Source organism: uncultured Enterovirga sp., assembly GCF_964242715.1.
In the GTDB taxonomy this organism is placed as follows: Bacteria; Pseudomonadota; Alphaproteobacteria; order Rhizobiales; family Beijerinckiaceae; genus Enterovirga.
Genome location: NZ_CAXTAZ010000039.1, coordinates 1 through 47,229, shown reverse-complemented (window position 1 = coordinate 47,229; position 47,229 = coordinate 1). Strand labels below are relative to the sequence as shown.

Sequence of the window (47,229 nt, the reverse complement as noted above, 5' to 3'; positions counted from 1 at the left end):
AGCAGGCGTGGCAGCAGCAATAGTCGAACTCGATGCCCTGCCCGATCCGGTTCGGGCCGCCGCCGAGGATCATGACCTTTTTGGCGTCGCTCGGCCGGGCCTCGTCGGCCATGCCGCCCGCGAAAGGCGGCGCGTAGGTCGAGTACATGTAGGGGGTCGGCGAGGCGAACTCGGCCGCGCAGGTGTCGATGCGCTTGAAGACCGGACGCACGTCGAGGCTGTGGCGGAGCGCCCTGACCTCGGCCTCCCGGGTCCGGGTCAGGACCGCGAGCCGGGCGTCGGAGAAGCCGGCCGCCTTCAGGGCCCGGAAGGCGCCGGGCGTGCGGGGCAGGCCGTGGGTCTTCACCCGCATCTCGAGATCGACGATGCCCTGCAGCTGCTCGATGAACCAATGGTCGATGCGGCAGCTGTCGTAGATCTCCTCGTGCGACCAGCCGAGCCGGAGCGCCTGGGCGACCTGGAGCAGGCGGTCCGGCGTCGCGGTGCCGAGCGCGGCCTTGACGGCGTTGTGGTCGTCGCCGCGGCCGAGCCCCTCGATCTCGATCTCGTCGAGGCCGGTGAGCCCCGTTTCCAACGAACGAAGGGCCTTCTGCAGCGATTCCTGGAAGGTCCGGCCGATCGCCATCGCCTCGCCGACGGACTTCATCGCGGTCGTCAGCGTCGGCTCGGCGCCCGGGAATTTCTCGAAGGCGAAGCGCGGGATCTTCGTCACGACATAGTCGATCGTCGGCTCGAACGAGGCCGGGGTCGCCCCGCCCGTGATGTCGTTGTCGATCTCGTCCAGCGTGTAGCCGACCGCGAGCCGGGCCGCGACCTTGGCGATCGGAAAGCCGGTCGCCTTCGAGGCGAGCGCCGACGACCGCGACACGCGCGGGTTCATCTCGATCACGATCATGCGGCCGTTCGCCGGATCGACCGCGAATTGCACGTTTGAGCCGCCCGTCTCGACCCCGATCTCGCGCAGAACCGCTATCGAGGCGTCCCGCATGATCTGGTATTCCTTGTCGGTCAGCGTCAGCGCCGGCGCGACGGTGATCGAGTCGCCCGTATGAACCCCCATCGGGTCGACGTTCTCGATCGAGCAGACGATGATGCAATTGTCCGCCCGGTCGCGGACCACCTCCATCTCGTATTCCTTCCAGCCGAGGACGCTCTCCTCGATCAGGACCTCGTTCGTCGGCGAGGCGTCGAGCCCGCGCTCGACGATGTCCAGGAACTCCTCGCGGTTATAGGCGATGCCGCCGCCGGTGCCGCCCATGGTGAAGGAGGGCCGGATGATGGCCGGGAGGCCGATCTCGAACAGCGCCTTCAGGCCTTCGCCGAGCGCATGCTCCTGGTACCGCTTGCGGCGGTCGTTCTCGCCCCGCGCCCAGGCGGCCTCGTAGGCGGCGAGCGCCTCGGGCCCCTTCGCGGCCGCCCCGTCGCGGTCGGCGAGGTAGCGGGCCCGGTCGGCCTTCTTCAGGTCGGATGCGTTGGCGAGGCGCGACTTCGGCGTCTCGAGCCCGATCTTGGTCATCGCCTCGCGGAAGAGCTGCCGGTCCTCGGCCTTGTCGATTGCGGCCGCGTCCGCCCCTATCATCTCGACGTCGAACCGGTCGAGCACGCCCATCTTCTTCAGCGACAAAGCCGTGTTCAGCGCCGTCTGGCCGCCCATCGTCGGCAGGAGCGCGAAACCCTTCGCGCGGTCGCCCCGCTCCTTCTCGATGATCTTCGCCACGATCTCGGGCGTGATCGGCTCGACATAGGTCGCGTGGGCGAGATCCGGATCGGTCATGATCGTCGCCGGGTTCGAATTCACCAGGACGATCCGGTAGCCCTCGGCCTTCAGCGCCTTGCAGGCCTGGGTGCCGGAATAGTCGAACTCGCAGGCCTGCCCGATGATGATCGGCCCCGCGCCGATGATCAGGATCGTCGAGATGTCGGTGCGCTTGGGCATGGTTCATCCACACGCGCGCTGGGCCGGGCGCGCGTCAGGTCAGGCAGGGAGATGGGCTAAGGCCGCCGTGTAGCAGGGTGGGCCGGGGAGGGGAAGGCGGGCCAAGCCGACTCTCCTCCACCCCTTCTCGGGTGAGGAACCAGGGCGCACGCTTCTCATGGGTCAGCTCTCGGTCGATGGGAGAGCGGATGGCACACGTAGCTGATGGGTTCCGCCCGGCGGATACTCGCTCGCTAGCCTCGGCCTAGTGGCCGAGCGACACTCGACGCTCCCAAGAAGGACCCTCGTCATGATCTATTCGACCGCTACCATCCCGGTGAATCCGGAACGTGAAACCAAGCTGACCCGTGCGCAGACATGGGCTGGCCTGGAACTCAAGGCCCGCGACGCCCGCCTATTTCTCCCGCCGGGTCTCTGCACGCGCTGCGACGTTGTCGAGGAGAGCGCGACCCATTTCGTCCGCGAAGCCACGATCGGCGGTGCTGACCTCCGCGAGCTCATCACTCTCGAGCACGGGAACAAGGTCACCTTCTTTCAAGCAACCGGTCCGCGCGAAGGCGCGATCATCAACGAACTGCTGGAGGATGAGGCGGGTGCGCTCCAGCTCCGCTTCTACTGCTATCTCGGTCTTCGCGACAAAGCGCCGAACGGCCCCGAGGAGCAGGCCGAACAGGCGCAGTTCGACAGCGACAAAGGCTACACAGCCGCCCTGCTGTCCACGTTAAAGCGCACCCGCGAGCTGGTCGCCGAGGGCCGCCTCTAGCGATCCAACGCCATCAGCCGGTGAATTGCCACCCCGAAGGCAGCTCGCTCTCCGACCAGGGAACCGGACGATGCGGGCATCGCCACGTCCTATCGACGCCTTCGATCCTGCCGGACGTGATCCAGGAGGGCCCGGAGCTTCGGCGCCATATTCTGGCGGCTAGGATAGTACAGGAAGAACCCCGGAAAGCACCGGCAGTATGACTCCAGGACAGAAACGAGATCGCCGCGGTCGAGATAGGGGCGAAACGTCTCCTCGAGGCCGAAGGTGATCCCGGCTCCCGAGAGCGCCATGCGGATCATGAGTGCCATGTCGTTGGTCGTGACCTCGGGCTCGACGTCGACCGCGAAGTCTCGGCCCGCTTCCGTGAACTCCCACCGGAACGGCGCGGCGCGTGGTGCCGGACGCCATCCAACGCAGCGATGCGCGGCGAGTTCGCGGGGATGGGACGGCGCTCCGCGACGGGCCTGGTAGTCAGGCGCACATACGGCAAGCTGCCGTTGGTCGTCCGAAACTGGCAGCGCGATCATGTCCTGCTCGATGACCTCGCCGAGCCGGACGCCGGCATCATAGCCTTGCGCGACGATGTCGATCTCGTCGTCGGTCACAAGCACGTCCAGCTGAACGTCCGGACAGGCTTCCGCGAAGCCGCACAGGAGCGGGCCTGACAGGAAGCTCTCCGCGATGGATGACACGACCAGGCGCAACTGGCCGCGGGGTCCTGCCCGGAGGTCGTGCGTGGCCTCCATCGCCGTCCGGATGTCGACCAGCGACGGGGTGATCTCGGCATGGAGACGCTCGCCGGCCTCGGTCAGCCCCACGCTCCGGGTCGTGCGGTGGACGAGCGTGATGCCCATCGCACTTTCCAGCCGCTTGATGGTCTGGCTGACCGCCGACCTGGTTACGCCCAGACGGTCCGCTGCCGCCCGAAAGCTTCGTTCCTCCGCAACCAGCACGAAGGTCGCAAGGGCATTCAGGTCAGGTGTCATTGGTGAGCGAAGCTAACCACCATGGCAATGGAATGCCAGATACACACGACAGATCCGAACGCCTACCTCATCCATCACAGAAGGCGTCGAGCGAAGGAATCTCGCTCGACGTCGGGAGCGGTCGAAGAGGCAGGCGATGGCAATGGACAAGGTCGTTCTGGTGACAGGCGCCTCGAGCGGGATCGGCGCCGGCATCGCCCGCGAACTCGCGGCGGCGGGAGCCCGGCTGATGCTCGGCGCGCGTCGCACGGACCGGCTCGAGGCCCTTGCCGCAGAACTCCGGCAGGCCGGCGGCACGGTCGCAAGCCGTCGCCTCGACGTGACGAGCCGGGAGGATGTCCTCTCCTTCGCCGAGGCCGCCCGGCGGGAGTTCGGCCGGGTCGACGTGATCGTCAACAATGCGGGCGTGATGCCGCTGTCGCCCATGGCGTCCCTGAAGGTCGACGAGTGGGACCGGATGGTGGACGTGAACATCAAGGGCGTCCTCTACGGGATCGCCGCAGTCCTGCCGGAGATGATCTCGCGCGGCTCGGGCCACATCGTGAACATCGCCTCGGTCGGCGCGCTCACGGTCTCGCCGACCGCGGCGGTGTATTGCGCCACGAAGCACGCCGTCCGCGCCATCTCGGACGGTCTGCGCCAGGAGCGGACCGATATCCGCGTCACCTGCATCCATCCGGGCGTTGTGGAGAGCGAACTCGCCGACACGATCACCGATCCGGTCGCGGCCCAAGCCATGGAGACCTACCGCGCAATCGCCCTGCAGCCCGACGCCATCGGACGAGCCGTGCGGTTCGCGCTGGAGCAGCCGGAGGATGTCGACGTGAACGAAATCGTCGTGCGTCCGACGCGGGCGCCGCACTGATGCGAGCGCCTCCTTTCGTCCTGGCGACGACCCTGGTCGCGGCTCTCGTCACCCCTGCCTTCGCGGAGAATTCCATGACGCGGGCCACGCATCTCTATGCCGGCATGTGGGTCACGGACGATGGCCGCATCCGCCACGAGCTCCTCGCCGGTGGCCGCTACGTCGAGGCGCGCGGCACGCGCGAGTCCGCGTATCAGGGCCGCTATGAGGTGCGGGGCACCCGCATCGAATATTGGGACGACACAGGCTTCACCGCTGATGGCAGTTTCGTCGACGCCGACACGCTCCATCACGGAGGCATGGTGCTGCGCCGACGTGCAAGGCCGTCGGCTCCGCCGCAGCCATGACCCCAGGTATCCCCGGCCCGGATAGCCGCGTCGCGGGATCGATCAGGTCCCTCTCCAGCAGCTTTCGACCAGGAGCATTCCATGACATCCCTTCGCTTGCCCCAGCCACGTTCGATCCCGGGTCGCCGGCTTGCTCTTGCCGCCTCCATCATGATGGCTACGGTTCCCGCGCTCGCATCTCCCGGCGCATCGGACGCCGCCGTGACGGCCCGCAACGAGGGCATCGTGCGTGACGCGTTCCAGCGATGGACCGCAGGGGAGAACGTGTTCCCGATCCTCGTCGCACCGGACGTGGTCTGGACGATTCCGGGCTCCGGCCCCGTGGCCGGTACCTACCTCGGACTGCAGGACTTCGTCGAAAAGGCGTCGCGACCGCTCGTCAGCCGGCTGGCGACCCCTCTCGTGCCTCGGGTCCATCACATCTGGGCGGTTGGGGAGAGGGTCATCATCCGCTTCGAAGCGTCGGCCACGACGACAGGGGGCCACCCCTACCGCAACCAGTTCGTCTGGATTTTCCGGATGAAGGACGGCCAGGTGGCCGAGGCCGAGGCTTTCCTGGATCTCGTCGCCTATAAGGAGGTCGTCGACAAGAACGAGCCTCGCCCGTGAGCGGCCAGCACGAGGTCCTCGCCGCGCAGGACCGGGAGAGCGTTGCGCTCGACCCGGCCTGCCGCCTTGTCGCCCGCATCCTGTGCTAGGCGCGGGACGCGTGTCCGCCTGCTGGCCGGCTTGCTCCCCCTGCCTGGATCGCTATGGCTGGCGCCCCCGCCACCGACGAGTCCGCCATGCCGCTCGATCCAGCTCTTCGCGACCGCATCACGACCTCCGTGGCGGAGGGTTTCGCCGACCAGGTCGCCTTCACGCAGGGGCTGATCCGGTTTCCGTCGGTGCGGGGCGAGGAGCAGGCGATCCAGGATCATCTGTTCCGGGCCTTTCGGGAGCGCGGGCTCGCGATGGACCGGTTCTCGATCGACCACGCGGCGATCGCCGGGCATCCGGGCGGCTCGAAGATCTCCGAGGCGCATTCCGAGGCGCCGATCGTGGTCGGCATCCATCGGCCGCGGGCGGAGACGGGGCGCTCGCTGATCCTGCAATCCCATGTCGACGTGGTGCCGGCCGGGCCGGCCGACATGTGGAGCGCGCCGCCCTTCGACCCCGTGATCCGCGGCGACTGGCTCTACGGACGCGGCGGGGCTGACATGAAGGCCGGCGGGGCCGCGAACCTCTTCTGCCTCGATGCCCTGCGCCGGATCGGGCTCCAGCCGGCCGCCACCGTGACGGTGCAATCCGTCGTCGAGGAGGAATCGACCGGCAACGGCGCGCTGATGACGCATCTGCGCGGCTACCGGGCCGACGCCGTCCTGATCCCGGAGCCGGAAGACGAAAAGCTCGTCCGGGCGAATACCGGCGTGCTCTGGTTCGAGATCGAGGTCCGGGGCATGCCGGTCCATGTGCGCGAGATGGGCGCCGGCCAGAACGCGATCGACGCGGCCTACCGGGTCGTCGGCGCGCTCCGGGCGATCGAGGCGCGCTGGAATGCCGACAAGGCCGGCCGCCCGCATTTCGAGGGCGAGGACCACCCGATCAACCTCAATATCGGCCGGATCGAGGGCGGCGACTGGGCCTCCTCCGTCCCGGCCTGGTGCCGGCTCTCCTGCCGGATCGCGATTTACCCGGGCGTCGCCGCGGCGGACGCCGCACGCGAGATCGAGGCCGCCGTGACCGCCTTCTCGCGGGCCGACCCCTTTCTCGCCAACAACCCGCCGCGGCTCGGCTTCAACGGCTTCTTCGCCGAGGGCTACGTGCTGGAGGAGGGGTCCGAGGCCGAGCGCGTGCTGGGCGAGGCGCACCGGTCCGCGACCGGCTCCGAGCTCGAGAGCTTCATGACGGCCGGCTATCTCGACGCCCGCGTCCACGCCCTCTACGACCGCGTCCCGACGCTCTGCTACGGCCCGGTGAGCCGCAACATCCACGGCTACGACGAATGCGTGAGCCTCTCCTCCCTGCAGCGGATCACGACCGCGATGGCGCTCTTCGTGGCGGAATGGTGCGGCGTTGAGCCGGTCGCCTGATCCCGACCTCGCAGCCCTTACGGCTGACGACAGGGTCCTCTGGAGCGAGGACGTGCTTCGCTTCTGCGACACGGACGCGAATGGCCACGTCAACAACGCCGCCTTCGCGATGTTCTGCGAGAGCGGCCGGGTCAACGCGCTGCGCTCCGTCCTCGGAGAGACCTGTGGGGCCGACACCTTCTTCTCGGTCGCGACGCTGACGATCCATTACCGGGCCGAGCTGCATTACCCGGGACGGGTCCGCTCCGGCACCTGGCTCGCCCGGCTCGGCACGAGTTCCGTGACCTTCGCCCAGGTCCTCCTCGACGACGGCGGCCGGCTCGCTGCGACCTCCGAGGCGGTCGCCGTGCTGATGGATACCGCCACCCGCCGCCCCCGCGCCTTCCCGCCCGCCTCGCGCGCGGTCGTGGAGGCGATGCTACGTTGACCCGACCTCCCTCTTCGCGTCCTGAACCACCCACCGGGATCCTGACACCATGTGGCAGCCGACGACACTCTATCCCGATCCCGCGATCGAGATCCTGGACGAGAGTTTCGCGAAATACCGGATCTTCTCGGCCGGGGTGGAGCGGCTCGCGACGGGCTTCCGCTGGTGCGAGGGCCCGGTCTGGTTCGGGGACCATCGCCAGCTCGTCTGGAGCGACATCCCGAACGACCGGATGATGCGCTGGGACGAGGAGACCGGCGCGGTCTCGGTGTACCGCCAGCCCTCGAACTGGGGCAACGGCAACACCCGCGACCGGCAGGGCCGGCTCGTCACCTGCGAGCATGGCCGCCGGGTCACCCGCACCGAATATGACGGCACGATCACAATCCTGGCCGACAGTTACCGGGGCAAGCGGCTCAATTCGCCGAACGACGTCGTCGTGACCCGCGACGGCTCGATCTGGTTCACCGATCCGGCCTTCGGCATCCTGGGCAATTACGAGGGCCGCGTGGCCGCGCCGGAACTGCCCCAGAATGTCTACCGGATCGACGGCGCGACCGGCGAGATCACCGCCGTCGCCGAAGATATCCGCGGACCGAACGGCCTCGCCTTCTCGCCGGACGAGAGCGTCTTCTACCTCGTCGAATCCCGCGCCGCGCCGAACCGGCTGATCCTCGCCTACGACGTCGGCGAGGGCGGCCGGGCGATCGCGAACCGGCGCACCTTCATCGATGCGGGGCCCGGTACGCCGGACGGGTTCCGGGTCGATGTCGACGGCAATCTCTGGTGCGGCTGGGGCATGGGCTCGCCCGAACTCGACGGCGTCGTCGTTTACAATCCCGACGGACGCCTGATCGGCCGTATTCGGCTGCCCGAACGCTGCGCCAATGTCTGTTTCGGCGGCGCCATGCGGAACCGCCTGTTCATGGCCGCGAGCCAGTCGCTCTACGGGCTCTACGTCAACACGCAGGGCGTCGCCGGGGGGTAGATCCCGTTTCGACCGGCCAGGGGCCGCCTCTCGAAGGGTCGGCGGCTGAGGACCGCGCTAGGACCCTGCAGCGGCTCGCGGCAGCGGCTCAGGGTGAACCCGCTCCATCGTCATGGCCACCGTGACCGTGCAGACGCGCTGCTTGTTCTCGTTCCGCACCTCCACCGTCACGTCCCGGGCATGCCTCTTCGGAAGGCGATCACGACCGATGCTGGCCGCCGATTCCGCGGCCTCATGTTCCGCGGCAGAGAGGTCGGGCATCTCGATCCCTTCCTCATCCTCGTAGAACGTGTCGCCCTCGCGGACGTCGAAATAGAAGATCGGCAATGCAAGGCCTCGCTGTCCGGCTAGGGCGGGCGGGGCTTAGCACAGGCGGAACTCGACCGCCCGGTAAATACGCTCCGGCCGCCAGGGTAAAACACAAAAGCTGCCTGGCCTGTGCAGTCTAAAGTGCCCGGCGGCCTTTCGCGGCCTCCATGTCGACATCGGTCAGGATCGCGCGGGCGACGCTTTGAAGGCGGTCGCGCTCCATCGCGGCCGAGACGACGTAGCCGTAGCCGTCATCCACCCAGCTGAAGGACGAGACCTCGCCGTCGCGCAGGAAGTTCAGCGCGCTTTCCCCGGCCTGGCCGGACCGGACATAGAGCGTCAGGCGCGACCCGGCCCGGTCGGCATACATGAGGAGGGCTGCGACCTCGCGCCCGGCCGGCAGCAGCCGGCCGCCGACCAGGGTCAGGCCGAACCGCTCCTCCAGGTCGGGTATGACGAGGCGTCGCTTCAGGCGTTTCGAGAGCCATTGCGCGAGATGCGCCTCCTCGCTCGCCCGGACCTCGACCGGATGCACCTCCTCGACCACATAGGTCCGGTAGGCCGACAGCGCCTCCTCGGCCATCGCCGCCCAGGCCCTGCCGGCCAGGGGCCGCGGGCCGCCGACAAGGTCGCGAGCGTACCAGCCGGTCGCGCCCCCGAGGGCGAGAAGCAGACAGGCCGCGGCCGCGACAGCGATTCCGCGCCGCAGCCGGCGCCGGCCTTCGGCCCGGATCGCGGCGACGCGGAGCCGGGACGGCACGGGCTCCTCGGCCTTCGGGGCAAGCCGTTCGCGCAGGGCCTGAACCAGTTCGCGGTCGTGGCGCAGCTCCGCCTCCGCCTCCGGCCGGCCCTCGAGATAGGCCGCGAGTGCAGCCTGTCGGTCCGGCCGCAGGCGTCCATCGACATAGGCGGAGAGGTCGTCCTCTCCGACCGGGCGACCGCCGTCGCTCATTTGACCCTCCGGAGGACCGGCGGGGCGGCCGGCTCCACCAGGCGGCGAAGCCGCTCGCGGCCTCGGCTCAGCCGCGACATCACCGTGCCGATCGGCACGCCGAGCACCCGGGCGGCCGCCCCGTAGGACAGCTCTTCCACCCCGACGAGCAGGATCACGGCGCGCTGGTCGTCCGGCAGCCGGTCGAGCGCCGCCAGGATGTCCCGCACGCCCGTGCTGCTCTCCTGGTCGGAGCCGGGCAAGGCGATGTCGGCCGCATGGTCGAGTTCGACCCTGAGCCCCTCCCGACGCCGGCGCCGGAAGCTGTCGACGAAGAGGTTGTGCAGGATGGCGAAGAGCCAGGCCCGAAGGTCGCCCTCCCGGCGTCGAAGCGCCCATCGGGCGACGGCGCGCTCCAGGCAATCCTGGACGAGATCGTCGGCCGCCTCACGGTCGCGCACGAGTGCCCAGGCGTAGCGCCTGAGCGCCGGGATGTGGCGCTCGAGAAGGGTCGATATCTCGTCCATTCAGGCCGGGATCAGGGCTGGGCGACGTGCCAGACGCTGTTGACCCCGTCTCCGGTGACGTCGCCGACCTTGCTGTCCTTGACCCAGGTGTAGAGCGGCTTCTCCCGGTAGGCCCATTGCTTGCCGCCGTCGTCGCGCGTGACGATGGTCCACGCGCCCATCGGCTTGTCGCTGCCAGAGGCCATGAGCGGCGGCCAGTTGGTTGCGCAGGCGCCGTTGCAATTCGACTTCCCGGCAGCGTCCCGGTCGAACACGTAGAGGGTCATGCCCTTCATATCCACGAGGGTCTTGCCCTTCGCGGTGTCGGCGGTCCGGGCCGGCTCCATCCCCTGGGCCTGCACGGCCGGGCCGGCCGCCAAGATGCCGCAGGCCGCGGCAGCCACGAGCAACAATCTCGACATGGTCCATCTCCTCCGATCGGATGATCACACGGGAGACGCCCGCGCGCGCCCTCTATTCCGTGGCCGCCCGAGAAACAGCGTTGCGCCCGGTGCAGGGCGATGCCTGGGGATGACGCATCGGTGATTCGCCCCGACTCTTGCGCCCGAGTCAGACGTTCAGGTAGTCCTAACCCAGCCGGGCGCGAGCATCTGGTCCGGCCATCCTGATCACGGAACGCGTTCATGTGAGCGCTGTCGGACATCGTCCGCCCGCGAGGATGAAGGATTCGCTCCCCGGCGGCGGCGGGGCACCGAGGAGGCGGCGACATGACGGATGCAGTGACGGGGTGGACGGATTCGCGCGTCGAGCTCCTGGGCAAGCTCTGGGGCGAGGGGCTGAGCGCGAGCCAGATCGCGGCTCTTCTCGGAGGCGGCGTCACCCGCAACGCGGTGATTGGCAAGGTCCACCGGCTCGGCCTCTCCGGTCGCGGCAAGACCGGCCAGCCGGCCGCTGCCCGTCCCGCGAGGCCACGCTCGCCGGCCAGCCCGATGCCGCTCGCCGACGTCGCCGCAGGGGTCGAGACGGGCGTGAATGACGGCCCCGCGCCGGCCGAACCCGTCCGGGAGATCGCGCCGGCCGTGGTGCGGCTGCCCGAGCCGATGATCCCGGTGTCGGAACGCGTCTCCATCCTCGACCTTCGGGATTCCATGTGCCGTTGGCCGCTCGGGGACCCGTCCAGTCCCGATTTCGGCTTCTGCGGCGCGCGGGCCACCACCGGCGTGCCCTATTGCGACGCGCATTGCCGCATCGCCTATCAGCCGGCGGCGGAGCGCAAGCGCCTCAGGGCGTGAAGGGTCGCCACGCCGTCATTCCGGGGCTCGCCTGTCCGGCGTAGCCGGCGGGCGAGAACCCGGAACCCGTGGCCCGCACGCCGTGGCTACCTTCCATTCGGTCGGCGCTTCCAGGGGTTCCGGATCCGCGGAGCGCCGCTTCGCGCTGCACCTGGTCCGGAATGACGGCCTAGAACGTCAGCGATAGGTCTCGTCGAAGGAGTAGCCCGTCCCCCGGATGGTCCGGATCGGGTCCGGCAGGCCGTCGTGATGCACGGCCTTGCGGAGGCGGCCGACATGGACGTCGACCGTGCGCTCGTCGATATAGGTGTCCCGGCCCCAGACCCCGTCCAGCAGCTGCTCGCGCGAGAAGACGCGGCCCGGGCTCCGCATCAGGAATTCGAGCAGGCGGAACTCGGTCGGGCCCAGATGAAGGTCGCGGCCGCCGCGCCTGACGCGGTGCTGCACGCGGTCGAGCTCCACATCGCCCTGACGGAGGAGGTCGGCGATCTCGGCCGGCTTCAGCCGCCGGAGCAGGGCCCGGACCCGGGCCAGCAGTTCCGGCACGGAGAAGGGTTTCACGATGTAATCGTCGGCGCCCGTCGCGAGGCCGCGCACGCGGTCGGTCTCCTCGCCCCGGGCGGTCAGCATGATGACCGGCAGCCGCTCCGTCTCGCGGCGCTGCCGGAGGCGGCGGCAGAGCTCGATGCCGGAGAGGCCCGGCAGCATCCAGTCGAGGAGGAGGAGGTCCGGGACCACCTCCCGCATCTTCAATTCGGCCTCGTCGCCCCGGGCGGCGCCGTCGACCACGTAGCCCTCCGCCTCGAGATTGTAGCGGAGCAGCAGCATGAGCGGCTCCTCGTCCTCGGCGACGAGGATGCGGGCAGCCATGTCAGGTCCCGGTCGGGTCGAGGTCGACCCGGGCTTGGCTCGCACGATCGTTCTTCGGCCGCTCGCCCGAGAGCGGCTGCCCGGTGACGAGGAAATGCACGGTCTCGGCGATGTTCGTCGTGTGGTCGCCGATCCGCTCGATATTCTTGCCGTAGAAGAGGAGGTGGGCGCAGAACGAGATGTTGCGCGGATCTTCCATCATGTAGGTCAGGAGTTCCCTGAACAGCGACGTGTAGAGCGCATCGATCGAGCCGTCGCGCTGCCAGACGTCGAGGGCGCGCTCGAGGTCGCGCTGGGCATAGGCGTCCAGCACGTCCGTCAGCTGCTGCATGACGAGGTCCGACATGTTCTGGACGCCGGTCATGATCTTCTTGGCCTGGAAGCCGTCGGAGATCGCGAGCGTGCGCTTCGCGCAGTTCTTGGCGAGGTCGCCGATCCGCTCGAGGTCGCCCGAGATCCGGATGGCCGAGACGACGTCCCGGAGATCGATCGCCATCGGCTGACGCCGGGCGATGGTCGTGATCGCCTTCTCCTCGACCTCGCGCTGGATGACGTCGAGCCGGGCGTCCGACGCGATCACCTGCTGGGCCAGCGGCTCGTCGCGACGCACCAGCGCCGTGATGGTGTCGGCCAGCATCTTCTCGCAGATGCCGCCCATCTCGGCGATGGACGACCGCAAGGTCTCGAGGTCGGCGTCGAAGGACGCGACGATGTGAGAGGACATTCTGTGTTCCCTACGTCCTGAGGCTGGGCCGGGCCGCTCGCCCGGTATCCCGCTCATGCCGGCGAAAGCCGGCACCCGGTCCGGCCGCGAGGTCTGGACCCCGGCTTTCGCCGGGGTGAGCGGAGGTGAGCCCGAGCGCCTTCACGACGCTCACCCGAACCGGCCGGTGACGTAATCGTGGGTCTGCTTCTTGGTCGGGTTCATGAAGATCTGGTTCGTCGGGCCGAACTCGATGACCTCGCCGAGATACATGAAGGCCGTATCCTGCGAGATGCGGGCCGCCTGCTGCATGTTGTGCGTGACGATCGCGATCGTGAACTCGGTCTTCAGCTGCTCGATCAGCTCCTCGACCTTGCCGGTCGAGATCGGATCGAGCGCCGAGGTCGGCTCGTCGAGGAGGATCACCTCGGGCCGCTGGGCGATGGTGCGGGCGATGCAGAGCCGCTGCTGCTGTCCGCCAGACAGGCCCATGCCCGAGCCCTTGAGCTTGTCCTTGACCTCACCCCAGAGCGCGGCTTTCCGCAGCGCCTGCTCGACGCGGTCGTCCATCTCGGCGCGGCCGAGCCGCTCCGTGAGCCGAATACCGAAGGCGACGTTGTCGTAGATCGACATCGGGAAGGGCGTGGGCTTCTGGAAGACCATGCCGACGCGCGAACGGAGCTCGTTCACGTCCGTGCCGGGCGCCAGGATGTTGCGGCCGTCGAGCAGGATCTCGCCCGTCGCACGCTGCTCGGGATAGAGGCTGTAGATGCGGTTGAAGCAGCGGAGCAGGGTCGACTTCCCGCAGCCCGAGGGCCCAATCAGCGCCGTCACCTGCCGATCGCGGAAGCCCATGTTGATGGATTTCAGCGCGATGGAATCGCCGTAGTAGAAATCGAGGTTGTTCACCCGGATGCGGTCGAACTCGGCCCGTGCGTGTCGCGGAGCGGCGGCCGGAGGCGGGGTTATCGCGGCGACTTCGACGCGGAGCGGTTCCGTGCTCATCGGGCGATCTCTTTCTTGATGACGAAGCGGGCGATGACAGACAGCGCCAGGATGGTCGCCGTGATGATGAGGGCGCCGACCCAGGCGAGTTCCTGCCAGTTGGTGTAGGGCGACAGCGCGAACTGGAAGATCGTCACCGGCAGGTTCGAGACCCCGCCGATCAGGGTCGGGCTGAACCAGAAATTGTTGTTCAGCGCCGTGAAGAGGAGCGGCGCCGTCTCGCCCGCGATCCGGGCCATGGCCAGGAGAATGCCGGTGACGATACCGGCCCGTGCCGCCTGCCAGCTGACGAGCGTAATGACGCGGGAGGTCGGGGCGCCGAGGGCGGCGGCGGCTTCGCGGAGGCCGTTCGGCACGAGCCGGAGCATGTCCTCGGTCGTCCGCACGATGACCGGGATCGCGATGATGGCGAGCGCGAGCCCGCCCGCCCAGCCGGAATAGGTGCCGAAGGGCGCGACCGCGAGCGTGTAGACGAAGAGGCCGATCAGGATCGAGGGCGCCGACAGCAGGATGTCGTTGATGAAGCGGACGACGGAGGCGACCTTCGAGGTCTTGGCGTATTCGGCCAGGTAGGTGCCGGCCATGACGCCGATCGGGGTCGCGACCGCGATCCCGAGGAAGGTCAGGATAAGAGAGCCCAGCATGGCGTTGGCGAGTCCGCCGCCGGTGGTGCCAGGGCCGGGCATGGACGCCGTGAACACGGCCGGGCTCAGCGCCGAGATCCCCTGGATCACGAGCATGCCGAGGATCCAGCCGAGCGCGGCGACGCCGATGATCGTGAAGATCAGGCAGGTGACCTTGAGCGCCTGGTCGGCGATGCGGCGGCCGGGCCTGACCCGGCCCCAATCGGGAGCGGCGTCGGAGGGAGGCGGCGTGGTTGCGACGGTGGCCATGGTCCGCCTCCTATCTCTGGCCGACGCGGGACACGAGGATCCGGGCGACGATGAGGACCGCGAAGGTCACGAGGAACAGGATGCAGCCGAGCGCGATGAGCGCGTTCAGCTGCAGGTCGGCCGCCTCGTTGAACTCGTTCGCGATCCGGGACGCGATGGTCGAGCCCGGATCGAAGATCGAGCCCGAGAGCCGGTTCGCGTTGCCGACCACGAAGGTGACGGCCATCGTCTCGCCGAGCGCCCGGCCGAGCCCCAGCATGACGGCGCCGATCAGCGCGACCCCGGTCTGCGGCAGCAGGACGTGCCGGACGACCTCCCAGGTCGTGCAGCCCATGCCATAGGCGCTCTCGCGCAGGATCGGAGGGATCTGGTCCAGCATGTCCCGCGTGATGGAGGCGATGAAGGGGATGATCATCAGGGCCAGGATGATGCCGGCCGTGAAGATCCCGGTCCCGGACGGGACCTGGGAATAGAAGATGGTGCCGACCACCGGGACGCCTTCCACGACGGAGTTCAGCGGCACCTGGAGATAGTTCGCGAGGAGCGGCGCGAAGACGAAGAGGCCCCACATGCCGTAGATGATGGACGGGACGGCGGCGAGAAGCTCGACCGAGGTCCCGATCGCGCCCTTCATCCATTTCGGCGAGAGCTGCGTCAGGAAGATCGCGATGCCGAGCGAGATCGGCACGCCGATGACGAGAGCGATGAGCGACGAGATCAGCGTCCCGGCGACCGCGGGCCAGGCGCCGAAGGTCTCGGTGCCGACATTCCAGGTCGAGCCGGAGAGGAAGCCGACGAAGCCGAACTGCCGGAAGGCGGGCCAGCCGCCATAGATGATCGAGCCGAGGATGCCGGCGAGGACCAGCAGCACCGTCGCGGCGCTGGCGAAGCTGAGCCACCGGAAGATGCGGTCGAAGCCGGCATGCGAGATCCGGGGACGATGGACAGTGTCTTGGTGAGCCATGACCCGGTCTGTAGCAATGGCTGACACCGAACGCTCCTGATCAGTTCCGAACGCTTTTGCGGGCTCGCGAGGCGCGGACCCTGAACCACCCCATCCGAACGGCCGGATGAGGTGGGTTGTAGGTTCCGCCGGCGCTGCGCGCCGCCCGGAACCTCGTGACGTCGAGTTACTGAGTCTTGACCGGCGCGAACGCCTTGGTCTCGATCTCGGTCACGAGCTTCTGCGGCAGGGCGACGTAATCGAGGTCGGCCGCCAGCTTGTCGCCCTTTTCGAGGGCCCACTTGAAGAACTTCACGACTTCGGCAGTCTTCGCCGGATCCTTCGCATCCTGCGGGAGAAGCACGAAGGTGGGGCCCGCGATCGGCCAGGATTCGTCACCCGGCTGGCTGGTCAGCGAGATCCCGAAGCCGGGCTGGGAGTTCCAGTCGGCGCCGGCCGCGGCAGCCTCGAAGGCCTTCGCGTCGGGCGACACGAACTTGCCCGCCTTGTTCTCGAGCAGGGTGTGGGTCATCTTGTTCTGCTTGGCGTAGGCATACTCGACATAGCCGATCGCGTTCACGACCTGCTTCACGGTCGCGGATACGCCTTCGTTGCCCTTGCCACCCTGGCCAACCGGCCAGTTAATGGCAGTGTTGGCACCGAGCTCAGACTTGAAGGAGCTGGACGCCTCGGAGAGGTAGGTGGAGAAGATGCTCGTCGTCCCCGACCCGTCCGAGCGGTAGACCGGAGTGATGTTGGCGTCGGGAAGCTTCACGCCCGGGTTGATGGCGACGATCTTCGGGTCGCTCCACTTCTTGATCTGGCCCCGGTAGATGTCGGCCAGGATCTCGCCCGTCAGCTTCAGCTGGCCAGGCGCGACACCGGCCATGTTGACGACCGGAACGACCCCGCCGAGCACGGTCGGGAATTGCGTCAGCTTGGCTTCGGTCAGCTCGGCGCCCTTCAGAGGAGCGTCGGTCGCGCCGAAATCGACCGTGCGGGCCTTGATCTGGCGGATGCCGCCGCCCGAGCCGATCGACTGATAGTTCACGGTGATGCCGGTCTCGGCCTTATAGGCCTCGGCCCATTTCGCGTAGACGGGATACGGGAAGGTCGCGCCGGCCCCGGTGATGGTCTGGGCGGCGGCAGGCGCCGCGACGACGAGAGCGGCGGCGAGGCCCGCCGCTGCGAAAAGGGTTCGATTCATGGTGCTTGTGGCTCCAAAGGGCCTGTTGCGCCCAAAAGGACGCGGTTCGTACCGACGGGCCCAGGCTGTCCCGCCCGGTCGTGCCGGTCGAGTACGGGGCCCTGGCTGCGGTCGTATGACATCCCTATGACAGTTGGATGACAGCGGCCGGAGTCAGATGCGGGCCGCGGTCCCGGGGCCGACGGGAAGCTGCACGCGTGCCGTTGCGCCCTCGCCCGGTTCGCTCTCGATCGCGAGGCGCCCGCGATGGCGGCCGACGATGTGCTTGACGATCGCGAGCCCGAGGCCCGTCCCGCCCTGGGTCCGGCTCTCGGCCACGTCCACCCGGTAGAAGCGTTCCGTCACCCGGGGCAGGTGTTCGGGCGCGATGCCCGGGCCATGGTCTCGGATCGTGAGTTCGAAGACACGGCCGTCCTCGGACCGGTGCAGCCCGATCTCGATCCGGCCGCCGCTGCTGCCGTATTTGAGGGCATTCTCGACCAGGTTCTCGACGACCCGCAGGAGCTCGTCACGGTCGCCCAGGACCTCGAGCGGCCCGTCGTCGAAAGCAAGGGCGATCTCGACCCCGCGTTCGCGCGCCAGCGGGGCCATCACCTCGATCATGTGATGGACGAGCGGCCCGAGATCGATCGGGGTGACCGGCGCGACATGGGCCTTCAATTCGACGCGTGAGAGCTGGAGCAGGTCGTCCACGAGCCGCGCCATCCGGTTCGCCTGGCCCCGCATGATGTCGAGGAAGCGCTCGCGGGCGGCGGGATCGTTCCGGGCCGGCCCTTTCAGGGTGTCGATGAAGCCGGCGAGCGAGGCCAGCGGCGTGCGGAGTTCGTGGCTCACGGTCGCGATGAAGTCGACCCGCATCGATTCCAGGCGCCGCTCGGCCGAGAGGTCGCGGAAGAACAGCGCCAGGGTCTCGCCCTCGCTGCCCGGCGCGCCCAAGAGACGCAGCCGGACCTGGTAGACCGGATCCGCGGCCGAGAGCCCGCCGAATTCCACGTCCCGGCCCTCGCCGGACCGGAAGGTCTGGCGGATCGCGTCCAGCACCTGCGGCGCGCGGAGCGCGAAGGCGAGCGGCTGGCGCGACCGCAGCCCCGGCACGATCGCTTGCGCCGCGACATTCGACTCCGTCACGACGGCCCGCCGGTCGACCACCACCACGGGGTCTGGCGCGGCCGCGAGCAGGTCGTCCGCGGGCGCCGTCTCGTCCCGCTCGCTCGGTTGCGCCTTGAGGGGGGACGGGACCGGCCGGAGCAGGGCCGCGACGGTGAGCGCCGTGAGTGCGGCCGCGCAGACGAGCATCCCGTAATCGTCTCGCGAAAGGCTGGCGGCGGCCAGCACGGAGCCGAGACAGAGCGCCGACAGGAGGAGAAGAGCGCTCCCGAGCCTGGAGGGCCGGCTGCCCTGGTTTCTCTCGACCTCCGTCATCGCTGCAGCCCGTGCCGACGCCACGGCGCCTGGAAGGGTGCGGGCCCGGTCGCGCCGCCTCGCCGCGTCACAGCTCGCATGCTCGCGGCCCTGGTCGGACCGGCGCGCCGGACGTGGTCCGGGCCGAGGTGTCGGAGGTCCGCATCGCGCGCCAGCCCAGCATCGTCCATCTCCCGCTCGTCGTCATGGAGCAGATGAAGCTGTTCGAAAAGCATGCGGCCATGCGGGGCCTTTCCTCCACGGCAACCTGGATCACCCTCACGAGCGGCGGTGCCTCCACGGACGCGATGCTCGCCGGAAGCGTCGATCTCGTGACGAGCGGCGCCTCGAACCTGCTTCTCCTGTGGGAGAAGACCCCGGCGAGGTGAAGGGGGTCGCGGGCGCCTCCGCCATTCCGACCGTCCTCGTCACCCGAAAACGTGAAGCCGCCGGCGGATGCACCGAGAAGGACCGGATCCGGTGCCGACTCTCGAGGTGTCGGTGCAGCCTCCCGTCGGATGACCTAACCCGGGCGGCTCCTCTCCTCCTCGACCAGCCGATCCCGCCGCCACAGCGAGGGGAACAGCCGCGTCCACAGGAGCGCGACGCCGACTGTGCCGATCCCGCCGAGGACGACGGCCGGCACCGCCCCGAGCCAGGCCGCGAGGAGGCCGGATTCGAACTCGCCGAGTTCGTTCGACGCGCCGATGAAGACGGTGTTCACGGCCGCGACCCGGCCCCGCATCGCGTCCGGCGTCTCCGACTGGACCAGCGTCAGCCGCACCACCACGCTGACCGTGTCGGCGGCCCCGGCCACCAGCAGGCACAGCATGGAGAGCGCGAGCGTGGTGGAGAGGCCGAAGCCGATCGTGGCAAGGCCGAACACGACGATCGCACCGAACAGGACATGCCCGACATTCCGGTCGAGCGGCCGCGTCGCGAGGTATGCGGACATCGCGACAGCGCCGACCCCGGGCATGGAGCGGAGGAGGCCAAGACCGACAGGCCCGGTATGCAGGATCGTCTGGGCGTAGATCGGCAGGAGCGCGGTCGCGCCGCCGAGCAGCACCGCGAAGAGATCGAGCGAGATCGCTCCGAGAAGAAGCGGCCGCGACCGGATGAAGCCGATCCCGGCCAAGACCGTCCCCCAGGTGAGCGCGCGCGGCTCGTGCGGCGGCGCCCGGTGCGAGATCGTGGCGATCGCGATCGAGGCAGCGACGAAGAAGACGGCCGCCGTGCCGAACACGGTCTGCGGCCCCAGGATGTAGAGGAGCCCGCCGGCGGCGGGGCCCAGCACCGTCGCGCTCTGCCAGGAGGTCGCCGCCAGCGTGATCGCCCGGCCGAGGAGAGGGCGCGGCACGAGGTTCGGCAGGAGCGCCTGAGAGGCCGGGTTGCCGAAGGCCCGCGAGGTGCCCGCCGCCACGATCAGGGCGTAGATCAGCCAGAGGGAGCGCTCGCCGGCATAGGCGCAGAGGACGAGCCCGGCGGCCGCGAGCGCATTGCCGGCATAGGCGGCGGCCAGGACGCGCCGCCGGTCGAAGCTGTCGGCGACGTGGCCCGCGACGAGGGCGAGCCCGATCGCCGGCAGAAACGCGGCGAGACCGGCGAGGCCGAGCGCCAAGGCGCTTTGGGTCAGGTCGTAGACGAGCCAGCCCACCGCCACGTTCTGCATCTGCAAAGCCGCGCCCGACAGGAAGCGGGCCAGGCAAAACCTCGTGAAATCAACTTGCCGGAACAGGCTCCAGGCCGTCCCTCCCGCCGCGTCCATCAGCGCCCTTCCGGTCACACCTCGGCTCCGATAGCGCGACCGGGTCCGGATGGCGATTGTCCCGCGACCGCCCCGGCGCTAGGAGCGAAGACGGCTCGGAGACCGGCAGGCAGGCCGGTCGGGCCGTCACGGGATCGCTCATGCGCAACGCCCTCAGACTGGCGCTCCTTTTGGCTGCTGCCGCCACCGTGGCGGGCTGCGCCTATTACCCCGTTCCGCCGGACCCGATCCGCTACGTCACCTCCCCGGCGGACATCACGACGTGCCGGCGGCTCGGGAATGTCGGCCTTGCCCGCACCGACGGCGTCGGCGAGATGGATTATTCGGAGCTCACCGCGATCCTGCCGAACGACGGCAGCTACGGCCGCGGCTACGGCCTCGCCCGCGGCGGTTATGGCGGCGCCGAGATCCCGGGCCCCCATTTCGCGGTCCGGCTGAACACGATGCGGGACGCAGCGGTGACGCTCGGCGCGACCGACCTCTACCTGAAGAAGCGCATCTACCGCGATTACTCCTATGTCGAGGGGCTTGCCTACCGCTGCCCACGCTGAGGCCGCGCGACCCCGACGAGGGCACGCGGGCCCTGGGCCGAGGCACGCAGCCCTCGGCTGAGGCCTGACCGCAACGGTTTCGGAACGCTTCGCGGGCAGGATCAGCGCGTGCGTCGACCACCGCCGGCCACAGAGCAGCCGGAATGGGTCTCGACCTCGCCACGCTCAGCATCTCGACGGTCTTCGTCACGGCGCTGGTCGGCATCCTGCTCATCTTCTCCTGGTGGCAGAACCGGAGCGTCGGCGCGCTCGCCTGGTGGGGATCGGGCCTCGTCCTCGCGTCCCTGTCCTGCGTCTTCCTGGCCGGACGGGCCATCTTTCCCGGCTGGCTCTCGATCGGGTTCGGTAACGCGCTGCTGTTCTCGGCCTTCGGGTTGTTCTGGGCAGGGTGCCGCGTCTTCGAACGGCGCCCGATGTCCTGGATGGTGGTCTTCGCGGGGGCGCTCCTGTGGCTGGCGGCCTGCGGCGTTCCGGACTTCTACCGGTCCTTCAGCTACCGCGTCGGGCTGTCGTCGGTGATCACGAGCAGCTATGCGCTCTTGGGCGCCTGGGATATCTGGCGGGGACGGTCGGAGAGGCTCGTCTCGCGCTACCCGCTGGTGGTCATCCTGGTCGCGCATTCGGCCATGGTCCTCTCGCGCTATCCCACGCTCGGCCATTGGGGCTTCCCGGACGAGCGCATGGTGTTCACCAAGACCTGGGTCGTGGCCCACGCCTTCGAGGGCCTGATGTTCGCCGTGACGAGCGCGTTCCTGCTTCTCGCGATGACGAAGGAACGGGTCGAGTGGGAGCAGCGCACGATCGCCTCGCGCGACCCGCTGACCGGGATGCGGAACCGGCGCGCCTTCCTGGCCGAGGGCCGGGACCTCCTCGACCGCGCGCGCCGCGCCGGGACGACCTCTGCCCTGCTGCTACTCGACCTCGATCATTTCAAGCACGTGAACGACCGGTTCGGCCACGGGGTCGGCGACCATGTGCTGCGCGGCTTCTGCGGCGCGGCCCTGCGAAGCCTCCCGGCGGACGCCCTCTTCGCCCGGATCGGCGGCGAGGAATTCGGCTGCCTTCTGCCCGGACACGACGAGGCAGGGGCGTCGCGGGTGGCCGAAGAGGTCAGGGCCGCCTTCGCGTCCTGCCGGTTCGAGGCGAACGGACTCGGCTTCGGGGCGACGGTCAGCATCGGCATCGCGACGAGCGACGATGTCGGCCATATCATGGACGCTCTCCTGGCGGCCGCCGACGTCTCCCTCTACAGCGCCAAGGATAACGGCCGGAACCGGGTCGCGACCCTCGGCGACCCTGCCCTTCCGTCGGAATACAGGCCCGTCGGACCCTTCCCGATCGCGGCCTGAACGCGTCCGGCCAACGGCCGGGCTTGCGCCGGGGCGGGCCCGGCCCCATCACCCGGCCATGGCCGACGGCGACAACTCCCAGCGCCAGCCTGCTCTGCCGATCGACTCGGCCCTTCCGGACCTGCTCTCCGCCCTTGCGGCCGGGCCGAGCGCGGTCCTGGTCGCGCCGCCCGGCGCCGGCAAGACGACCCGCGTGCCGCTTGCTCTCGTCCAGGCGCCCTGGCTCGACGGCCATCGCATCATCCTCCTCGAACCGCGCCGGCTCGCGGCCAGGGCGGCGGCGGACCGGATGGCCTCGACGCTCGCCGAGCGGGTCGGCGACACCGTCGGCCTCCGGGTCCGGCTCGAGACCCGGGTCTCCGCCCGGACCCGGATCGAGGTCGTGACCGAGGGCGTCTTCACCCGCATGATCCTCGACGATCCGGGGCTGGACGGCATCGGGGCCGTGATCTTCGACGAGTTCCACGAGCGCTCGCTCGATGCCGATCTCGGCCTCGCGCTCGCGATCGAGTCGCAGGGCGCGCTCCGGCCCGACCTGCGCCTCCTCGTCATGTCGGCGACGCTCGACGGCGCCCGCGTCGCCGCTCTCCTCGGCGACGCGCCCGTGATCCGCTCCGAGGGCCGCGCCTTTCCGGTCGAGACGCGCCATCGCGGCCGCGACCCGTCCCGGCGGATCGAGGAGGATGTCGTCGAGACGATCCTTCTGGCGCTCCGGGCCGAGCCTGGCTCCCTGCTGGTCTTCCTGCCGGGCGCGGGCGAGATTCGGCGCGTCGCGACCGCGCTCGCCGAGCGCCTGCGCGATCCGGCCGTCGAGATCGCGCCGCTCTTCGGCGCGCTCGAACGGGCCGAGCAGGACCGGGCCATCCGTCCGGCCTCGCCCGGGCGCCGCAAGGTCGTGCTCGCGACCGCGATCGCGGAGACCTCGCTCACGATCGAGGGGGTGCGGGTCGTGATCGACAGCGGCCTTGCCCGGGTGCCGCGCTACGAGCCCGGGATCGGCCTCACCCGCTTGGTCACCGAGCGGGTGTCGCGCGCCTCCGCCGACCAGCGCCGCGGCCGCGCCGGCCGGACCGAGCCCGGCCTCTGCTACCGGCTCTGGGAGGAAGCCGCGACCGGAGCGCTCGAGCCCTTCGGCCGGCCCGAAATCCTCTCGGCCGACCTTGCCTCCCTCGTGCTCGATTGCGCCGAATGGGGAGTCCGCGATCCCGCTGCCCTGCCCTTCCTGGATCGGCCTCCCGGGCCGGCTCTGCAGGAGGCCAAGGCTCTCCTCACCGAACTCGGCGCGATCGACCTGGAGGGCCGCATCACGGCAGCGGGACGCCGGCTGCAGGCCCTGCCGCTGCCGCCGCGCCTCGCCCGCATGGTCGTGGCCGGCGCGGAGGGAGGGGCGGCGCGGGAGGCCGCGACCCTGGCCGCGCTTCTCGTCGAGCGTGGTCTCGGCGGCGACGCGGCCGACCTGGAGGAGCGGCTCGACCGTCTGCGGAGCGACCGGTCCGGCCGGGGCGCAGAGGCCCGGCGGCTGGCGGATGGCTGGGCCCGGATCGCGTCGGCCGGACGCCCTGCTGCCCCGACGCAGAGCGCGGAGGAGGACGGCATCGGCCGATGCCTCGCGACCGCCTATCCGGACCGGATCGCCCGGGCCCGTGGCGCGCCCGGCGAATACGTCATGGCGAATGGGCGGGGGGCCCGGATCGAGCCGCATCTCGCGCTGGCGCGCGCGCCCTTCCTGGCGGTTGCGGAGATCGCCGGCGCGGCGGCCTCGGCCCGCATCCTGGCGGCCGCCCGGATCACGCCGGCCGGGATCGAGGCGGTCGCGGGCGAGCGCATCGTGCAGCGCGACGAGGTTTCGTTCGACACGGCCTCGCGCTCGCTCCGGTCCCGCGCGACGCGCCGCCTCGGCGCGCTCACGCTGTCGGACCGGCCGCTGCCCGTGCCGAAGGACGAGGCGGCTGCCCGCGCGCTGGCCCGAGGCCTCGCCGGACTCGGTTCCGCCGCCTGGCCCTGGTCGCCCGCGACGCGGCAATGGCGCGACCGGGTCCTCTTCATGCGGTCGGCCGAGGGAGACACCTGGCCGGACCTGTCGGACGATGCCCTCGCCCGCGAGGCCGAGAGCTGGCTCGCCCCGCATATCTTGGGCAAGTCGGGGCTCGCCGAATTCGGCCCCGGCGACCTTCGCGCGGCCATCGAGGACCTCGTGCCCTGGTCCCTGAGGCGGCGACTGGACGAGGAGGCCCCGACGCATCTCGTCGTGCCGACGGGCTCGGAAATCCCGCTCGACTATGCGGCGGAGGGAGGCCCCGCGATCTCGGTCCGAGTGCAGGAGCTGTTCGGCCTCGTGCAGCACCCGACCGTCGCGGGAGGCCGCATCCCGCTCGTGCTGAATCTCCTGTCGCCGGCCGGGCGACCGATCCAGGTGACCCGCGACCTGCCGGGATTCTGGCGCGGTTCCTGGGCCGCCGTCAGGTCCGAGATGCGTGGCCGCTATCCTCGCCACCCCTGGCCCGAGGACCCGGCCGGCGCCGAACCGACCCGGCGGGCGAAGCCACGCGGGACGTAGCCGGTCGCGCCGGGATCAGGCCCGGGCGCGGGCCGAGAGGCGGCGTCCGGGAGCCTTGCCGGAGATGTCGACCGGGCCCTGGCTGCCGAAGGCGCCGTCGGGGCCGAGGCCGCGCAATTCGGCCGAGATCCGGAAGCGGCCCTCGTCCTCGTCGTGCACGCGGAAGAGATGGTAGCCGGCCCGGTGGGTCAGGGTGCCGCCCCGCGCCGAGGCGCTAGGCGCCCCGACCACCGGGACAGGACGATCGTCGGGCCCCACCAGCATCGCGAGCGAGCCCGTATGGTTGTGGCCGTGGATGACGAGATCGGCCCCGACCCGCCCGATCATGGCCTCGAACCGCTCGGCATCGACCAGGTTTCGGCCGGCCGGCGCCCCGCCGACATGCGGCGGATGGTGGATCAGGACGACGCGCAGCAGCGGTTCCGGCGCAAGCGCCTGGAGCAGAGCCTCGGCATGTTTCACCTGGGTACGGCCGAGCTTGCCGCTCGCCACGAAGGGCGCCGTTGGTATGGCCGAGGACAGCCCGACGAAGGCGACCGGTCCGCGGCGCCGGACGAAGGGAAAGCGCGTGAGCCCGGGCTCGTCCCCGACCGCATAGGGGTCGAGCGCCGCCATCAGGCCTTCCAGCGAGCCATACACATAGGCGTCGTGGTTGCCGGGCACGAAGGTCACGGTCTCGGGCGTGCCGAGACCGTCGAGGAAGATGCGCGAACTCGGCCATTCGCTGGCGAGGCCGAGATTGCAGACGTCGCCCGTGCAGATGATGTGGTCCGGCGCCTGTTCGCGCAGGTCGCTGACCAGCGAGGCCAGAAGGTCCATGTCATGGGCATCGCGCCGACCGCGACGCCAGTTCACATAGCCCGTGATGCGCTTGCCGAGCAGATGTTTGAGCGCCGGCCGCGGCAGCGGGCCGACATGCGGATCGGTCAGGTGGGCGAAACGGAACATGTGCCCGACCTCGCCCGGCGACCGGATCGGCGTCAAGCCTCGTTTGAGACGCCCCCGGAGGCTCGCCGCTTCCGTCGAATCAGGACAGGCTGGCGGGGAGCAGGGTCGAGCGAATCTTGTTGTCGCTGAGGTCGAGAGACGGGGACCAGGCAAAAGCCGGCTTGCGGTTCAGGACCGACAGGATGAAGGAGACCAACATGAGCGAAATTCCAGTCAAGCTTGACCTTATTTAGCTCTGCGCTCAGTGCACGCCAAATGCCAAGTTGAGGGTCCAGCCATGCTCATTCGACATGGACTTGGTCATCGATCGGTAACAACTCGGGAGTTCAGGTGAGACAGGACGGCCGTCTGAACCCTGTCCTTCGGGGCGCCCTGCACACCTGGTTCAGGCTGTCGCGCGGTCTCACCCTCGGGGTCAGGGGCGCCGTGATCGACGGCCAGGACCGGGTGCTCCTTGTCCGCCACACCTATGTGGGCGGCTGGCACATGCCGGGGGGTGGCGTGGAGGCGGGCGAGACCGCGGGCGAGGCCCTCGTACGGGAGCTGACCGAGGAAGCCGCGATCGCGATTACGCACCCTCCGCGGCTGCACGGCATGTTTTTCAACGGCCACGCCTCCCGGCGGGATCACGTCCTCGTCTATGTAGTGCGGGACTTCCTCGAACTCGGCCCGAAGGCCCCGGACCGCGAGATCGCCGCCACCGGGTTCTTCCCCCTCGCGGAACTTCCACCCGACACCACGCGCGGGACGCGGGCGAGGCTCGACGAGATCGTGTCGGGCCGCGCGCCCTCGCCGCACTGGACGTGACGCGACCGGCGCGAGGACCCGACCGGTCCCGGCCGCGTTGAGACGCGACGGCCTGCCCTCGCCTCTGCGACGGTCGGGTGATAGAGCCCGTCTCGCGCCAGGGAGCCTGCATGAGCAGTGAGGAACGCGGTCAACGCGCCGCGACGGGCGTCAAGGGCCTCGACGACGTGTTGGCCGGCGGCTTCGTACGGCGGCGGATGTACTTGCTGGAGGGCTCGCCCGGCACCGGCAAGACGACGATCGCGCTGCAATTCCTGATCGAGGGCGCCCGACTTGGCGAGCGCAGTCTCTACATCACCCTCTCGGAGAGCGAAGAGGAACTGCGCGACGGCGCCTCGTCGCATGGCTGGACGATCCCGCAGGGGATCGAGATATTCGAGCTCGCCCCGCCCGAAAGCCTGCTCGATGCCGACCAGCAGCAGAGCGTCCTCTACTCGTCCGATCTCGAACTCGGCGAGACGACGAAGCGGATCTTCGAGGCGATCGAACGGCTGCGCCCGTCCCGCGTCGTGCTCGACAGCCTGTCCGAGATCCGTCTTCTGGCCCAGGGCTCGCTGCGTTATCGGCGCCAGATCCTCGCCCTGAAACACTTTTTCTCACGCCATCAGACGACGGTGCTGCTGCTCGACGACATGACGAGCGAGCCCGACGACAAGACGGTGCATTCTCTCGCTCACGGCGTCGTCCAGCTCGAACAGCTCGCACCCAGTTACGGCGCCGAACGGCGCCGGCTGCGGGTGGTGAAGTATCGGGGCACGGCCTACCGGGGCGGTCACCACGATTACACGATCGCGCATGGCGGCGTCATAGCCTTCCCGCGTCTCGTCGCGTCGGAGCATCGACGCAGCTTCTCCCGGGATCCTGTCTCGAGCGGCATCCCGGGCCTTGACGAGCTGCTCGGCGGCGGCGGCGAGCCCGGCTCGGCCACGCTCCTCATCGGTCCGTCGGGAGCCGGGAAGACCCTGCTGACCTACGGCTTCGTGGCCGCCGCCATCGCACGCGGCGACAAGGCCGCGATCTTCACCTTCGACGAGGAGATCGGGCTCCTGAAGACGCGGACGCGCGAGCTGGGGCTCGACCTCGATGCGATGGAGCGGAGCGGGACGCTTCTGCTCCAGGCCGTCAACGCCGCGGAACTCTCGCCGGGCGAGTTTGCCCATCGGGTCCAGACCGCGGTCGAGGTGATGGGCGCAACGACGGTCGTGATCGACAGCCTGAACGGATACCAGGCCGCCATGCCGGACGAGCAACACCTCGTGCTGCACATGCACGAGATGCTGCAATATCTGGACCGGCAGGGCGTCTCGACCTTCATCACCCTGGCCCAGCACGGCATCGTCGGGGAGATGCGGTCGCCGGTCGACGTGACCTACCTGTCCGACACCATCATCCTGCTGCGCTATTTCGAAGCCATGGGTGAGATCCGCCGCGCGATCTCTGTCATCAAGAAGAGGGCCGGACCCCACGAGCGCACGATCCGGGAATTCCAGATTGGTGCGACGGGCATCTCGGTCGGCGCCCCGCTGCAGCAATTCCACGGGGTGCTGCGCGGTGTTCCGACGTTCCACGGAGATGCAGAGACACTGATCGGCGAGGCGGGAGCGTGAATCCGGGCGACCGCAATCCGGAGCAGGTTGCGGTCCTCGCACCGCTCGGGCGCGACGCCGAGCTGATCTGCCGCGTCCTCGGCGAGGATCTCATCGACGCGACATCCTGCCCGGACCTGCCCGGGTTGCTGCCGCTCCTCGCCAGCTCGGCGGTTGCCGTGGTCACGGAGGAATCGTTGCAGACGGCCGACATCTCGGGCCTCGTCGCGAAGATCGAGGCGCAGCCGCCCTGGTCGGATTACCCCTTCATCCTGCTGACGCTTCGGGGCGGCGGCCAGGACCGCAACCCGGCCGCGATCCGGCATATGCGGGCGCTCGGCAACGTGACGTTCCTGGAGCGCCCCTTCCACCCGATGACGCTGGTCAGCCTCGTCCGGACCGCGCTCGCGAGCCGGCGCCGGCAATACCAGGCGCGCGACCGGCTGGCCGCGCTGGAAGCCAGCCGGGCCGAGCTGGCGCGGAGCGACGACCGCCTCAAATTCGCGCTGCAAGCCGGGCGGCTCGGCGCCTGGGAGCTCGACCTCGTCCGGATGGAGCTCAACACCTCCGACCAGGCCAAGGTGAATTTCGGCGTCTCGCCCGAGGCCGACCTCACTTATTCGGGCCTCATGCAGCTGATCCACCCCCGGGACCGCGCGCGCGTGACCGAGGCCGTGCAGGTCTCGATCGACAGCCGCGCGGATTACGAGATCGAATACCGCGTCCTGACGGGGGCCGGCGAAACCCGCTGGGTCGAGCTCCGGGGCAGGGCCAGCTACGACGGCGACCAGCCCATCCGGATGGTCGGCGTGTCGCTCGACGTGACCCAGCGCAAATTCGCCGAGGAGCGCCAGCACCTGCTGATCCGCGAGCTGCATCACCGGGTGAAAAACACGCTCTCGACCGTGCAGGCGATTGTCGGCTCCACGGCCCGGGGCGCGACCACGATCGACGACTTCTACCGCGATTTCACGGGCCGGATCATGTCGCTCGCGAACACGCACTCCATCCTCACGGAAGAACTCTGGCAGCGCGCCTCGCTGCACGATCTCCTGTCGAAGGAGCTCGATCTCTATGACGACGGCCATGCCCGCGTGCGGGTCAGCGGGCCGGAGGTCGAACTGCCCTCCGATTACGCCGTGCCGCTCGGCATGGCCTTCCACGAACTCGCCACCAACGCGGCGAAATACGGCGCGCTCTCGAATGGCGAGGGGCATGTCGACGTCACCTGGTCGGTGGATCCGGACGGCGATGCGAAGCGCCTCCATCTCAGCTGGATCGAGGCCGGCGGCCCGCCGGTCGCGACCCCGCAGCGCCAGGGTTTTGGGACGCGGCTCCTCGAACGGGTGCTCACGGCCCAGGTCAAGGCGGAGATCGGGACCGATTACGACCCGGGCGGGCTGAAGCTGTCCATGACCTTCGCGCTTCCCGATCCCGGGCGCCCGACCACGCCCGGACTCGCCCCGTGAGCGCGACCCCGCATCCCGGTCCGCTCGCGGGGCTCAAGGTGGTCGAACTCGGCCAGCTGATCGCGGGCCCCTTCGCGGCCCGGATCCTCGCCGAATTCGGCGCCGAGGTCGTGAAGGTCGAGGCGCCGGGGGCGGGCGATCCGCTCCGGACCTGGCGCAAGCTGCATGACGGCACCTCCCTCTGGTGGCGCGTCCAAGCCCGCAACAAGCGCTCCCTCACGGCCGACCTGAAGACGCCGGAGGGACAGGAGATCGTGCGCCGGCTCGCAGCCGAGGCCGACATCCTGATCGAGAATTTCCGCCCGGGCACGCTCGAGGGATGGGGGCTCGGTTTCGACGCGCTCCATGCCATCAATCCCCGCCTCGTGATGGTGCGGCTCTCCGGCTACGGCCAGACCGGACCCTACCGCGAGCGCCCGGGCTTCGGGGTTATCGGCGAGGCGATGGGCGGCATCCGCTACACGACGGGCTCGCCGGACCGGCCGCCTGCCCGCACCGGCATCTCGATCGGCGACACGCTTGCGGCCCATTACGGCGTCATCGGTGCGCTGATGAGCGTGATCCACGTGATCCGGAACGGGGGACCCGGCCAGGTCGTCGACGTCGCGCTGCACGAGAGCGTCTTCAACTGCATGGAAAGCCTCGTTCCGGAATACGGGGTTTTCGGCGAGATCCGCGAACGGTCGGGCGGGGCTTTGCCCGGCATCGTGCCGACCGACGCCTATCCGTGCAGCGACGGCTTCGTGCTCATCGCCGGCAACGGCGATTCCATCTTCCGCCGCCTGATGCGGGCGATCGGCCGGCCGGACATGTCCGACGATCCCCGCTTCGCGCGGAATGACGGCCGCGCCGCCCATGTGGAACTGATTGACGGCGCGATCGCGGCCTGGACGCAAGATCGCACCATCACGGAGGCGATCGACTTCATGAACGAGGCCGGCGTGCCGGTCGGCCGCATCTACAGCGCCGCCGACATCCTGGCCGATCCGCATTACCGCGCCCGCGACATGATCCTCGACACAGTCCTGCCGGACGGCACCCCGATGCCGGTTCCGGGCATAGCCCCGAAACTCTCCGCGACGCCGGGCGAGATGCGGACGATCGGGCCTGAACTGGGGGCGCATACGGACGAGGTCCTGGCCGGGCTTGGCTACGGGGCCGAGGACGTCGCCGACTTGCGACGGAAAGGGATCGTGTGATGCAGCCCGACATCGCCGCCCGGGTCATGATCCACGAGGTCGCGCCGCGCGACGGGCTGCAGATCGAGCCCCGCTTCGTGCCGACGGACGAGAAGGTCGCCTGGATCGACCGGCTCTCCGGGACCGGACTCGCCAAGATCGAGATCACGTCCTTCGTCTCGCCGAAACATGTCCCGGCCTTGGCCGACGGCGAGGAGGTGGTGCGCCGCATCCGGCGCCAGCCGGGTATCCTCTACGCCGCCCTGATCCCGAATGCCCGCGGGGCCGAGCGCGCGGCTGCGACGAAGCTCGACGAGATCAACGTCGTGATCTCGGCCTCCGAGACGCATAATCGGGCCAATCTCCGCATGGACCGGGCCGCGTCCTTCCGGGCGCTGGCGGATATCCGGACCGCGCTGGCCGACACCGGCATCGCGCTGACCTCCAGCATCGCGACGGCGTTCGGCTGCCCCTTCGAGGGCCGTCAGGATCCGGCCAAAGTGCTGGACCAGGTCACCCGATTGCTCGACGAGGGCTGCACGGCCGTGACGCTCGCCGACACGACCGGAATGGGCAATCCGCGCCAGGTCGCCGACCTCGTCGCGGCGACCCTCGCCCGCCATCCCGGCCTTCCGCTGACCCTGCATGTTCACAACACGCGCGGCGTCGGCCTCGCCAATGTCCTGGCCGGCTGGCAGGCCGGGGCCGTCCGCTTCGATGCGGCGCTTGGCGGGCTCGGCGGCTGCCCCTTCGCGCCGGGCGCGACCGGCAATGTCTGCACCGAGGACGTCGTCAACATGTTCGAGGAGATGGACGTCGCGACGGCCGTCGATCTCGACGCCCTGATCGCCCTGTCCCGGGACTTGCCGGACATGGTCGGCCACGACGTCCCCGGCCAGGTCCGGGCCGCCGGCCGCCCCCTCGACCTCCACCTCGCGCCGGCCTTCGCCTAGGCTCCCGCCAGTCCCTTGTACCTCAACCATTCACATGGAAAGGAGCTGACCCGGAGACCCGGCTTCAAGAAGCCGCCGGGTCGTCCCGAGGAGCTCCCATGCGATCACTCCGCTTACTGGCCGCCGCTGCCTGTCTGGTTGTCACGACCTCTGCCTTCGCCGATGCGCTCGAAGGCCGCTTCAGGGTGCAGGGCACCGATCCGGGCACCGGCGAGAAGTATTCGGGCACCGTCGCCATCGAGAAGACCGGACAGGTGACTTACCGCTTGGTCTGGCAGATCGGCGATACCCGCTACATCGGCACCGGGATCGGCAGCCCGAGCGGGCTCGCCGTGTCGTACAAGGCCGGGAGCGAGACCGGCATCGGCATCTACAGTCAGGAGGGCGACAAGTTCGCCGGGTTCTGGACCTACGCCGGCGGCAAGACGGTCGGCCAGGAAACCTGGACGGCGCGCTGAGCTGATCCGATCGGCAGAACCGCAGGCGGTCCTTCGAGGCCCGGCTACGCCGGGCGCCTCAGGATGAGGAGTGTGGTGGAATCCTCGCCCGCCTCATGCCGAGGTGCGAGACAGAGGCGAGCCTCGAGGCACGCAGGACGCTGCGGTTCAGCTTTCCTTGCCGAGCCCCGCCGTTGCCCGGTCGAGGGCGGCAGCCGTTTCGGAACGGGTCGGCAGCGTCGCGTCACTGATATGGGCGATGTTCTCCGCCGGCGTCTCGATCTCGGTCGCCTCGGTCCCGTCGTCGCCGGTGAAGCCCGAGGCGAGCCGGGCCGCCTCGGATTCGCCCTGTGGCTCGGCCGACAGCTGGGCCTGGACGTCGTCGGGCCGGGCCTGGTCGGCCGGGTTGTCGCTCAGCCCCTGCCCGTTCTCGTCACGATAGGCGCTGAAAGTCTTCAGGTTCGCGATCTTCTCGTCGGCCATGGGTGTCTCCTGTTGGACGAGGAAACACCTGGGCCGCGAAAGGGTTGCCGCGGCCCATCGACTTGGGCCGGCTTCAGCCGATCCCCTCGAAGAGCGCACTCGAAATGTAGCGCTCGGCGAAGGAGCAGGCGACGGTGACGATGCGCTTGCCTTCCATGCCGGGCCGTGACGCGATCTCGAGCGCGACCGCCACGTTGGCGCCCGTCGAGATGCCCCCCGGGATGCCCTCGACCTTGGCCAGGAGCCGCGATGTCTCGAAAGCCGTCTGGTTTCCGACCGTGACGATCTCGTCATAGACCTTGGTGTCGAGCACGCCCGGAACGAAGCCCGCGCCGATGCCCTGGATCTTGTGCGGGCCGGGCTGGCCGCCGGACAGGACCGGGGAATCCTCGGGCTCCACCGCAACGACGCGCAGATTCGGCAGGCGCGGCTTCAGCACCTCGCCGACGCCCGTGATCGTGCCGCCGGTGCCGATGGCGGAGACGAAGACGTCGAGCTCGCCTCCGGTGTCGTTCCAGATCTCCTCCGCGGTGGTGCGGCGGTGGATCTCGGGATTGGCCGGGTTCTCGAATTGCTGTGGCATCACGGCGCCCGGGATCTCGCGCAGCAGCTCCTCGGCCTTGGCGATCGCGCCCTTCATGCCCTGCGGACCCGGCGTCAGGACGAGCTCGGCGCCGAGGAAGGCCAGCATCTTGCGGCGCTCGATCGACATGGTCTCCGGCATCACCAGCATCAGCCGGTAGCCGCGCGCGGCCGCCACGAAGGCGAGCGCGATCCCGGTATTGCCCGAGGTCGGCTCGACCAGCGTGCCGCCCGGCTTCAGCCGGCCGGAAGCCTCGAGCGCGTCGATCATGGCGACGCCGATCCGGTCCTTCACGCTCGCGATCGGGTTGAAGAATTCGAGTTTCAGCAGGATCTCGGCCTTGACGCCCTTCTGCTGGGCGAGCCGGTCGAGGCGGACCAGCGGCGTGTCGCCGATGGTTTCGGTGATCGAGCCATAGACGCGGCCGCGTCCGGGCGTGCGGCCCGTCGCGGTCAAGGACGTTTTCAAGGCGGATTCGGCCATCTCTCGTCTCCTTGTTTCAGCGCGAGAATAGCAATTCCCGATGGATTGTCGATGATCTGCTCAAAACACGAACTCAGATCGTGAAATCGGCAGGTCGCGCGGCCGCCAGCGGACCGGCCTCGCGGCAAAGGTCGTCCAGCGTCATGGCGTCGAGCGCGGACAGGAAGCCGGCCGAGGCCTGGTCGATCGCAGGTTCGATCACCCGGTGGAGGAGAGCCGGCCCGGGCCGGCCCGCCCCATCCGGCTCGTCCCCACCCACCGCCCGTACGATGTCGCCGACGGAAATCCGCCGCCGCTCGCGCGCGAGTTCGTAGCCGCCGCGCGGCCCTCGGACGCCCTTGAGGATGCCGCCCCGGACGAGCGCCTGCAGCACCGCCTCGAGATGGCGCGGCCCGAGTTGGAGCCGATCCGCCAATGCCCGGGCGGAGACCGGCACCGGCCGGGCATGGAGCGCGACGTCGATCGCGGCCGCGATCGCGTAGAGGGTCCGACGCGGCAGCAGCGTCATGGCTCGGGCCGGAGGTTTGGGGCCTGCCCGGTCGACCCGAAGCCGCCCTCGCCGCGGCGGGATGCGGTCGCGAAGTCGCTGACGACCGAAAAGACGGGCCGGCCGACCCGGACGAAGACCATCTGGGCGATGCGCTCGCCCGGCGCGACCGTGATGTCCGGGCTTCCGGGGGCGTTGCGGTTCCAGGCCGAGACCAGCACGGGACCTTCGTAATCGGCGTCGATGATGCCGACGGTGTTGCCGAGGACGAGGCCCCTGTGGCCCGTGCCCGAGCGCGGGGCCACGAGCCCGCACCATTCCGGATCGCCGATCCGGATCGCGAGCCCGGCGGAGATCAGGACCGGGGCGGCGGCTGCCCGTAGGCGCAGCGGTTCGTCGAGGCAGGCATGCAGGTCGAGCCCGGCCGCGAGGTCCGAGCCCCAATGCGGGAATCCCCAGTCGGAGAGGCGCGGATCGATCAGCTTGACGTCGACCTTCATGAAGACCGTCTTATCCAGGGTTCTCGAACGCGACACCAAGCCGTTGAGCGACCGTGTAGAGGCGCCGATCGCGCGTCCACAACGCCGTAACCGCGGTCAGTCGGGCAGCGACGAGCAGATGAGCGTCGACATAGCCGATGCCGGATCCGGGCAAGCCGTGCCGTTCGACGAATGAAAGCACTTCGTCCGGAAAGGCGAGTTCGACACGCGGAAGGTCTGCGAGATCATTCAGGACGCGCCGGTCACGAAGGTTTCCGAGCGCAAGCTCTCCCAGGACAAAAGGGTGCATCGAGACCTCGCCTCGGACGAGCAGTTCCGCCAGGGCTGGTACTGGCCGGGCGATGTGATCGACCCAGATAGCCGTATCGACCAGGATCACGCAGGACGACGCCGAGGCGGCGCGACGATATCCGGCTGGCTTCCGCCGAGACGCGCAAGGCGGCGAGCTGCCTCGCGTTCGATCAGAGCCTTCAAGGCCTCCCGAATGAGCGCGGATTTCTCGGTCAGGCCTGTATAGGCCTGCGCCTTCGCGAGCAGATCATCGTCGAGCGACAAGGTCGTACGCACGGCAGTCCTCCACGAGGTAAGGCACGATATTGATCACCGCTCGATGTCAATTTCAATGCCGAAGGCGAGTTGATCCTGAAGCCGTCTTGCGACGCGAGCGCCTCTCTGCCATAAGCCGCGGCTCCGAACCGCCCGGCCGAAAGGGCTGCCGTGGCGGTTCGGCATGCTCCAGCAGCATCAGCGTCCCGGGCCGGGTCTCTCCCGTGTTCCGCGCGGCGCATCATCGGCCGCTCTGGCCGAAGGAGAGCGAAATGCCCAAACTGAAGACCAAGTCGGGCGCTAAAAAGCGCTTCAAGATCTCCGGGACTGGCAAGGTGATCATGGGCCAGGCCGGCAAGCGGCACGGCATGATCAAGCGGAGCAACAAGTTTCTCCGCAATCAGCGCGGTACCGCCGTCATGTTCAAGGGCGACGCCGACAACGTGAAGAAGTTCTTCCTGCCGAACGGCTAGCACGCCGACCGCCGAAGACGCCTTCACCCCTCCCCAGAGCCCAGGAGATCTCCCATGGCCCGTGTCAAACGCGGCGTGACAAGCCACGCCAAGCACAAGAAAGTCCTCGACGCCGCCAAAGGCTATTATGGCCGGCGCAAGAATACCATTCGCATCGCCAAACAGGCGGTCGAGAAGGCGATGCAATACGCCTATCGGGACCGCAAGAACCGGAAGCGCACCTTCCGCTCGCTCTGGATCCAGCGCCTCAACGCGGCGTCGCGCGAGCACGGCCTGACCTATTCCCGCCTCGTCGACGGGATGGCGAAGGCCGGGATCGAGATCGACCGCAAGGTGCTGTCGGACATCGCGATCCGCGAGCCGGAATCCTTCGCGGCCATCGTCGCCCAGGCCAAGGCGGCCCTGCCGCCGGAACTGCAGACCGCAGCCTGAGCCGACAAGGGCCGGGCGACACGCCAGGCGCCCGGATCTTCGCATCGTGAATTCGCCCGGCTAGACTGGCCGGGTGAGCGACCCGCGCCTCCTTCGTCATCTCGCCCGCACGGCCCTCGGCCGCGTGGGCGAGATGGCGTTGAGGGTCGTGTATCCGCCGAGCTGCGTCGGCTGCGGCCAGGCCACGGGCGAGCCGCACACCCTGTGCGGACGATGCTGGGCCGGTATCCGCTTCATCGAGCGGCCCTTCTGCGAGCGGCTCGGCACGCCTTTCGCCGTCGATCTCGGCATGAGCCTCGTGTCGCCGGCCGCGATGGCCGATCCGCCCGTCTACGGCCGGGCCCGGGCCGTCGCCCGCTACGACGAGACCGCCCGCACCCTCGTCCACCGGCTGAAATATTCGGACCGGCTCGACCTCGCCCAGGCGCTCGGATCCATGATGGCCCGGACCGGCGCCGAACTCGCGGCCGAATGCGACGTCGTCGTGCCCGTGCCGCTGCATCGCTGGCGTCTCTGGTGGCGGCGCTACAACCAGGCGATGGAACTCGCCCGGCATGTGGCGCGCCTCAACGGGCGCCCGGTCGAGCCGGAGCTGCTCGCCCGCGTGAAGCGGACCGCGCCGCAGGTCGGGCTCAGCCGCAGCCAGCGGGGCGACAACCTGCAGGGCGCCTTCCGGGTGCCGGAGGCGGCGCGGCCGCGGCTGAAAGGGCGGCGGGTGCTCCTCGTGGACGACGTCCTGACGACCGGCGCCACCGCCAACGCCGCCGCCCGGGCCCTGCTCCGGGGCGGCGCCGCGGCTGTCGACATGCTCACCTTCGCGCGCGTCGTGCAGGAGAGCTGAGCTTTGCCGGAACGGCAGCCCTGGTGCACAGTTGTCGCCGAGCCGTCATCGAGCACGAGACCGCCATGCACGACGTCACCATCTACACCAAGGGCTGGTGCCCCTATTGCAGCGCCGCCAAGGACCTTCTCAAGCAGAAGGGCATCGCCTTCAGCGAGATTGAGATCACCGGCAAGCCGGCCGACCGGGACGAGATGCTGCGCCGCTCCGGAGGGCGCTCGACCGTGCCGCAGATCTTCATCGGCGACCGCCATGTCGGTGGCTGCGACGACCTCTACGCCCTCGACCGCAAGGGTGAGCTCGACACCCTGCTGGCAGCCTGATCGGGAGCGACGCCGATGACCCTGTCCTTCGTGGCGGCCTGCGCCACCATGCGGTCCGGCCGCGATCCGCTCGCCAATCGCGATGCGGCCGTGGCCCTCGTCCGGGAAGCGGCGGGTGCCGGCGCGGATTTCGTCCAGACGCCCGAGATGACCTCGCTCCTGGAGCGCGACCGCGCCCTCCTCTTCGAGAAGACGAGCCCCGAGGAGCGCGATCCGACCCTCGCCGGCTTGCGCGAGGTCGCCCGCGAGCGCCGCGTCTGGGTCCATGTCGGCTCGGTCGCCATCCGGGCCGGCGAAAAGGTCGCGAACCGCGGCTACCTGATCGCGGCGGATGGCGAGATCGCGGCCCGCTACGACAAGGTCCATCTCTTCGACGTCGACCTGCCGAACGGCGAATCCTGGCGCGAATCGCGCACCTATGCGGGCGGCGACAAGGCGGTCCTCGCCGCGACGCCCTGGGGCGATCTCGGCATGACGATCTGCTATGACGTGCGCTTCCCGGCGCTCTACCGGGCGCTCGCCGAAGCCGGCGCCTCGATCCTCACGGCGCCCGCCTGCTTCACGCGCCAGACCGGCGAGGCGCATTGGCACGTCCTGCACCGGGCGCGCGCGATCGAGACCGGCTCCTTCATGATCTCGGCCGCGCAGGGCGGACAGCACGAGGACGGCCGCGAAACCTTCGGCCATTCGCTCATCGTCGATCCCTGGGGTCGCATCCTGGCCGAGGGCGGCACCGAACCCGGCATCGTGGCGGCGCGAATCGACATGGCGCTCGTGGCCGATGGCCGGGCCCGTATCCCGGCCCTGAAAAACGCGCGTCCGTTCCGGGTGGAGCGAGCCGCGGAACTGCAGCGACCGCTTGCCGCTGCCGAGTGAGGGCCGTGTCGGGTTTCGGGCCCCCATCTGTCATCAGGGTGACATGCACCGAGACCCTTTGAGATGATCCGCTACGCCCTGGCCTGCGATGACGGCCACGAATTCGAGTCGTGGTTTCCGTCCGCGGTCTCCTACGACGAGCAGGCAGCGCGTGGCCTCGTCAGCTGCCCGGCCTGCGGTTCAGCCCGGGTCGAGAAGCGGCCGATGGCGCCGGCGCTGGCGTCGGGACGAAGCGAGCCGGCGCCGGCCCGAACGTCCGATGGGGCGACGCCGGCCGTCGCCGAACCTCCCCAGCCGCTGGCGATCCTGTCGGAGCGCGAGCAGGCGCTGAGGTCGATGCTGCGCGCGGTTCGCGAACACGTCACCAGAACCGCGGATTATGTCGGGCCCGGCTTCGCAGAGCAGGCGCGCCGGATGCATTACGGCGAGGCCGAGCACCGCTCGATCTACGGCGAGGCAAATTCCGGGGAGGTGCGGGCGCTGCTCGAGGAAGGCGTCGACATCCATGCGCTGCCGACGCTGCCGGACGACCGCAACTGACCTGCGGGCTTTTGGCGCGCCGTTGCCGACGAGCAAAAATCCACAGCCGTCCTGCAGGGCCCCCGCGCGTCGTGACGGCCGTCCATCCCTTGCGATCAGGCCGACAGGGTCGCCTCGACGGCGCTAGTCGCTTGACGGGTCCGGAGCCCGCATGCTTCCTCCGCCCTCTGCGCAGGCGAGGGCCCTAAGAGGCGCGGGCGGGAGGACGGCGTCGCGGTGATGGAATCCTACGGTCCCTGGTTCGTCCAGCTTCTTCAGATCATCTGGATCGATCTTCTGCTGTCAGGCGACAACGCGGTCGTGATCGCCATGGCGTGCCGGTCGCTCCCGCCTCATCAGCGCAAGATGGGCATCCTGCTCGGGGCCGGCGCCGCCGTGGGGCTCAGGATCATCTTTGCCCTGATCATCACACAGCTGCTCGGCATTCCCTTCCTCAAGCTGGTCGGTGGGCTGCTCCTCGTCTGGATCGCCGTGAAGCTCGTCGTCGGCGAGGAGGCGGCCCATAGCGAGATCGAGGCCTCCGACAGCCTCTGGGCGGCGATCCGCACGATCGCCATCGCGGATGCCGTGATGAGCCTCGACAACGTCGTCGCCATCGCGGCCGCCGCGAAGGGTCACCCGGAGCTGTTCATCTTCGGCCTCCTGCTCTCCATCCCGCTCATCATCTTCGGCGCGACCCTGATCACCGGCATCCTCGAGCGCTACCCCTTCCTGGTCTGGCTCGGCGCGGCGCTCCTCGGCTGGATCTCCGGCGAAATGATCGTGTCGGATCCCGCCGTCTCGGGTTGGATCGGCCTCGAACTCTCCCAGTCGCTGCACTATCCGGCTGCTATCGTAGGCGCGCTGCTGGTCCTCGCGATCGGCTACGTGGTGAAGCGGCGCGCGCGGCCGGCCGCCCCGGTCGACGCCTGACCGAAGCCGCCGCGACGCAGCGGCGGCAGAACGGGCGGGCGGCAGACGACCGCGATGACGCGGCAGCGGTGATCCGGAGCGATGACCGTCTTCTTCACGTCGGACCACCATTTCGGGGACGCGCGGCGTCTCGGCATCGATCGCCGCCCGTTCCCGTCCGGGGACGCGATGGACGACGCGATGCGGGAGCGCTGGAACGGCGCGGTCGCACCTGAGGACGAGGTCTGGCATCTCGGCGATCTGACCCGCTGGACGGACTCGGGACGGATCGGCCAACTCCTGGCGTCGCTGCACGGCATCAAGCATCTCGTGGCCGGCAACAACGACGGCCCGGCGACCCGGACCCATCCGGGCTTCGCCAGCGTGGTCGACTATGCCGAGATCGTCGTCGACGACCGCGCCCTCGTTCTCTGCCACTATCCGTTCCGGACCTGGAACCGCATGGGGCGCGGCGCCATCAACCTCCACGGCCACAGCCACGGGCGCCTCGGGCCGCGGTTGCGGCAATACGACGTCGGCGTCGATGCGAGGGATTTTCGCCCGGTCCGTCTCGCCGAGATCCTGGCAACGAGAACGCGGCCGAAACGGACGCCGTGATCGCCAGGCCGGTATCGGCCATTCCGGCGGCCGAATCTTAATAATTGCGCCCGACACTCGCCCCGACGGCCCGGAATGAGGCCATCGGGGTCTCGCCTTGGCAGCTTATTCGGAAACCGTCGTCATCGGCGCGGGCCCTGCAGGGCTGACGGCCGGCTATCTCCTGACCAAAGCCGGCCGCGACGTGACGATCCTGGAACAGGACCCGGTCTATGTCGGCGGAATCAGCCGCACGGTCGACTACAAGGGCTACCTGTTCGATATCGGCGGCCATCGCTTTTTCTCGAAGTCGCGCGAGGTCGTGGACCTCTGGCGCGAGATCCTGCCTGACGATTTCATCGCGCGGCCGCGGCTGTCGCGAATCTTCTATGGCGGCAAGTATTATTCCTATCCGCTGAAGGCCTTCGAGGCGCTCGCAAATCTCGGGCCCCTTCGGAGCGCGGCTTGTTTCGCGTCCTATCTCTGGGCGCGAGCCCGGCCCGTGCGGGAGCCGAAGAGCTTCCACGAATGGGTCCGCAACCAGTTCGGCGAGCGTCTCTTCAGGATCTTCTTCAAGACCTACACCGAGAAGGTCTGGGGCATGTCCTGCGACGAGATCTCGTCCGATTGGGCGGCGCAGCGCATCAAGGGGCTGAGCCTCGGGAGCGCCATCACGAACGCGCTCGGCCGCTCCTTCCGGCGCGGCGCCAAGCCGGTCGGGTCGGGACCGGTCGTGAAGTCGCTGATCGAGAGCTTCGACTATCCGCGCCGCGGTCCCGGCATGATGTGGGATGCGGCCGCCGCGAAGGTTCGCGCGGGCGGCGGGACGATCGCGATGGGGCGCCGCGTCGAGGGGCTCGCCTTCGATGCGGGCTCCCGGCTCTGGACCGTCACCTCGACCCTGCCGGACGGCCGCCGCGAAGAGATCCGGGCCCGCCACGTCATCTCCTCGGCGCCGCTGGCCGAGCTGATGGGCGCGATCCGGCCGCTGCCGATCAGCCTGTTCCAGGCCCGGTCGCTGCGCTACCGCGACTTCCTCACGGTGGCGCTCGTCGTGAAGGCGCGGGCCGATTTCCCGGATAACTGGATCTACATCCACGATCCGTCCGTGAGGGTTGGCCGCATCCAGAATTTCCGCTCCTGGTCGCCCGAGATGATCCCCGACGAGGACCATACCTGTCTCGGGCTCGAGTATTTCTGCTTCGAGGGCGACGGCCTCTGGACCATGCCGGACGAGGAGCTCGTCGAACTCGCCAAGCGCGAGATCGGGCAGATCGGCCTCATCGACCCGGCCGACGTGAGCGACGCCTGCGTGGTCCGCCAGCTCAAGGCCTATCCGGTCTATGACGAGCATTACGTCTCCCACGTGGAGACGATCCGGCTCGACCTCGCCCAGAATTATCCGAACCTGCATCTCGTCGGCCGAAACGGCATGCACAAATACAATAACCAGGACCACGCCATGATGACCGCGATGCTGACCGTCGCGAACATCCTGGCGGGCCGGGACCTCTACGACGTCTGGCAGGTGAACGAGGACGCGGCCTATGGCGAAGAGGGCGAATCCGGCGCTGCCGAGGCGCTGAAGAGCGAGCGCCTCGTTCCGAGGAAACGGGCGGCCTGAGCGGGAGCCGCGGCCGTCGGGACGCTACGCCGCGCGGCGCGCCAGCCATTCCCGCACCGCCTCGTTGATCCGCGTCTGCCAGCCCGGGCCCGTCGCCCGAAGAGCCGCCAGCACATCCGCGTCCAGCCTGATCGAGATCGCCTGCTTGGGAGCGTCGAGCGGCGGCCGGCCTCGGCGGATGAGCTTGCCCCCGATGTGGAATCTGCCCGATCCATCATCTCGTCGGTCAGCTCCGGCAACTCATCGTATTCGTCCGGCTGGATCACGTGCGCATCGACCTTGGCCAGGTCGGTTTCACCGACCAGCTTAGGGGAACCGTGGCGCGTAGCGAGCTTGTTCGCGGGCATTGGCCTTCCTCGTCGAGAACGCGTGGCGATCTGCACCACGCTGGTCTCAACCCACGATCACCATGCGACGGGCCAGGAACCCGACCGTGATGTTACGAACGTCCGTACTCCGCTCGGATATCTTCGAACATGAAAGCCGGGCTCGTGAAGACCGCCGCAGCTTCCAGGAAGTCGAGGTTGCGCCCCCGCAGGGTCGCCTCGCGCTTCGCCGGATCGCAAGTGATCGCCACGGAGATCAGTATCTACATTAATTCAGCCGTGCCGGCGATACCTCCCGTCTTGCGCCTCGCCCGACGTATTGCTATCTAGCGTTCCAACAGCTCTGGTTGTGGTGTGACAGCACCCTGTCGGGAGCGGGCCCGAAAGGGTCCCGCTCTTTTTTTATGTCCCGCGTCTCGGTCGTCCTGGATCCGAGCGACGGGCCGAGATCGGCAGAAGCCTGCCGGAGCGCGCGAGCCGCATCCATGTCCGACGAGACGGAAGCCCGATTCATCACCGAGACCGGTGTCGCCGCCCGCATCGCGTCGATCGCCGACCAGGCCCTGGCTTCCGTCGGGCTGCGGCTCGTCCGCGTGAAGGTGTCCGGCCTGAAGGGACAGACGGTCCAGATCATGGCCGAGCGGCCCGACGGGACGATGACGGTCGAGGATTGCGAGGAGGCGAGCAAGGCGCTGTCGCCGGCCCTCGACGTCGAGGATCCGATCTCGGCCGCCTACACGCTCGAGGTGTCCTCGCCCGGGATCGACCGGCCTCTCGTCCGGGGCGGCGACTTCGTGCGCTGGGAAGGCCACGAGGCCAAGGTCGAGCTCGCGGTGCCGCTCGCCGGCCGCAAGCGCTTCCGGGGCATCATCCGGGGCGTTCAAGATGGCGCTGCGCTGATCGAGCTCCCGGATTCGAAGGATGGCGAAGAGGTCGTGGCGCAGCTGGCGCTTGCCGATATCGGCGAGGCGCGGCTCGTGATGACCGAGGACCTGATCCGCGAATCGCTCCGCCGCGGCAAGCAGCGGGGCGAGGCGGCTCTGGACGAAACGGCGGACGAGCCGGCCGAGACAAACGACGCGCCCGCCCCTCGGCCACGGCGCGAGAAGCGGCCCAAGGGACCGGGCCGCTTCGCCCGCGCCAAGGATCCGGCCGACGAGGCCGGCGACACTTCCAAGAGCTCGACCGGCTAGGTCGGGCAGCCACGCGACACGACGAAGGAGAACACCCATGGCGGTCAGCGCCAACAGGCTCGAGCTTCTGCAGATCGCGGATGCCGTCGCGCGCGAAAAGGTCATCGACCGGGGCATCGTGGTCGCCGCCATGGAGGACGCGATCGCGAAAGCCGCGCGCTCCCGCTACGGCGCCGAGACGGACGTCCATGCCGAGATCCACCCGAAGACGGGCGAGCTTCGGCTGTCGCGCCATCTCCTCGTCGTCGAGCAGGTCGAGAACGACGCGACCGAGATCGCGCTCGTCGACGCGAGGCGCCGCAACCCGGCGGCCGAGGTCGGCGACGCGATCGCCGAGACGCTGCCGCCCTTCGATTTCGGCCGGATCGCGGCGCAATCGGCAAAACAGGTCATCGTCCAGAAGGTCCGGGACGCCGAGCGCGACCGGCAATACGAGGAATACAAGGACCGCATCGGCGAGATTGTGAACGGCCTCGTGAAGCGGGTCGAATACGGCAACGTCATCGTGGACCTGTCGGGGCGCGGCGAGGGCATCGTGCGCCGCGACGAGCTGATCCCGCGCGAAACCTTCCGGCCCGGCGACCGGATACGCTCCTACCTGTTCGACGTGCGGCGAGAGGCGCGCGGCCCGCAGATCTTCCTCTCCCGCACCCATCCGCAATTCATGGCGAAGCTCTTCGCCTCGGAGGTGCCCGAGATCTATGACGGCATCGTCGAGGTGAAGGCGGTCGCCCGCGACGCGGGCTCCCGGGCCAAGATCGCCGTCACCTCCCGCGATTCGTCGATCGACCCGGTCGGCGCCTGCGTCGGCATGCGGGGTTCGCGCGTCCAGGCGGTGGTCGGCGAGCTCCAGGGCGAGAAGATCGACATCATCCCGTGGTCCTACGACCGCGCCACCTTCATCGTGAACGCGCTCCAGCCGGCCGAGGTCGTGAAGGTCGTGCTCGACGAGGAGGCCGAGCGGATCGAGGTGGTGGTGCCCGACGACCAGCTCTCGCTCGCGATCGGCCGCCGCGGCCAGAATGTCCGGCTCGCCTCGCAGCTCACCGGCTGGGACATCGACATCCTGACCGAGGCCGAGGAATCCGAGCGCCGGCAGAAGGAATTCGTCGAGCGGACCGAACTCTTCATGGCCGCGCTCGACGTCGACGAGACCGTGGGCCAGCTCCTCGCGGCGGAAGGCTTCCGCAACGTCGAGGAACTCGCGCTCGTGGATCCGACCGAGGTCGCCTCCATCCAGGGCTTCGACGAGGAGACCGGCGCCGAGATCCAGCGCCGCGCGCAGGATTACCTCTCCCGCATCGAGGGCGAGCAGGAGGCGCGTCGGCGCGAGCTCGGCGTCGAGGACGAGCTGAAGGAGGTCGACGGCGTCACCATCCCGATGCTGGTCGCCTTCGGCGACAACGGCGTGAAGAATGTCGAGGACCTGGCCGGCTGCGCGACCGACGACCTCGTCGGCTATACCGAAGGCCGCGGCACTGAGGCGGTCCGCACGCCGGGCTATCTCGACGGGTTCGAGATCTCGCGTGCCGAAGCCGAGGCCATGATCCTCGCCGCCCGCGTCAAGGCGGGCTGGATCGAGGCGCAGGCGGAGGCGCCGGCCGAAGAAGAGATCGCCGAGGCCGAGCCGGTCTGAGCCGCCCATCCCGGGGTAGCGGCCCGCGGCCGCTGCCCCCTTTCTCGCCCTGATCGGCCGCCCTGCCCGGCATGGGTCACCTCACGGATCCCGTCACCCTCGCCCTCCTGGTGGCCGTCGGGATCGTTATCCTGGCCGTCACCGTCTCCTCCGAGCGGCGGGCGCGGCGCGAGCGGTTGATCCGCTCCGTTCGGGCCCTCACCCGCGACCTCGTCGGCCAGCATAGCGACGCCCTGGTGCGACGGCGGGCGACGCTGCTCCGCACCGACAGCTACGGCATCGTCGACGAGACCGGCTGGCAGCGCGAAATCCGGCACTTCCTGGACAAGGTCATCCGGCCCGCGCTAGAACCGGCCGAGGCCGGCCTGCTGTCCGCGGATGAACGGCTCGCGGACACGGTGCGGGCCGAGATCGACGCCCGCATCCGTCTCCGCTCCGACGAGGTGGCGGCCGGGATCGAGCTCGTCTCGGACATGACGCCGGCCGAATTCGAGCGGTTCTGCGCCGCTCAGCTTCGTGCGCTCGGCTGGAAGGCTCTGACCACCGGCGCGACCGGCGATCAGGGCGCGGACGTGATCGCGGAGAAGAACGGCATCCGCATCGTGCTGCAATGCAAGCTCCTCGCTTCCGCGGTCGGCAACAAGGCCGTGCAGCAGGCCTTCGCGGCCAAGGGCCATTTCGGCGCCCACCACGCCGCCGTGGTCACCAATGCCGACTTCACACGGTCGGCGCGCGACCTCTCCGGCACGACCGGCGTGAAGCTCCTGCACCATACCCAGCTCGCCGAAATCGATTCTCTGGCCGAGATGCGTCAGGACTGAACGGCCATGTCCGAGCCCGACCCCGACCCACCTCTGCCTCCCGACGAGAAGCCCGGGCCGGAGCGCACCTGCATCGTCACGCGGCAGGCCGGCCCTGCCTCCGACCTGATGCGATTCGTGCTCGGGCCGGACGGCGCCGTCGTCGTCGACCTGCGCGCCAAGCTGCCGGGCCGCGGCGCCTGGATCAGCCCGACGACGCCGGCCCTCAGGGAGGCGATCCGCAAGCGCCTCTTCTCGCGTGCCTTCAAGCGCGAGGCCCGCACCTCGCCGACGCTGGTGGAGGACGTCGATGCGGCGCTCCTGCGCGACCTCGTCGGGGCGCTCGCGCTGGCCAACAAGGCGGGCGCGGTCACGACCGGCTTCTTCAAGGTCGAGTCGGCGGTCTCGTCCGGTCAGGCGGCGGCGCTGATCCACGCCCGGGAAGCCGCCGAGGACGGACGCCGCAAGCTCGCCGGGGCGTTGCGGAAAGGCGAGGCGCACACGACATCACCCATTCCGGTTTTCGATGATCTCGGCGGCGACGATTTGGACATGGCCTTGGGCCGGGTCCATGTGATACATGCCGCTCTTCTCGCAGGTGCCGGCAGCGAAGGCTGCCTTGCGCGCTGGCGCCGTCTTCGCCTCTTCCGAGGTGTTGGCGACGAGGCCGCGCCACCGCGGGGCGTCGTCCATCGGTCAAGCCGACCCACGGGACCCGACCGGCAGGATTGAGACTGTATGAGTGACACCAAGACCCCGGGCGACAAGACGTTGCACGTGTCGTCCAAGACCCTGTCTCTGCCGAAACGGCCTGCCGAGCAGAACATGGTGAGGCAGAGCTTCTCCCATGGTCGCTCCAAGGCGGTCGTGGTCGAGACGGTGAAGCGCCGGATGGTGCCGGCTGCTCCGGCAGCCAGGGAACCGACCCCCGTTGCGGCCGCGAAGCCCGCCGCGCCCTCCGGCCGGCCGACCATCGCGCTGTCGCCGCGTCCCGCGCAGCCGTCGGCCGACGCTCCGCGGCCTGCACCGATCGTCTCGGCACCCGCCGCTCAGACGCCCGCGCCTGCTCCCGTCGCCGCGCCGGCCCCAGCCGCTCCCGCTGTGCCGGTCGCGCCGCGGCCGCGCGGCATCGTCCTGCAGACCCTGACGGACCAGGAGCGCGACGCCCGCAACAGCGCGCTGACCGATGCGGCTCGCCAGGATGTCGAGACCCGGCGTCTGGCCGAGGACCGCCGCGTCGCCGAGGAAGCCGGACGCGTCCGGGCCGAGCGCGAAGCGCGTGACATGCAGGAGCGCGAGGCGGCCGAAACCCGCAAGCGCGACGAGGACGACCGTCGTCGCTCCGAGGACGAGCGACGCCGCAGGGCCGAGGACGAGGCGCGTCGGCGGCTCGGCGAGAATGCGCCGCCTCCGCCCTCCATCTCGAGCCTCCGGGCCGGCGACGCCCATCGCCGCCCGATGAATCTCGACATGATCGGCCGCAAGCCTGCAGGCGCGGCGACGACGCCGAGCGCGAGCCCGGCGGCCGGTGCCGCCACGCCTCGCCCCGGCGCCGCGGCCCGGCCGGCCGGCGCTGGTGCGGCC

The 47,229-nt window shown here is 69.3% G+C and carries 54 protein-coding genes; 32 read left to right on the top strand and 22 right to left on the bottom strand.

The features are described from left to right. Window positions 1–1,936, bottom strand: a 1,936-nt coding sequence (gene carB, locus ACFE87_RS17730) for a carbamoyl-phosphate synthase large subunit (protein WP_375460977.1), incomplete at its 3' end; no start/stop codon positions are given. A gap of 289 nt (window positions 1,937–2,225) precedes the next feature. On the opposite strand from carB, the gene ACFE87_RS17725 reads away from it, so the two are divergent. Continuing rightward, window positions 2,226–2,699, top strand: coding sequence for an AtaL-like protein (locus ACFE87_RS17725; RefSeq protein ID WP_375460976.1), 474 nt, complete (start codon window positions 2,226–2,228; stop codon window positions 2,697–2,699). 89 nt (window positions 2,700–2,788) lie between these two features. Here ACFE87_RS17725 and ACFE87_RS17720 read toward each other — a convergent pair whose 3' ends face one another. After that, on the bottom strand, window positions 2,789–3,688 hold the full coding sequence (locus ACFE87_RS17720) for a LysR family transcriptional regulator (protein ID WP_375460975.1): 900 nt from the start codon (window positions 3,686–3,688) through the stop codon (window positions 2,789–2,791). 136 nt (window positions 3,689–3,824) lie between these two features. Here ACFE87_RS17720 and ACFE87_RS17715 point away from each other — a divergent pair, with 136 nt between their 5' ends. From ACFE87_RS17715 to ACFE87_RS17690, 6 genes are all read left to right on the top strand, one after another. Next, window positions 3,825–4,553: an SDR family oxidoreductase gene (locus ACFE87_RS17715; RefSeq protein WP_375460974.1), complete on the top strand. Its 729-nt coding sequence runs from the start codon at window positions 3,825–3,827 to the stop codon at window positions 4,551–4,553. Next, on the top strand, window positions 4,553–4,900 hold the full coding sequence (locus ACFE87_RS17710) for an Atu4866 domain-containing protein (protein ID WP_375460973.1): 348 nt from the start codon (window positions 4,553–4,555) through the stop codon (window positions 4,898–4,900). Before ACFE87_RS17715 ends, ACFE87_RS17710 begins: the two co-directional genes overlap by 1 nt. Window positions 4,901–4,981: 81 nt before the next feature. Beyond that, window positions 4,982–5,509 carry a nuclear transport factor 2 family protein gene (locus tag ACFE87_RS17705; protein ID WP_375460972.1) on the top strand — a complete coding sequence of 176 codons (528 nt, stop codon included), beginning with the start codon at window positions 4,982–4,984 and terminating at the stop codon, window positions 5,507–5,509. A gap of 176 nt (window positions 5,510–5,685) precedes the next feature. Beyond that, complete coding sequence (locus ACFE87_RS17700; protein WP_375460982.1) at window positions 5,686–6,972, top strand: ArgE/DapE family deacylase; 1,287 nt, start codon at window positions 5,686–5,688, stop codon at window positions 6,970–6,972. Further along, window positions 6,956–7,399, top strand: coding sequence for an acyl-CoA thioesterase (locus ACFE87_RS17695; protein ID WP_375460971.1), 444 nt, complete (start codon window positions 6,956–6,958; stop codon window positions 7,397–7,399). The genes ACFE87_RS17700 and ACFE87_RS17695 overlap by 17 nt, the downstream gene beginning before the upstream one ends. 49 nt (window positions 7,400–7,448) lie before the next feature. Further along, on the top strand, window positions 7,449–8,387 hold the full coding sequence (locus ACFE87_RS17690; protein WP_375460970.1) for an SMP-30/gluconolactonase/LRE family protein: 939 nt from the start codon (window positions 7,449–7,451) through the stop codon (window positions 8,385–8,387). 57 nt (window positions 8,388–8,444) lie between these two features. Here ACFE87_RS17690 and ACFE87_RS17685 read toward each other — a convergent pair whose 3' ends face one another. From ACFE87_RS17685 to ACFE87_RS17670, 4 genes are all read right to left on the bottom strand, one after another. Next, window positions 8,445–8,714, bottom strand: a complete 270-nt coding sequence (locus ACFE87_RS17685) for a DUF6894 family protein (protein WP_375460969.1) — start codon at window positions 8,712–8,714, stop codon at window positions 8,445–8,447. 118 nt (window positions 8,715–8,832) lie between these two features. Continuing rightward, the gene (locus ACFE87_RS17680; protein ID WP_375460968.1) at window positions 8,833–9,648 is read right to left on the bottom strand and encodes an anti-sigma factor family protein; all 816 of its coding nucleotides are present in this window, start codon (window positions 9,646–9,648) and stop codon (window positions 8,833–8,835) included. Then, on the bottom strand, window positions 9,645–10,154 hold the full coding sequence (locus ACFE87_RS17675) for a sigma-70 family RNA polymerase sigma factor (RefSeq protein WP_375460967.1): 510 nt from the start codon (window positions 10,152–10,154) through the stop codon (window positions 9,645–9,647). The genes ACFE87_RS17680 and ACFE87_RS17675 overlap by 4 nt, the downstream gene beginning before the upstream one ends. 11 nt (window positions 10,155–10,165) lie before the next feature. Further along, window positions 10,166–10,555 (bottom strand): hypothetical protein, encoded by a 390-nt coding sequence (locus tag ACFE87_RS17670; RefSeq protein ID WP_375460966.1) that lies wholly within the window; start codon window positions 10,553–10,555, stop codon window positions 10,166–10,168. 306 nt (window positions 10,556–10,861) lie between these two features. On the opposite strand from ACFE87_RS17670, the gene ACFE87_RS17665 reads away from it, so the two are divergent. Then, the gene (locus tag ACFE87_RS17665; protein ID WP_375460965.1) at window positions 10,862–11,386 is read left to right on the top strand and encodes a GcrA family cell cycle regulator; all 525 of its coding nucleotides are present in this window, start codon (window positions 10,862–10,864) and stop codon (window positions 11,384–11,386) included. 177 nt (window positions 11,387–11,563) lie between these two features. Here ACFE87_RS17665 and phoB read toward each other — a convergent pair whose 3' ends face one another. From phoB to ACFE87_RS17630, 7 genes are all read right to left on the bottom strand, one after another. Further along, window positions 11,564–12,256, bottom strand: a complete 693-nt coding sequence (phoB, locus tag ACFE87_RS17660) for a phosphate regulon transcriptional regulator PhoB (protein ID WP_375460964.1) — start codon at window positions 12,254–12,256, stop codon at window positions 11,564–11,566. A gap of 1 nt (window position 12,257) precedes the next feature. Further along, a complete protein-coding gene (gene phoU / locus ACFE87_RS17655; protein ID WP_375460963.1) occupies window positions 12,258–12,980 on the bottom strand; it encodes a phosphate signaling complex protein PhoU in 723 nt (240 codons plus the stop codon). Between the two features lie 150 nt (window positions 12,981–13,130). After that, entirely contained in the window at window positions 13,131–13,964 is an 834-nt protein-coding gene (gene pstB, locus ACFE87_RS17650; RefSeq protein ID WP_375460962.1) for a phosphate ABC transporter ATP-binding protein PstB, read from the bottom strand. Further along, the gene (gene pstA, locus ACFE87_RS17645; protein ID WP_375460961.1) at window positions 13,961–14,857 is read right to left on the bottom strand and encodes a phosphate ABC transporter permease PstA; all 897 of its coding nucleotides are present in this window, start codon (window positions 14,855–14,857) and stop codon (window positions 13,961–13,963) included. The genes pstB and pstA overlap by 4 nt, the downstream gene beginning before the upstream one ends. Window positions 14,858–14,867: 10 nt before the next feature. Continuing rightward, window positions 14,868–15,821 (bottom strand): phosphate ABC transporter permease subunit PstC, encoded by a 954-nt coding sequence (pstC, locus tag ACFE87_RS17640; protein ID WP_375460960.1) that lies wholly within the window; start codon window positions 15,819–15,821, stop codon window positions 14,868–14,870. 166 nt (window positions 15,822–15,987) lie between these two features. Further along, window positions 15,988–17,007 carry a phosphate ABC transporter substrate-binding protein PstS gene (pstS, locus tag ACFE87_RS17635; protein WP_375460959.1) on the bottom strand — a complete coding sequence of 340 codons (1,020 nt, stop codon included), beginning with the start codon at window positions 17,005–17,007 and terminating at the stop codon, window positions 15,988–15,990. A gap of 153 nt (window positions 17,008–17,160) precedes the next feature. Next, window positions 17,161–18,429: a sensor histidine kinase gene (locus tag ACFE87_RS17630; RefSeq protein WP_375460958.1), complete on the bottom strand. Its 1,269-nt coding sequence runs from the start codon at window positions 18,427–18,429 to the stop codon at window positions 17,161–17,163. Between the two features lie 113 nt (window positions 18,430–18,542). On the opposite strand from ACFE87_RS17630, the gene ACFE87_RS17625 reads away from it, so the two are divergent. Then, entirely contained in the window at window positions 18,543–18,797 is a 255-nt protein-coding gene (locus ACFE87_RS17625) for a hypothetical protein (RefSeq protein ID WP_375460957.1), read from the top strand. Between the two features lie 134 nt (window positions 18,798–18,931). On the opposite strand, the gene ACFE87_RS17620 is transcribed toward ACFE87_RS17625, so the two are convergent. Continuing rightward, a complete protein-coding gene (locus tag ACFE87_RS17620; protein WP_375460981.1) occupies window positions 18,932–20,176 on the bottom strand; it encodes an MFS transporter in 1,245 nt (414 codons plus the stop codon). A 140-nt stretch (window positions 20,177–20,316) separates the two neighbouring features. On the opposite strand from ACFE87_RS17620, the gene ACFE87_RS17615 reads away from it, so the two are divergent. The 3 genes from ACFE87_RS17615 to hrpB all read left to right on the top strand — a co-directional run bounded on the left by ACFE87_RS17615 (window position 20,317) and on the right by hrpB (window position 24,633). After that, the gene (locus ACFE87_RS17615; RefSeq protein WP_375460956.1) at window positions 20,317–20,727 is read left to right on the top strand and encodes a hypothetical protein; all 411 of its coding nucleotides are present in this window, start codon (window positions 20,317–20,319) and stop codon (window positions 20,725–20,727) included. A 143-nt stretch (window positions 20,728–20,870) separates the two neighbouring features. After that, window positions 20,871–22,076, top strand: coding sequence for a GGDEF domain-containing protein (locus tag ACFE87_RS17610; RefSeq protein WP_375460955.1), 1,206 nt, complete (start codon window positions 20,871–20,873; stop codon window positions 22,074–22,076). 58 nt (window positions 22,077–22,134) lie between these two features. Continuing rightward, complete coding sequence (gene hrpB / locus ACFE87_RS17605) at window positions 22,135–24,633, top strand: ATP-dependent helicase HrpB (protein ID WP_375460954.1); 2,499 nt, start codon at window positions 22,135–22,137, stop codon at window positions 24,631–24,633. Window positions 24,634–24,648: 15 nt separating this feature from the next. Here hrpB and ACFE87_RS17600 read toward each other — a convergent pair whose 3' ends face one another. Continuing rightward, entirely contained in the window at window positions 24,649–25,581 is a 933-nt protein-coding gene (locus ACFE87_RS17600; protein ID WP_375460953.1) for a metallophosphoesterase family protein, read from the bottom strand. A 330-nt stretch (window positions 25,582–25,911) separates the two neighbouring features. Here ACFE87_RS17600 and ACFE87_RS17595 point away from each other — a divergent pair, with 330 nt between their 5' ends. The 6 genes from ACFE87_RS17595 (at window position 25,912) to ACFE87_RS17570 (ending at window position 32,032) form a co-directional block, all read left to right on the top strand. Continuing rightward, complete coding sequence (locus tag ACFE87_RS17595; protein ID WP_375460952.1) at window positions 25,912–26,388, top strand: NUDIX domain-containing protein; 477 nt, start codon at window positions 25,912–25,914, stop codon at window positions 26,386–26,388. Between the two features lie 110 nt (window positions 26,389–26,498). Continuing rightward, window positions 26,499–27,995 (top strand): ATPase domain-containing protein, encoded by a 1,497-nt coding sequence (locus tag ACFE87_RS17590; RefSeq protein WP_375460951.1) that lies wholly within the window; start codon window positions 26,499–26,501, stop codon window positions 27,993–27,995. Beyond that, complete coding sequence (locus tag ACFE87_RS17585; RefSeq protein WP_375460950.1) at window positions 27,992–29,443, top strand: sensor histidine kinase; 1,452 nt, start codon at window positions 27,992–27,994, stop codon at window positions 29,441–29,443. The genes ACFE87_RS17590 and ACFE87_RS17585 overlap by 4 nt, the downstream gene beginning before the upstream one ends. Next, complete coding sequence (locus ACFE87_RS17580) at window positions 29,440–30,642, top strand: CaiB/BaiF CoA transferase family protein (RefSeq protein ID WP_375460949.1); 1,203 nt, start codon at window positions 29,440–29,442, stop codon at window positions 30,640–30,642. Before ACFE87_RS17585 ends, ACFE87_RS17580 begins: the two co-directional genes overlap by 4 nt. Then, on the top strand, window positions 30,642–31,574 hold the full coding sequence (locus ACFE87_RS17575; protein WP_375460948.1) for a hydroxymethylglutaryl-CoA lyase: 933 nt from the start codon (window positions 30,642–30,644) through the stop codon (window positions 31,572–31,574). Before ACFE87_RS17580 ends, ACFE87_RS17575 begins: the two co-directional genes overlap by 1 nt. A gap of 98 nt (window positions 31,575–31,672) precedes the next feature. Further along, on the top strand, window positions 31,673–32,032 hold the full coding sequence (locus ACFE87_RS17570; protein WP_375460947.1) for a hypothetical protein: 360 nt from the start codon (window positions 31,673–31,675) through the stop codon (window positions 32,030–32,032). Between the two features lie 147 nt (window positions 32,033–32,179). Here ACFE87_RS17570 and ACFE87_RS17565 read toward each other — a convergent pair whose 3' ends face one another. The 6 genes from ACFE87_RS17565 to ACFE87_RS17540 all read right to left on the bottom strand — a co-directional run bounded on the left by ACFE87_RS17565 (window position 32,180) and on the right by ACFE87_RS17540 (window position 35,114). Next, window positions 32,180–32,494 carry a hypothetical protein gene (locus tag ACFE87_RS17565; protein WP_375460946.1) on the bottom strand — a complete coding sequence of 105 codons (315 nt, stop codon included), beginning with the start codon at window positions 32,492–32,494 and terminating at the stop codon, window positions 32,180–32,182. Between the two features lie 73 nt (window positions 32,495–32,567). Beyond that, entirely contained in the window at window positions 32,568–33,560 is a 993-nt protein-coding gene (gene cysK, locus ACFE87_RS17560; RefSeq protein ID WP_375460945.1) for a cysteine synthase A, read from the bottom strand. Between the two features lie 73 nt (window positions 33,561–33,633). Further along, window positions 33,634–34,068 carry an RrF2 family transcriptional regulator gene (locus tag ACFE87_RS17555; protein WP_375460944.1) on the bottom strand — a complete coding sequence of 145 codons (435 nt, stop codon included), beginning with the start codon at window positions 34,066–34,068 and terminating at the stop codon, window positions 33,634–33,636. Further along, window positions 34,065–34,547, bottom strand: a complete 483-nt coding sequence (gene dut, locus ACFE87_RS17550; RefSeq protein WP_375460943.1) for a dUTP diphosphatase — start codon at window positions 34,545–34,547, stop codon at window positions 34,065–34,067. The genes ACFE87_RS17555 and dut overlap by 4 nt, the downstream gene beginning before the upstream one ends. Window positions 34,548–34,557: 10 nt before the next feature. Continuing rightward, the gene (locus ACFE87_RS17545; RefSeq protein WP_375460942.1) at window positions 34,558–34,926 is read right to left on the bottom strand and encodes a type II toxin-antitoxin system VapC family toxin; all 369 of its coding nucleotides are present in this window, start codon (window positions 34,924–34,926) and stop codon (window positions 34,558–34,560) included. Further along, a complete protein-coding gene (locus tag ACFE87_RS17540; protein WP_375460941.1) occupies window positions 34,923–35,114 on the bottom strand; it encodes a type II toxin-antitoxin system VapB family antitoxin in 192 nt (63 codons plus the stop codon). The genes ACFE87_RS17545 and ACFE87_RS17540 overlap by 4 nt, the downstream gene beginning before the upstream one ends. 251 nt (window positions 35,115–35,365) lie before the next feature. Here ACFE87_RS17540 and rpmI point away from each other — a divergent pair, with 251 nt between their 5' ends. The 9 genes from rpmI (at window position 35,366) to ACFE87_RS17495 (ending at window position 41,690) form a co-directional block, all read left to right on the top strand. Continuing rightward, window positions 35,366–35,566, top strand: a complete 201-nt coding sequence (gene rpmI, locus ACFE87_RS17535) for a 50S ribosomal protein L35 (protein ID WP_375460940.1) — start codon at window positions 35,366–35,368, stop codon at window positions 35,564–35,566. Window positions 35,567–35,620: 54 nt separating this feature from the next. Further along, entirely contained in the window at window positions 35,621–35,998 is a 378-nt protein-coding gene (gene rplT / locus ACFE87_RS17530; protein WP_375460939.1) for a 50S ribosomal protein L20, read from the top strand. Window positions 35,999–36,131: 133 nt separating this feature from the next. Continuing rightward, window positions 36,132–36,839 carry a ComF family protein gene (locus tag ACFE87_RS17525; protein ID WP_375460980.1) on the top strand — a complete coding sequence of 236 codons (708 nt, stop codon included), beginning with the start codon at window positions 36,132–36,134 and terminating at the stop codon, window positions 36,837–36,839. A 65-nt stretch (window positions 36,840–36,904) separates the two neighbouring features. Further along, the gene (gene grxC / locus ACFE87_RS17520; RefSeq protein ID WP_375460938.1) at window positions 36,905–37,162 is read left to right on the top strand and encodes a glutaredoxin 3; all 258 of its coding nucleotides are present in this window, start codon (window positions 36,905–36,907) and stop codon (window positions 37,160–37,162) included. Between the two features lie 15 nt (window positions 37,163–37,177). Further along, complete coding sequence (locus ACFE87_RS17515; RefSeq protein WP_375460937.1) at window positions 37,178–38,038, top strand: carbon-nitrogen hydrolase family protein; 861 nt, start codon at window positions 37,178–37,180, stop codon at window positions 38,036–38,038. A 63-nt stretch (window positions 38,039–38,101) separates the two neighbouring features. Continuing rightward, window positions 38,102–38,578 carry a DUF1178 family protein gene (locus tag ACFE87_RS17510; RefSeq protein WP_375460936.1) on the top strand — a complete coding sequence of 159 codons (477 nt, stop codon included), beginning with the start codon at window positions 38,102–38,104 and terminating at the stop codon, window positions 38,576–38,578. 219 nt (window positions 38,579–38,797) lie between these two features. Beyond that, a complete protein-coding gene (locus ACFE87_RS17505) occupies window positions 38,798–39,490 on the top strand; it encodes a TerC family protein (protein ID WP_375460979.1) in 693 nt (230 codons plus the stop codon). 81 nt (window positions 39,491–39,571) lie between these two features. Then, complete coding sequence (locus tag ACFE87_RS17500) at window positions 39,572–40,087, top strand: metallophosphoesterase (protein ID WP_375460935.1); 516 nt, start codon at window positions 39,572–39,574, stop codon at window positions 40,085–40,087. A gap of 97 nt (window positions 40,088–40,184) precedes the next feature. Then, complete coding sequence (locus tag ACFE87_RS17495) at window positions 40,185–41,690, top strand: NAD(P)/FAD-dependent oxidoreductase (RefSeq protein WP_375460934.1); 1,506 nt, start codon at window positions 40,185–40,187, stop codon at window positions 41,688–41,690. Window positions 41,691–41,714: 24 nt separating this feature from the next. Here ACFE87_RS17495 and ACFE87_RS17490 read toward each other — a convergent pair whose 3' ends face one another. Next, on the bottom strand, window positions 41,715–41,816 hold the full coding sequence (locus ACFE87_RS17490; protein ID WP_375460978.1) for a BrnA antitoxin family protein: 102 nt from the start codon (window positions 41,814–41,816) through the stop codon (window positions 41,715–41,717). A gap of 685 nt (window positions 41,817–42,501) precedes the next feature. On the opposite strand from ACFE87_RS17490, the gene rimP reads away from it, so the two are divergent. The 5 genes from rimP to ACFE87_RS17465 all read left to right on the top strand — a co-directional run. After that, complete coding sequence (gene rimP, locus ACFE87_RS17485) at window positions 42,502–43,209, top strand: ribosome maturation factor RimP (protein WP_375460933.1); 708 nt, start codon at window positions 42,502–42,504, stop codon at window positions 43,207–43,209. A gap of 37 nt (window positions 43,210–43,246) precedes the next feature. After that, on the top strand, window positions 43,247–44,845 hold the full coding sequence (nusA, locus tag ACFE87_RS17480; RefSeq protein ID WP_375460932.1) for a transcription termination factor NusA: 1,599 nt from the start codon (window positions 43,247–43,249) through the stop codon (window positions 44,843–44,845). Between the two features lie 71 nt (window positions 44,846–44,916). Next, complete coding sequence (locus ACFE87_RS17475; RefSeq protein ID WP_375460931.1) at window positions 44,917–45,666, top strand: restriction endonuclease; 750 nt, start codon at window positions 44,917–44,919, stop codon at window positions 45,664–45,666. Window positions 45,667–45,672: 6 nt separating this feature from the next. Next, window positions 45,673–46,377, top strand: coding sequence for an RNA-binding protein (locus ACFE87_RS17470; protein WP_375460930.1), 705 nt, complete (start codon window positions 45,673–45,675; stop codon window positions 46,375–46,377). Between the two features lie 6 nt (window positions 46,378–46,383). Then, a partial coding sequence (locus ACFE87_RS17465) for a translation initiation factor IF-2 associated domain-containing protein (protein WP_375460929.1) occupies window positions 46,384–47,229 on the top strand: 846 nt, incomplete at its 3' end.

Coding starts and splice junctions, on each gene's coding strand:
- ACFE87_RS17725 (WP_375460976.1), top strand. CDS start 2,226: ATGATCTATTCGACCGCTACCATCCCGGTGAATCCGGAACGTGAAACC.
- ACFE87_RS17720 (WP_375460975.1), bottom strand. CDS start 3,688: ATGACACCTGACCTGAATGCCCTTGCGACCTTCGTGCTGGTTGCGGAG.
- ACFE87_RS17715 (WP_375460974.1), top strand. CDS start 3,825: ATGGCAATGGACAAGGTCGTTCTGGTGACAGGCGCCTCGAGCGGGATC.
- ACFE87_RS17710 (WP_375460973.1), top strand. CDS start 4,553: ATGCGAGCGCCTCCTTTCGTCCTGGCGACGACCCTGGTCGCGGCTCTC.
- ACFE87_RS17705 (WP_375460972.1), top strand. CDS start 4,982: ATGACATCCCTTCGCTTGCCCCAGCCACGTTCGATCCCGGGTCGCCGG.
- ACFE87_RS17700 (WP_375460982.1), top strand. CDS start 5,686: ATGCCGCTCGATCCAGCTCTTCGCGACCGCATCACGACCTCCGTGGCG.
- ACFE87_RS17690 (WP_375460970.1), top strand. CDS start 7,449: ATGTGGCAGCCGACGACACTCTATCCCGATCCCGCGATCGAGATCCTG.
- ACFE87_RS17680 (WP_375460968.1), bottom strand. CDS start 9,648: ATGAGCGACGGCGGTCGCCCGGTCGGAGAGGACGACCTCTCCGCCTAT.
- ACFE87_RS17675 (WP_375460967.1), bottom strand. CDS start 10,154: ATGGACGAGATATCGACCCTTCTCGAGCGCCACATCCCGGCGCTCAGG.
- ACFE87_RS17670 (WP_375460966.1), bottom strand. CDS start 10,555: ATGTCGAGATTGTTGCTCGTGGCTGCCGCGGCCTGCGGCATCTTGGCG.
- ACFE87_RS17665 (WP_375460965.1), top strand. CDS start 10,862: ATGACGGATGCAGTGACGGGGTGGACGGATTCGCGCGTCGAGCTCCTG.
- phoB (WP_375460964.1), bottom strand. CDS start 12,256: ATGGCTGCCCGCATCCTCGTCGCCGAGGACGAGGAGCCGCTCATGCTG.
- phoU (WP_375460963.1), bottom strand. CDS start 12,980: ATGTCCTCTCACATCGTCGCGTCCTTCGACGCCGACCTCGAGACCTTG.
- pstB (WP_375460962.1), bottom strand. CDS start 13,964: ATGAGCACGGAACCGCTCCGCGTCGAAGTCGCCGCGATAACCCCGCCT.
- pstA (WP_375460961.1), bottom strand. CDS start 14,857: ATGGCCACCGTCGCAACCACGCCGCCTCCCTCCGACGCCGCTCCCGAT.
- pstC (WP_375460960.1), bottom strand. CDS start 15,821: ATGGCTCACCAAGACACTGTCCATCGTCCCCGGATCTCGCATGCCGGC.
- pstS (WP_375460959.1), bottom strand. CDS start 17,007: ATGAATCGAACCCTTTTCGCAGCGGCGGGCCTCGCCGCCGCTCTCGTC.
- ACFE87_RS17630 (WP_375460958.1), bottom strand. CDS start 18,429: ATGACGGAGGTCGAGAGAAACCAGGGCAGCCGGCCCTCCAGGCTCGGG.
- ACFE87_RS17620 (WP_375460981.1), bottom strand. CDS start 20,176: ATGGACGCGGCGGGAGGGACGGCCTGGAGCCTGTTCCGGCAAGTTGAT.
- ACFE87_RS17615 (WP_375460956.1), top strand. CDS start 20,317: ATGCGCAACGCCCTCAGACTGGCGCTCCTTTTGGCTGCTGCCGCCACC.
- ACFE87_RS17610 (WP_375460955.1), top strand. CDS start 20,871: ATGGGTCTCGACCTCGCCACGCTCAGCATCTCGACGGTCTTCGTCACG.
- hrpB (WP_375460954.1), top strand. CDS start 22,135: ATGGCCGACGGCGACAACTCCCAGCGCCAGCCTGCTCTGCCGATCGAC.
- ACFE87_RS17600 (WP_375460953.1), bottom strand. CDS start 25,581: ATGTTCCGTTTCGCCCACCTGACCGATCCGCATGTCGGCCCGCTGCCG.
- ACFE87_RS17590 (WP_375460951.1), top strand. CDS start 26,499: ATGAGCAGTGAGGAACGCGGTCAACGCGCCGCGACGGGCGTCAAGGGC.
- ACFE87_RS17575 (WP_375460948.1), top strand. CDS start 30,642: ATGCAGCCCGACATCGCCGCCCGGGTCATGATCCACGAGGTCGCGCCG.
- ACFE87_RS17570 (WP_375460947.1), top strand. CDS start 31,673: ATGCGATCACTCCGCTTACTGGCCGCCGCTGCCTGTCTGGTTGTCACG.
- ACFE87_RS17565 (WP_375460946.1), bottom strand. CDS start 32,494: ATGGCCGACGAGAAGATCGCGAACCTGAAGACTTTCAGCGCCTATCGT.
- cysK (WP_375460945.1), bottom strand. CDS start 33,560: ATGGCCGAATCCGCCTTGAAAACGTCCTTGACCGCGACGGGCCGCACG.
- ACFE87_RS17555 (WP_375460944.1), bottom strand. CDS start 34,068: ATGACGCTGCTGCCGCGTCGGACCCTCTACGCGATCGCGGCCGCGATC.
- dut (WP_375460943.1), bottom strand. CDS start 34,547: ATGAAGGTCGACGTCAAGCTGATCGATCCGCGCCTCTCCGACTGGGGA.
- rpmI (WP_375460940.1), top strand. CDS start 35,366: ATGCCCAAACTGAAGACCAAGTCGGGCGCTAAAAAGCGCTTCAAGATC.
- rplT (WP_375460939.1), top strand. CDS start 35,621: ATGGCCCGTGTCAAACGCGGCGTGACAAGCCACGCCAAGCACAAGAAA.
- ACFE87_RS17525 (WP_375460980.1), top strand. CDS start 36,132: ATGGCGTTGAGGGTCGTGTATCCGCCGAGCTGCGTCGGCTGCGGCCAG.
- grxC (WP_375460938.1), top strand. CDS start 36,905: ATGCACGACGTCACCATCTACACCAAGGGCTGGTGCCCCTATTGCAGC.
- ACFE87_RS17515 (WP_375460937.1), top strand. CDS start 37,178: ATGACCCTGTCCTTCGTGGCGGCCTGCGCCACCATGCGGTCCGGCCGC.
- ACFE87_RS17510 (WP_375460936.1), top strand. CDS start 38,102: ATGATCCGCTACGCCCTGGCCTGCGATGACGGCCACGAATTCGAGTCG.
- ACFE87_RS17505 (WP_375460979.1), top strand. CDS start 38,798: ATGGAATCCTACGGTCCCTGGTTCGTCCAGCTTCTTCAGATCATCTGG.
- ACFE87_RS17500 (WP_375460935.1), top strand. CDS start 39,572: ATGACCGTCTTCTTCACGTCGGACCACCATTTCGGGGACGCGCGGCGT.
- rimP (WP_375460933.1), top strand. CDS start 42,502: ATGTCCGACGAGACGGAAGCCCGATTCATCACCGAGACCGGTGTCGCC.
- nusA (WP_375460932.1), top strand. CDS start 43,247: ATGGCGGTCAGCGCCAACAGGCTCGAGCTTCTGCAGATCGCGGATGCC.
- ACFE87_RS17475 (WP_375460931.1), top strand. CDS start 44,917: ATGGGTCACCTCACGGATCCCGTCACCCTCGCCCTCCTGGTGGCCGTC.
- ACFE87_RS17470 (WP_375460930.1), top strand. CDS start 45,673: ATGTCCGAGCCCGACCCCGACCCACCTCTGCCTCCCGACGAGAAGCCC.